This is a genomic window from Aurantimonas endophytica (assembly GCF_014196845.1).
GTDB lineage: Bacteria > Pseudomonadota > Alphaproteobacteria > Rhizobiales > Rhizobiaceae > Aurantimonas > Aurantimonas endophytica.
Window position 1 is genome coordinate 57,672 of record NZ_JACIEM010000002.1, and the last position, 56,701, is coordinate 114,372.

The window sequence follows — 56,701 nt, forward strand, 5'->3', positions numbered from 1 at the left end:
GTCGCGCCGTGGAAGCGCTTGCGGAAGGCGAGCCCCGCCGAGACCGAGATGACCACCGTGAGCACCATGACGACGAGGCCTAGGGCGAAGGAGCGCCGAAAGGCGCTGCCGATGTCGACCACGCCGCCGCCGCTCCACAGCCGCTCGAACCAGTAGAGCGAGACGCCGTTCATCGGGAAGGTGAGGCCGCCGGACGGTCCCTGGAAGGACAGCGCGAGGATCGTCGCCACCGGGCCGTAGAGGAACACCACGAACAGCGCGAAGATCGTCGCCAGCACGTAGAAGCTGAGTGGCCTTCTTTCCTGGCGTCCGTTCATGGTCAGAGCTCCTTGCGGATGTCGACGAGGCGCAGCATGCCCCAGATCGTCACCAGGACGACGGCGAGCAGGACGATGGCGTTGGCGGCGGCGATCGGGAACTGCAGGAAATTGATCTGGGTCTGGATGATCTTGCCGACCGAGGCGATCTGCTGGCCGCCCATGATGCCGATGGTCAGATAGTCGCCGGTGACGATGGTGACGACGAAGATCGAGCCGATGAGGATGCCGGGCTTGGCCAGCGGCACGATGACGTTGGTCAGCGTCTGCCAGCCGCTCGCCCCGGCGTCGGTCGCCGCCTCGACCAGCGAACGGTCGATCCGCATCATCGAGTTGAAGATCGGGACCACCATGAACAGCGTGTAGAGATGGACGAGGGCGAGGGCGACGGCAAAGTCCGAATAGAGCAGCCATTCCTGCGGCTGGCTGGTGATCCCAAGACTTTGGAGGGTCTCGTTGACGAGGCCGTTGCGCCCGAGCAGCGGGATCCAGGAGATCGTCCTTATGACGTTCGAGGTCCAGAACGGGATGGTGCAGACCAGAAACAGCGCGATCTGCATCGGCAAAGTGCGCACGTGGAAGGCGAGGAAATAGGCGATGGTGAAGCCGAGGGTGAGCGTGATCGCCCAGACGATTGCCACGAATTTCAGCGTCGACAGATAGGTCGCGAAGGTCGTGCAGAGGCGCGGCAGGTCGGCGACGCAGCCATAGAAGACGTCGGTGTAGTTGGTGAGGACGAAGGCCGGCTCGATGGAATATTCGGTGTATTCCCAGAACGAGACGACGAAGGTCGTTGCCAGCGGCAGCACGAAGAACAACAGGAAGACGAGCGCCAGCGGCGCCGCCTGCGCATAGGGCAGCCAGCGCGGCGACCAGCTGGTGCGGCCGGCGCGACGGCGGGCGACGGCGCCCGCCGGGCGGGTCGCCCCGGCACCGGCCGGAGCGTCCATGGTCGTGTTGATCGCCTCAGGCGGCAATGAACTCGTTCCACTTGCGGATCATGTAGATGTTCTCGTCCATGACGGCGTTCCAGCAGGCGACGGCGCCCATGCGCTCGTCGTAGGAGCCGCCGTCACGGGTGGCGCCGGCCTTCTCCAGCAGCTTGCCGTCCGGCGCGAGGATGTCCTGCTCGGCCGCTGCGCCCTCGAACCAGTAGGCCCATTCGTAGGGCTCCATCGCCTCCTTGGTCGTCTCCAGCACGGCGGTGTAGTAGCCCTGCTTGGCCAGGTGCGCGCCGGCCCAGCCGGACAGGAACCAGTTGATGAACTCGTAGGCCGCGTCCTTCTCGCGGTCGGCGATCGCCACCGGCAGGCCGAAGCCCGACGCCCAGGCGCGGTAGCCTTCCTTCAACGGCTGGTACTTGCACTCGATGCCCTGGGTGCGCACCGCGGTGACCGCCGGCGACCACATCGACTGGATGACCACCTCGCCGGATGCCATCAGGTTCACCGACTCGTTGAAGTCGGTCCAGAAGGCGCGGAACTGGCCGGCGCGCTTGGCCTCGATCAGCGCGGCGATCGTCTTGTCGATCTCCTCGCGGGTCATGTTGCCCTTGTCGCCATAGGTGATGTCGCCGCGCGCCTCGAGCGCCATCGCCGCATCCATGATGCCGATCGACGGGATGTTGAGCATCGCCGCCTTGCCCTTGAAGTCCGGGTCGAGCAGCGAGGCCCAGCTGTCGATCGGCTTGCCGATCAGGTCCGGCCGGATGCCCAGCGTATCGGCGTTGTAGGTGGTCGGGATGAGGGTGATCCAGCCGGTCTCCTCGGTCGCGAAGGATGTCGCCTTCTCGTCGGGGAGGTAGAACACTTCGGCCGGCGCCGTGCCGTCGAGGCCGATTGCCTTGCCGGCGACCTTGCCCTCGCGGATGACGCTGGCGATCTTGCCGGCATTGGTGATCTTGGAGGCGTCGAGCCCCATGATGTTGCCCGACGGCATGAGCTTGGGCAGGGCGAAATATTCGGTGTCGACGAGGTCGAACGAGTTCGGCTGGGTGATCACGCGCCGGGCGACGTCGTCGGTCGTCACGGCGATGTATTCGATGTTGATGCCGAGATCCTCGCTGGCCTTCGCCGCTATGCCGGGAGACTGGTTCACCGCCGTCGAGAGATAGCGCAGGGTCACCTTCTCCTGCGCGATCGCCGGAAAGCCGGTGACCTTGGTCACGACGCCGGCGCCCAGCAGGGCAGCCGATCCCTTGAGTACCGAGCGGCGGTCGATGCCGCGGCCGAGAGTTTCCTTGATCATCCGATGATCTCCCTGTTGCTGGTGCTGTGGTTCAGGCGGCGAGTTCGTGCCGGTCGGCCGCGTCCCAGCCGACGAGCACCTCGTCGCCGCGCACGACCGGCGTCCGGTCGAACTCCCGTTCGGGCAGGGTGGCGACGAGTTCGAGCCCGTCCGGGCGGGCGAGCGAGACATGCACCGTCATGCCCTGGTACTCGACGCCGGTGACCGTCGCCGGCGAGCGCCGGTCGGCGGCTTGGGCTCCGCCGCCGCGATAGAGCCGCAGATGGTCGGCGCGGATCGCGTAGGTCCGGCCCTCCTCGGGCACGACATTGTGGCCGCCCATGAACTGGGCGACGAAGCGGGTGCGCGGGGCGTTGAAGATCTCGCGCGGACTGCCGACCTGCTCGATCCGTCCGTCGTTCATCACCACCACCATGTCGGCGAGCGCCATCGCCTCTTCCTGGCTGTGGGTGACGTGGACGAAGGAGATGCCGAACTCGCGCTGGTAGCGCTTCAGCTCGGCGCGCATGCGGATGCGCAGGAACGGGTCGAGCGCCGAGAGCGGCTCGTCGAGCAGCAGCACGGAAGGGTTGGTGACCAGCGCCCGGGCCAGCGCCACGCGCTGCTGCTGGCCACCGGACAGCTGCGTCGGCAGGCGCGAGGCGTAGGATCCCATGTCGACGAGGGCGAGCATCGCGTCCGCCTTGCGGCGCCGCTCCTCCTTGCCGACACCCGCCATCTTCAGGGAGAAGGCGACGTTGTCGCGCACGTCGAGATGCGGAAACAGCGCGTAGCTCTGGAACATCATCGCCGTGCCGCGCTGGGCCGGCGGCAGGTCGTTGACGATGGTGTTGCCGATCATCACGTCGCCGTCGGAGACGAACTCGTGGCCGGCGATCATCCGCAGCGTCGAGGTCTTGCCGCAGCCGGAGGGCCCGAGCAGGCAGCAATAGGTGCCGGCCGGGATCTTCAGCGACACCCGGTCGACGGCGATCGTCTCGCCATAGGCCTTTGTAACGGCAGCCAGTTCCAGGTCGGTGGCGTTGGTCGGCAAGGTCGATCATGTCCCGCGCGAGAGGAGCTTCCCCTCAGCGGTGCAAAAGCCGTGCCATCATCCGAGGCAGCAGCGACGCGGGGCTCCTTCGCGGATCGGTGAACGATTGCCGCAGGGGCAGGCATTGTGATGAAGTTGCAGGCAATCCGGCGTGCATCCGGATGTTTAGGGCGCCTCGATCTCGGGCAGGCCACGGCCGACATCCTCCGGCGCCACCGCCACGGTCTTCAGGATCGCGTGGCACGCTTCCCCCGGCTGGAGGTCCATCTCGCGCGCCGAGCGCTGCGTGATCCGCGCGAGCAGCGTCTCGTCCCCCAGCCGCACGGCGACCATGGCACCGGGACCCTGGCCGGGGCGCACGTGCTCGATCCGGCCCGCCAGGATGTTGAGCGCCGACAGCCCCTCGGGCCGCGCGCGAGACAGGATCACGTCCTGCGCCGCGATCCGCACCCGGACGCGCGTGCCGACGGAAGCGGCGACGCGCGGCAGGAACAGCCTGCCGCCCGCCGTCGCCAGCTCGCTCAGCCCGTCCTCGTGATGGGCGAGGATGCGGCCGGCGAGGAGCGAGCCGGCATCGCGTATGCCGAGCAGCTGCTGCGGATCGCCGAGCACGTCCTGCGCCGTCCCGACGGCGGTCACCCGGCCGTGGCCGAGGGCGACGACCGTCGTTGCAAGCCGCGCCACTTCCGAGGCCGAGTGGGTGACATAGAGGATGGGGATCGCCAGCTCGTCGCGCAGCCGCTCGAAATACGGCAGGATCTCCGCCTTGCGCTGGTCGTCGAGCGAGGCGAGCGGCTCGTCGGCGAGGATCAGCCGCGGCGCCGACAGGAGCGCGCGGCCGATCGCGACGCGCTGCTTCTCGCCGCCCGACAGCATCGCCGGACGGCGATCCAGGAGATGGCCGATGCCGAGCATGTCGATCACCCGACCGGGGTCCTCGCGGGGCGCGGACTTCGGCGCAAAGCGGCGGCCATAGGCAAGGTTCTGGCGCACCGACAGGTGCGGGAACAGCCGCCCCTCCTGGAAGATGTAGCCGATGCGGCGGCGATGCGGCGCCAGCCATTGCCCGCCGGCCGTGTCGAACAGCAGCCAGTCGTCCGCCGCGACCCGCCCGGCATCCGGCCGCAGCAGCCCCGCGACGGCGTTGACCAGCGTCGTCTTGCCCGATCCCGAGCGGCCGAACAGCACGGTGACGCCCTTCGGTGCCTCGAAGGCGACGTCGAGCGAGAAGGCCCCGAACCGGTGCCGGACCGCGACCGAGAGCGTCATGCGCCAGCCACGCGACGCGCGACGCGCTGCGCCAGGAACTCCGAGACGAGGAGGGCGGCCATGGCGACGACGATCGAGACGATCACCAGCCGGCCCGCCGCGGCTTCGCCGCCCGGCACCTGGAGGAGGGCGTAGATCGCCGACGGGATGGTCTGGGTCTCGCCGGGAATGTTGGAGACGAAGGTGATCGTCGCGCCGAACTCGCCGATCGCCTTGGCGAAGGCGAGGATCGCGCCGGCGATGATGCCGGGCAGGATCAGCGGCAGCGTGACGGTCGCAAAGACCCAGGGGCGCGAGGCGCCGAGCGTCGCGGCAGCCTGTTCGAGCTTTGGGTCCACTGCCTCGATGGCGAGGCGGATGGCGCGCACCATCAGCGGAAAGGCCATGATCGCGGCCGCCAGTGCCGCGCCGGTCCAGCGGAAGGCGAAGACGATGCCGAACCAGCTTTCCAGAAACCCGCCGACGGCGCCGCGCCGCCCGAAGCTGAGCAGCAGCAGGTAGCCGGTGACGACCGGCGGCAGGATCAGTGGCAGATGCACGAGGCCATTCAGCACCTGCTTGCCGGGAAACGACCAGCGCGCCAGCACGTGGGCGACGAAGATGCCGAGCGGCAGGCTGGCGAGCGTCGCCCAGAAGGACACGCGCAGCGACAGGGCGACGGCCTGCCATTCCTCGGGACCCAGCCAGCCCGACATGGCTTCCCAGCTCACTCGATCACCGTGAAACCCTCTGCCTCCCAGATCACCCTTGCCGCGTCGCTGCCGAGATAGTCCAGGAAGTCCGCCGCGACGGGGCTCTTGCTCTCGGCGGTGATCCCGGCAGGATAGACGATCGGCGCGTGGGTCGCCGCCGGAAACGTGCCGATGACGCTGACATCCTCTTCCGCCGCGGCGTCGGTGGCGTAGACGATGCCGAGCGGCGCCTCGTTGCGTGCCACCAGCGCCAGGGCGGCGCGGACATTGTCGGTCTGCGCGACGCGCGCCGCGACGCCGTCCCACAGGCCGAGGCTGGTGAGCGCCGCCTTGCCGTAGATGCCGGCCGGCACCGCATCGACCAGCGCCATCGCCAGCCGTCCGTCGCCCAGCATCCCGGTCAGATCGAGATCGGCATCAACCGTCACCGGCGGGACATCCCTGCCGTGCGCGATCAGGACCAGCGTGTTGCCGAGAAGGTCGCGCCGCGTCCCTTCGCGCAGGTCCCCCGTATCGGCCACCGCATCCATCCACTCGACGCTGGCGGAGATGAAGATGTCGGCCGGCGCGCCCTGCTGGATCTGCCGCGCAAGCGCCGACGAGCCGGCATAGGAGATCACCGCCGTGTGCGTCGTTTCGGCGGTCCAGCCGGCAGCGACACGGTCGAGTGCATTGGTGAGGCTGGCCGCCGCGAAGACGACCACCTCGTCCGCCGCCGCCTTGATCGGCGCCAAGGCAATGCCGACCGCGGCGAGGGCGGCGACGATCGCCCGTCTGGGAAATGCCTTCCGCATTCATGACTCCTGATGTCCGGCAAAACATATCGCCTCGCCGCGGCGCCGGTGGCAATCGTTATTTTCCGTCGGAAATATCGCGGAGCATCGCCTGCAGCGTCGCCAGCTCGGCGGCTCCCGCCGTCGCCGCTTTTGCGGTTACGTCGCGATACAGCCGCAGCACGGCGTCGCCGGCCCCGGTGAGCGCTGCGCCGCCGCCGCCGGGTCCGCCGCGCGTGCTGGTCACCAGCGGCTCGCGAAACATCGCGTTCAGCGTTTCCACCAGCATCCAGGCGCGCTTGTAGCTCATGCCCATCTGGCGGCCCGCGGCGGCGATCGAGCCGGTCGCGGCGATCCGCTCCAGGAGTTCCGCCTTGCCCGGCCCCATCATCTCGTCGGGCCCGAAGACGATGCGCAGCCGCAGGCGCGGCTCATCCGGAAGCTGGTTCATCCAGGCACTTGGAAGCGATTTGCGCGGCGCCCGCAAGTCCGTCCCGACGCAAGGGCCAGGCCTGGGACATGACGTCATCAGGAACTCGACAGCCACAGGCACATTGGCACTGGGACTGGAGAAAAAGCATGCCCGAAGCCCGCACCCGCGCTCTCAGCGATGTTCTGGACCAGCTGGAGGATGCCGCCAAAGGCGACAGCGTCGCCATTCAGGAGGTCATCGATACGCTGGGAAACAGCTCCTTCGCTGCGCTGATGCTGGTCTTCTCGCTGATCTCGACCTCGCCCGCGAGCGCGATCCCCGGCATCACCACGATCGTCGCGGCGATCGTGTTCATCCTGGTCGTGCAGATGATCGTCGGGCGCAAGAGCGTCTGGCTTCCCCGCTTCATCACAAGGCAGAAGATGGCCACCGACAAGCTCTGCAAGGGCATAGGCTGGCTGCGCAAGCCGGTGCGTTTCGTCGAGCGGTTCCTGAAGAAGCGCATGACGTTCCTGCTGCACCGCCCCTGGCTCTGGCTGCCGCTGCTCCTGATCCTCGGGCTGACGCTTTTCATGCCGCTGATGGAAGTGATCCCGACCTCGGGCTCGATCGCCTCGGCGGTGATCGCGCTGTTCGCCGCCAGCCTGCTCACCCGGGACGGGCTGCTCGCCGGCGCTTCGCTGCTCCTGATGCTGACGGTGCCGGTGACGGTCTGGCTGAACTGGGCGTAACGGCGGCTCCGCCCCTCAGAAGCCAGGCGCGCCGTCGCGAGCCTGCTCGTGCCCTCCGGGCGCGACCCGCTGCGGGAGAGCGTTCGCGCTTACGGCGTGTCGGCGAACAGCTTCTTGCGCTGCTGGCGCGCTATGGCCTGCATGTCGACGGCCGTGTCCGTCTCGTCGACGATCTCCTCGCCTAGCAGCGTCTCGATGACGTCTTCCATGGTGACCACGCCGGCCGTCCCGCCGTAACTGTCGACGACGAGAACGATCTGCTCGCGATCGCGGATAAAGTCGTTGAACAGCTGGAACAAATTGTAGTCTTCCGGCACGACCGCGATCTTGCGCATGAAGTCGCTGAGCGGGCGCTCCTCGGCGTCGTCGATCAGATGCTCCAGCACGTCGTCCTTGAGCACGTAGCCGACGATCGTTTCCGAGCTGGCCGACTCCCGCAGCGGGATGCGCGAGAAGGTCAGCTCTTCCTGGTGATCGTAGAACTCCCGCGCCGTCATGGTCTGCAGGGCGGTGACCAGCACCGTGCGCGGCGTCATCACGTCGCGCGCCGCGACGGACTTGAAATGCAGGATGTTCTCGATGAACTGCGTCTCGTTCTCGTTGAGACGGCCTTCCTGCGATCCGATCTGCGCCATCGCCAGGAAGTCGGTCCGGCTGAAGATGTGCGCGTCCTCCTTCGACGTGAAGATCTTCGTCACCAACTGGCAAAGCCAGATGATCGGGGCGAGCACCTTGAGCACGATGTCCAGCGAGCGAACGGTGAATGGCGCCAAGGCCCGCCATTGCGTTGCGCCGATGGTCTTGGGAATGATTTCCGACAGGATCAGGATGGCGGCGGTCATGACGGCGGGAACCACCAGGCCGGTGATCAGCGGATTGCTGTCGGCCCAGATCCGGGTCGCCTGCGCGCCGACGCCGATGGCGCCAACCGTATGGGCGATCGTGTTGAGGGTCAGGATACCCGCCAGCGGGCGGTCGATATTGCCCTTGAAGTCCTTGAGGATCAGGCCCGTCTTGCTGCCCTCGTTCAGCTTGATCTGCATGTAGGACGGCGAGATGCTGAGCAGCACCGCCTCCCACAGCGAGCAGATGAAGGAAAGGGCGATCGAAAGAAGCGCAAAGGCGATTAGCAGCGTAAACATCGGATCCTGAAATTCTTAGGCTGGGCACGCCTTCACCGCCCGGAGCGGAGTGGCAGTAATCGGTCATCTCGGCGACAGCACACTACCCATACACGTTCGAGCCGGCACAGGTTCCTTTCCTTAACGGAAAAGGGCCCGCCGGGGGTGGAGCATGGCGCGCTGCGTGTCGACGGCGGCGGATCCGGCCGGATTGGGCTGCCATCGTTGCGCGAAAGAAACGACGAAGGCCCGCCGCGGTACGCCGCGACGGGCCTCGATCGATGGTCAGACGAACGGCTCTTCGACGAGCCGATCAGATGGCAGGCTTACTGCCACCAGGCTTCGTCGACGCCTTCCAGCTCTTCGAGCTGCTCTTCGGAATAGCGCGTGATCAGGCTGTAGGACTGGTCGTCCACCGGCACGAGATCGACGTCACCGACGCGCAGCAGCACGTGCTTGTCGCCGATGTCGAGGAAGCCGCCGACTTCGACAACGACGCCCACGAGCTGTCCGGACCGGTCGAGGACGACGTCCTCGATCTCGCCGATCTGTTCCCAGCCCGCATCGACTGCGTCATAGCCCGAACGGCCCCAGACATAGTCGTCGCTTTCGCCCCACGTGCCCGCGTCATAGGCCTCGTTGGTCGTGTAGACCGGGCCGCCGGTGATGTCGCGGGTACGGACCAGCTGCGCCCAGTCGGTCTCGGCCACAGCCCCCGTCGTCGCGGTCGCTGGCGTGCCTTCGACCGGGGTCGCTACCTGTGCGAGGGCTGGCGTTGCGGCCAGGAACAGGGCGGTGGCGGTTGCTGTGATGTATCGCATATCGTCTCCTTTTCGGTTCATGAGGCCAACGGGAGACATTCGGTCATGTTCCGAAAATGTCGAAAAAACAGCCAAATCGGGCCTTTTTCGGGGCTAAGAGGCATCGCCCTGGAGCCCCTAGCGCTTCCATGGCGCCCGGCTGATCTCGATCGCGGCGCGGATGGCAGCACCGAGCGCTTCGTCGGAGATGGCCGCGGGAAGCTTGGTCGGCTCGAGCCCCCGGATACCGTCGAAGCCGCCACGACCGGCGTATTCCATCGGCTTGATGGCAATAATTCCCTCGCGCAGGTCCAAGTGAACATTGCCAGCGCCTTTGTAGAGCGCGGAACTTGTCTTGACGCCGGCTGCTGCCTTCAGGCGCTCCTCGAGTTTGTCACCGTTTTCCAAGTTCCAGTTGGTATCCACCCGATCCCAGTCGGGATGGTCGGGTGCGATATAGCGACTTGCGAGCAGTGCCTCACGCGCAGCGGTGCCAAGCGCGTGATCATCCAGTCCCCCGGATGGATACGATCGTAGCCGTCAGGATCGAGAAGTGAATCACGGTATACTGCCCAAGAGTGGATCCAAGTGAACTTCCGAAATGCGATGACGGTAGCTTCCTTGCGCACGGGCGGCGGTGGTGATTTTCGGGTAACGCTCGTCATTTGATAACCCTCGCATTGAACTCGACCCCAAGGCTCTCGGCATAGGCTCGCGCGCGGTTGATCTCCGCCATCGAGTTCCGACGACGATGATCAGCGCTTCCATGGCGCCCGGCTGATCTCGATCGCGGCGCGGATGACGGCACCGAGCGCTTCGTCGGAGATGGCCTCGGGAAGCTTGGTCGGCTCGAGGTCCCTGATCCCCTCGAAGCCGCCACGACCGGCGTATTTCAGAGGTTCGACGGTGATAACTCCATCCCTCAGCTCCAGGCTGACATTGCCGGCGCCCTTGTAGAGCGCGGAGTTTGTCTTGACGCCGGCCGCCGCCTTCAGTCGCTCCTTGAGTTTGTCATCCTCCTCCAAGTTCCAGTAAGCATCCACCCGATCCCAATCGGGATGGTTGGGAGCAATGTAGCGACTGGCGAGCAGGGCTTCGCGGGATGCTGCGCCGAGCGCGGCGTCATCCAGGTTTGCCGGATGGAGGCGATCGTAGCCATCGGGATCGAGCAACCCAGCGCCATAGACCGCCCAGGAATGGATCCAGGTAAACTTCCTAAACGCTATGACGGTGGCTTCCTTGCGCATAGGCGGCGGCGGCTGTAATTTGCGGGGAAAGCTCGTCATTCGATAACCCTCACATTGAACTCGACTCCCAGGCTCTCGGCATAGGCCCGCGCGCGATTGATTTCACCGATCGGCTTCGGCCAATCCGTGGCTCAGCGCTTCCAAGGCGCCCGGCTGATCTCGATCGCGGCGCGGATGGCGGCACCGAGCGCTTCGTCTGAGATGGCCTCGGGAAGCTTGGTCGGCTCGAGGTCCCTGATCCCCTCGAAGCCGCCACGACCGGCGTATTTCAGAGGTTCGACGGCTATAATTCCATCCCTCAGCTCCAGGCCGACATTGCCGGCGCCCTTGTAGAGCGCGGAATTCGTCTTGACGCTAGCAGCCGCTCTCAGTCGCTCCCGGAGCTTGTCGCCTTTGTCATGGTTCCAAAATGTGTGAACCCGCTCCCAGTCGGGATGATCGGGAGCAATATACCGACTGGCAAGCAGCGCTTCGCGGGAAGCTGCGCCCAGCGCGGCATCGTCGAGGTCCGCCGGGTGAATGCGATCGTAGCCATCGGGATCGAGCAATGCGGCACGGTAAACCGCCCAGGAGTGGATCCAAGCAAACCTTCTAAATGCGAGGATGGTAGATTCCTTGCGCACAGGAGGCGGTGGCGGCATTTTGCCGGAAACACTTGTCATTTGATGATCCTAACATTGAATTCGACCCCAAGGCTCTCCGCATACGCTCGCGCCCGGTTGATCTCCGCGATCTGTTCTGATGTCGAATTTGCTGAGATCGCAAGTTCGATACGCCTTCGATCGATCATGTCTAAGGTAATATGGTACTCTCCAACATCGTATTTCCGAAACCATCGCACCTGATTGATATAATGCTTCAGTGAGTAAAAGACATTCTTTGGACTCCGCCTGTAACCCAGCGCATCCGTATCAAGCGTCTTCGCGCTTGTGGCCAAACCAGTATTCTCGTCATAAAAATCGAACGTCTTGAAGTTTCGTGCCCGGTCTTCGATCCGTTCGCCGAGTTCGCCGGTCGCGGCGAGATAGCGCTCCCAAGGCTCGCCCTGGGCCCGGATGCCCTTGCCCCAGACGATGCCGGGATTGGCGACGCGTTCCCAGTCGGCGTCGGGCGACAGCACGCGGGCGCGGCGCGCGAGCGCGGCAAGCTCGGCTGCCGATGCGTCGTCCCCCAACACACGGCCCCGCAGCAGCCGCGCGACCAGGCTGCGCGCGGCCACAACGCCCGAAGGCACCGTGGCCAGTCCGTACAGCGCCGCCAGCGTGCGCAGGCGGGCGCGCTCCTGGTAGGCCGCCTCGACATCGGCGCGGGTGGCCAGACCCTGCCGATGCGCGGCGTCCAGCGCTTCGGGGCGGGCCTCGACCGCCTGCACGGCCTCCACCAGGGCGCGCGCCAGGTCCGGCGCGTCGGCAAGCGAGGCGGCCAATCCGTCGACCCAGTCCCGAGCCGCCCCGAGAAGCGCATCGCGGCGCGCCGTTTCGGCCGCGGTGAGGCCGAGGAGTTGCTCCTTGACGACGAGATAGGCGAGCTGGGCGGCCTCGCTGCCGGTCTCCGCGACGGTCCGGATCGCCGCCAGCAGCGCCCACAGGTCGTCGGCCGACGGGATGAAATCGGAGACGAAGTCGACGACGGCGTCGAGCCCGCCCGCCAGCACCGCCAGCGCGATCGCGCGGTCGTAGGCGCGATCGATCGTCGGGCGCCATTCCGGCGCGTCGTCGACGAACGGCTCGGCGATGCAGCGGCAGTTGAACGCTTCGCCCGGATGGCCGTCCTCGGGCGGCTCGTCCCAATCGAACACCTGGTCGTCGTGTCTTGCGTGCAGCGGACGGACCCGACGATCGTCGCGGCTGCGCCAGATATACTGGCCGATGCCGAGCGCCTGCTGTCGCTCGGCATTGATGCGCCCGACGAAGCGGTGGACGAGCGCGTCCTCGAAGAGGCGCCGCGCCGCTGCCCGGTCCGGATCCGCCGGCGACGCGGGGCGCGCCAGCGCGTCGGCGCGATCCCACGTCGCGAGGGCGTCCCGCCGTGCCGCCGTCACCTTCGGAATGTCGCGCCGGCTGAGGCGCAGCGCGCCGAGCCGGTCGAGCAGCATCGCCTCGTTCGCCAGGGCCGCTTCCGCCAGGCGCGCCGCGAAACGTTCGCGCCGCGCGGCCCGGTCCGCCACGTCGTCGGCGACCCGCCTGGTCTCGAGCCACGATTCCCTGACCAGCGCGAATTCAAGGCGGGTGAGGGCGGCGTCGGCCTTGAGAGTGGTCAGTTCCTGTCGCATCGCCCCGCCGTCGTCCCCTTCGTCGGGACGAAGCATGCGGGCGCCTCAGCGACCGGGGATAACTAATCGGCGGTCAGCGCCATTCGCCGGCTGACGGCGTGCTGCAAGGGCTTGGGACCTGGCGTGGAGATTGCAGGGAGTGAGGCGCCGTCGTGGAGCCTTTTCCACGCGGAAGGGGCAGGCGGCGCCGCGTCCGGCAGCCGCCCGCCCCACGCGGTAGCGTGTCAGAGGTCGAGGCTGGACTTCACCGCGGGAAGGCCTGGCTCGCCGGAGAAATCGGTCACGCCCTCCAGCCAGGCGTCGAGAAGTCCCGGGTTGGCCTTCAGTGCCTCTTCGGCGGCCGCGTCGGCCGACATGCCCTCATTGAGGATCTGCGCCATCATGCCGTTTTCCAGCTCCACCGAGAACGTCATGTTGTCGAGGAGCTTCGCGAGGTTCGGGCATTCCTCGGCAAAGCCGGGCCGCGCCACGGTGCGGACCTCGGCCGAACCCATGTCCGGCCCGAAATACGCGTCGCCGCCGGTGAGATAGGTGAGCTCGTATTCGGTGTTCATCGGATGCGGCTCCCAGGCCGGGAACACGACCCAGTCCTCGTTCCCCTCGGCCCGCTCGACCTGGGTCAGCATGCCCTGCTCGCTGGATTCCACCAGCTGCCAGTCGCCGAGGCCGAAGGCGTCGTCCTCGATCATCCGCAGCATGTTCTGGTTTACCGAGGCGCCCGCCTCGATGCCGTAGATCCGCGAACCGAACTTCTCGGCATTTGGCGCGAGATCGTCGAAGGAGGTGACTCCTGCTTCGGCGACATAGGCGGGCACGGCGAGCGTGAAGCGGTTTCCGGAAAGGTTGACCTTCAGCACTTCCAGCTCGCCGCTCTCCACCATCGGGTCGACGATCGCGGTCTGGGCCGGCATCCAGTTGCCGAGGAAGATGTCGAGCTGATCTGTGGCGAGGCCGCGAAAGGTGATCGGAACCGAGAGGGTGGAGATTTCCGGCTCGTAGCCAAGCGGCTCCAGAACTGCCTTCAGCAGCGCGTTGGTCGAGGAGATGTCCGTCCAGCCCGGATCCGAATAGCGCACGGTCTGGCAACTGTCGGGCTCTTGCGCAGCGGCGGTTCCGAGCATCAGGAGGGATGCTGCGGCCGTGGTGGTCAGAAGCTTGATCATGGCAGAGGTTCCTTTTCGGTGGGGTGGTGGACGGTGATGGGCATGCTGGCGTCAGTGTCTTCGATCGGTCTCCTGCTCGTGTACCGGCGAACGATCGCTCCGCCGCTTCGCCGGGCTGATCGCCCGGCCGGCTCCCTCCGGCATCGTCGTCGACGGCTGCCGCTCGACGAGGCCGGCAAGGCGCGAGAGGATCGCCTCAGGGGCGGCCGCCGCTCGACCGCTGGCCCGGTCGACATGCAGCAGCATCTGCTCGGCGGTGGCGATCGGTTCGTCGACTCCCGCGCGGGTCAGCACATGGAAAAGATGCAGGCGCTTGTCGTCGAAGGACAGGATCTGCGTGCGGCAGGTGAGGTCTTCGCCAAGCCGCGCCTCGCCGAGATGGCGCAGATGCGTCTCGACCGTGTAGTAGCTGGCCCCCGCCTCGACATAGGCGGCGTCGACGCCGATGCGGCGGAGCAGGACGTCCGTCGTGTCGCCGAAGACCTGCAGATAGCGATGCTCGGTCATGTGGCCGTTATAGTCCACCCAGCTCGGCGCCACCCGGGCCGACAGGCGAGCGGGGACCGGGTCGTCCCCGTCGGGGCTCGCGGCCTGCGCCTTGCGCCACAGATCGCCCTCGAAGCCGGCGAGCAGCTTGCCGGCCCCCCAGCCGCGGCCGTCGTCGGCGCCTTTCAGTGCTTGCAGGATCCCGACGATGTTCTCGTCGCGGATCTGCTCGAGCCGGCGAAGCGACAGGCCGGCATTCTGCGCATCCGATTGCGCGGCGATCTTCTCGACCAGGGCTTCGTCGAGGTCGACGACGTCGGTGAGCTTCGTCCAGGGCCATTTCAGCGCCGGGCCAAACTGCCCGAGGAAGTGCCGCATGCCGGCTTCCCCGCCGGCGATGCGATAGGTCTGGAACAGGCCCATCTGCGCCCAGCGCAGGCCGAAGGAGTAGCGGATGACGTCGTCCAGGGTTTCGACATCGCAGATGTCGTCCCGGATCAGCCACAGCGCCTCGCGCCAGAGCGCCTCGAGCAGCCGGTCGCCGACGAAGGCATCGATCTCCTTGGCGATCGGCACGCCCTTCATGCCGGTCGGCGCGAGGAGGCCGACCGCGTCCGCCACCGTTTGCGGATCGGTCCGGGCGCCGGGAACGATCTCGACCAGCGGCAGGAGATAGACCGGGTTGTAGGGATGGGCGACGAAGAAGCGTTCGGGACGGGAAAGGCCGGCCTGGAGATCGCTCGGCAGGAGACCGGAGGTCGACGAGCCGATCAGCGCATGCGCCGGGCAGGCGGCGTCGATCGCCGCGAGGACGCCGCGCTTGAGGTCGAGCCGCTCCGGCACGCTCTCCTGGATCCAGTCGGCGCCTTCGACGGCCGCCTCGATCGTCGCATGGAAGGTCAGGGTGCCGGGGGCGGGAAGCGGCGCCTGGGTGAGCCGGGCATAGGCGGTCCGCGCGTTGGCGAGGACTTCGCGGACGATTCGCTCGGCTTCAGGATGCGGGTCGTGGACCGCGACGTCGATGCCGGCGAGGAGGAAGCGGGCGACCCAGCCGCCGCCGATGACGCCGCCGCCGACACAGGCAACGCGGCGGAGTTCGGGCCGCGCGGAGACGGCCGCTTCGCGAGGCTCCGGCATACGGCTCACCATCGACGCTCCAGCTTCAGCCTCTCCCGCACCTCGGCGGGCGACAGGATGCGGCTGCCCATGGCTTCGGCAACTTTGACCGCCCGTTCCACCAGCGCGCCGTTGGTGGCAAGCACGCCCTTGTCGAGCCAGATATTGTCCTCCAGCCCGACGCGGATGTTGCCGCCGGTGAGGATCGCCATCGCCGCATAGGGCAGCTGGTTGCGGCCGATGGAGAAGGCCGAGAAGGTCCAGTCGGGCGGCAGGTTCGCGACCATCGCCATCAGGGTCTGGATGTCGTCGGGCGCGCCCCAGGGAATGCCCATGCAGAGCTGCAGCATCACCGGATCGTCGATCAGCCCCTGCGATTTCAGCCACTTCGCAAGGACCAGGTGGCCGCTGTCGAACACCTCGATCTCCGGCCGGACGCCGAGTTCGCGGATGCGCACGGCCATCGCCTTCAGCATGGCCGGCGTGTTGGTCATGACGTAGTCGCCCTCGCCGAAATTCATCGAACCGCAATCGAGCGTGCAGATTTCCGGTCGCAGTTCGGCGATATGCACGAGCCGCTCCTCGGCGCCGACCATGTCCGTTCCTTCGACCGACAGGGGCAACGGCTGTTCCGCCGATCCCAGCACGAGATCGCCGCCCATGCCGGCGGTGAGGTTCAGCACCACGTCGACGCCGGAGGCAGCGACGCGCTCCACCACGTCGCGGTAGAGCGCGGGATCGCGGGACGGCTTGCCGGTTTCCGGATTGCGGACGTGGATATGGGCCACCGCCGCGCCGGCCCGGGCGGCCTCGACGGCGCTCGCGGCGATCTCGGCGGGCGTGACCGGCACCTTGTCGGAGCGTCCCGTCGTGTTTCCGGCGCCCGTGACGGCACAGGTGATGAAGACTTCGCGGTTGGGCTGGAGCGGCATCGTCTGACCTCGTCGTCTGCTCAGCGAAGATTGACGCAACCGGCCCGGCTCTGCTTGGCTAAGTGCGAAACCAATTTGATCGAGTGCGAAGCCCCTTGTTCCAGCCGACCGACGATGTCCTCGACGTGACGCTGCTGGTCCTGCCGGACGCGTCGCTGATGTCGCTCGCCGCGACGCTCGATCCGTTGCGGGCGGCCAACCGCATTTCGGGTCGGCTTTGTTATCGGCACAAAGTGGTGTCGCTGGACGGACGTGATCCGACGACGAGCTGCGGCCTGACGATAAGGGTGGACGGCAGGCTCGAGCCGACGATGCGCTGCGACCTTTTCGTGGTGGTTGCGGCGTTCAACGTGTTCGAGCACGCCACGCCCGCCCTGATGCAGGCCGTCAACCTCGCCACGCGGCACGCCGCCTTCGTCGGCGGCATCGAGGCAGGCCCGTGGATCCTGGCTCTTGCCGGGCTCCTCGACGGCCGCGCGGCGACGACGCACTGGGAGGATCTGGAGGCGTATGCCGTGCGGTTCCCGGCCGTCCACACCAAGGCCGACCGCTGGGTCTTCGACGGGCGGTTCGTCACCACCGGAGGGGCGGCGCCGGCGCTCGACTTTCTCCTGTCGCTGATCCAGGCGCGGCAGGGCCGCAAGCTGTCGCTGGCTGTGGCCAGCCTCTATGTCTACGACGGCATGCGGACCGGTTCGCAGCGCCAGCACGCGGTCTCGCTGGGACGCCTGGCCTGGCAGGAGCCGCGGCTCGCCGCCGCCATCAAGATGATGGAAGCGCACATCGAGGCGCCCCTGACCATCGCAACGATCGCCCGGCGCATCGGCACCTCGCGGCGCACGCTCGAAACCCTGTTCGGCAAGCGGGCCGGAGCTTCGCCCGCCGGTTTCTACATGTCGCTGCGGCTCGACGCCGCCCGGCGGCTCATCGTCGATTCCGACCTGTCGGTGGCCGACGCCGCGGTCCGGTCGGGCTTCTCCTCCAGCGCCGCCCTCTCGCGCTCCTTCAAGCGCCGCTTCGGCCACAGCCCGCGGGCCGCCCGGCGGGCGTCGCTGTGATGGCGGTGGCGGCGTTCGTCGTGGCAGACGGTCCGCTTCCGACCATCCGCAAGGCGAGGGCGCCATTCGGCCCTCGCAGCATCTCGGCGTCATGAGCGGCAGCCACGGTGCTTTGAAGCAGCCGTGTGCTGGCCCAGGTTGCAGGCACGCAGATGAAGCGGGCGTGACCTCTGGGCGGTTGCCGCGAGGACCTGGTCAGACGAGGTCGAGCAGATATCCGCTGGGCGGCGACAGGCGCATCAGTTCGAACATGCCGTTGACGCCGGCGATCAGGACGACCGTGTAAATCGTCGCAGGGATCAAGCGCATGCCGGCAAACCTTGTCAGCACCAGGAGCAGGAAGGCGAGGGTCGCGAGGTTGAGGCCGAACAATGCGATGCCGACGCCGTAGAGGAGGAGGAGACCCGCGATCGGATACTCTTCCCGCGCGTCCACGCGGAAGGCACCGGGCTGGTTCAGGTAGGCGCGTACTTCCTGAACCAGCACGAGGATCGCCAGAGCGAGGCCAGGCACGATCGCCAGCATCGGCAGCAACCGCGCGTTGGGGCGGAACCCGCTCGTCTCGAAGGCCGCATAAGCCATGACGGCGACGGCCAGCACGGCGAGGATGAGGCGCGAGGAGGACGTGCCGCGGCGCGCTTCGTCTACACCGTCGCTCGAGGGGGCGGCCTTCACCGAACCAGCCTCTGCCCGTCTCGTCCGCAAGGCCGTCACCAGCCTCCAGACGAGCGGCACGACGATGAAGCTCGCAATCAGAAGAACCCCCGGCCGCCCGAGCCAGCTCCAGCCATGGATCTGGTTGGTCAGCCAGAAATACTGCTCCATCGGACCTGCCAGCACGAAGCCGACGAGCACGGGCGCGCGGGGCCAATCGGCCTGCTTCATGTACCAGCCGACGATACCGAGCGCGAGAAGCACGGCGATGTCGCCGAGCGTCTGGGTGGATTGGTAGGCCCCTGCGACCATGACGAGCAGCAGCGGCGCCGCGATCAGCGCGAAGCGGATATTGGTCAGTCGCGCCATCAGCGGTGTCACGGCAAAGCAGATCGCGGCACCGACGACCGAGGCCAGCGCGACGCTCCAGACGATCAGGTAGAGCAGCTCCGGCTGCTCGCTGACCATCCTCGGCCCCGGATAGAAGCCGAAGGAGAACAGCGCGCCGAGAAAGATCGCGGCCGCCGGGCCGCCCGGCACGCTGAACAGCAGCGTCGGCACGAGGTCGGAGATGATGGTGGCGTTGTTCGCGCCTTCGGCCGCCGCGATGCCGCGGGGCTCGCCCTTGCCGAAGCGGGACTTGTCCTTGGACGAGCGCATTGCGTCGCCATAGGCCACCCAGGTCGAGGCGTTGGCGCCCACGGCCGGCACGAAGCCGCCGAACGTGCCGATGATGGCGCCGCGCAGGGCGAGCCATTTGTGCTTCCAGAATGCCTCGAGCCCGGGGCGCCAGCTGCTGACGACCTGGCCCTTGGTCGAGATTCCGCCGCCGCCGGCCAGCATGCCGATGACCTCGGCAATGGCGAAGAGGCCGAGCGCCACGATGGTCAGCGAGAGCCCGTCGAGAAGATAAGCCTGGCCGAAGGTGAAGCGGTAGTTGGCCGCGGCCGGCGCCGGCCCGATCGAGCCCAGCAGCAGGCCCAGGCAGCCGGCGAGAACGCCGACCGCGAGGTTCTTGCCGACCATGCTGGAGGCGAAATAGAGGCCGACCAGCGCGAACATCAAAAGCTCGGGCGTGCCCAGCGCCAGGACGATCGGGCCGGCGATAGGAATGGCGAGTGCCAGCGTGACGGCACCCACGATGCCACCCAGCATCGAGGAAAGAAAGCCGAGGCCCAGCGCCGTCGATGCCTCGCCACGCTTGGCCATGGCGTGGCCTTCGATGGCGGTCGGCGCGGAAGCCGGCGAGCCCGGCGCGCCGAGCAGGACCGAGGTGATGGTATCGGATGTGTAGACCGTGGCGATGGCGCCGAGGAGCAGGGCGAGGCCACCGTAACTGTCGAAGAGGAAGATGAAGGGCAGCATGATCGAGACGGCCGCCACGCCGCCGAGGCCAGGTAGCATGCCGAAGATCATGCCGGCCACCATGCCGGCGAAAAGGGCCAGCAGGCGCATGGGCTCAAAAAGTTCGCCCAGGGCGGCCAGAGCATGTTCCATCAAGTTCCTCCCGCAGAGAAAAGGCGGCGGTGCGCAGGCACCACCGCCGTCGGCATCGATCTAGCGAGGCGCTAGAACTGGACGTCGTACTTGTCGGCAAGCAGCTTGATCAGATACTCGCGCACTTCTTCCGAAGGCTGCAGCGCAGCGCGCAGCGGCCCCTCCGCATTGGCCGGCGACGTCATGTCGTAGCCGCCGACGACCTCCTCCGCCTCCTTCTGGAACTCCGGATCGGCGTTGATCTTCTCCACCGCGTCGGCATAGAGCGCGACGATCTCCTCCGGTGTCTCGGGGTGCAGATAGGCCGTCAGGCCGAAGGCCAGCGTCAGTGCCGCCATGGCATTGTAGGCGTCCCACTCGACGCCGCTCGGCGCCGCCCCGTGAAGATCGCTGTAGGCTTCGTACACGGACGGCAGGTCCGGCACGGCAGGATCGCGCGCCGTCATGTTGCCGTCGGCGTCCATGTAGCCACCCGACATCAACGCGACGGCATTGCCGGCTGCGACGGAATCGGCGACCTGGGTCATGTAGACGGGCGTGAACTGGAAATCGACGTTGGTCTCGCCGCGCTCGAAGGAGAGTCGGATCGGGCCGCGACCGGTGAAGCCGAGGGCTGAATTCACGTCGACGTCGAAGAGTTCGAACGACAGGAGCGTCGGCAGGTCGCTGGCCGCCGCACCGATGCCGCCGTAGATCAGACCTTCCGCGTTGGCGAAGTCCTCCGTCGTCTTGATGCCGGTCCCCGACGAGACGTAGGTGACGCTGCCAAAGGGAAGCCCGTAGGCGACGCGGTAGGATGCGAGGTCGTACTCGACTTCCGGCTGGCCCAGGACATAGGGGTTGGCGGTCGAGGACGTGGTGAAGAGCAGCCGCAGCCCGTCCGGCTCGGCATTGGCCTCGAACCAGTTGGCGCCGAGGATGGAACCGCCACCTTCACGATTCACGACTTCCACGTCCGGATTGCCGGCGAGGTGACGCTCAAGGTACTTCTCCAGGAAGCGCGCGGCGACGTCCGTCGCACCGCCAGGCGCGAAAGGCACGATGACCTCGATCCGTTCGCCGGCGAAATCGGCCTGGGCAGGGTTCGCGAACAGGGCTGCCGTGAGGGCTGCCATGGCGGTGGATGCTGCAAGTTTCATACGTCGAGTCATAGGGTCTCCTCCTCTTTGAAGCTTTTCTAGACGACCGGGTTGGCCAGGGTGCCGATGCCCGAGATGCTCACCTCCATGCGATCACCGGGCTGCAGATAACGGGGCGGCTTGAAGCCGATGCCGACGCCGGCCGGCGTGCCGGTGGCAATGATGTCGCCGGGCTGCAGCGTCATCGTCGCGGTCAACGTCTCGATGAGCGTCGGGATGTCGAAGATCAGGTCGGCGACCTTCGCCTTCTGCCGGACTTCGCCGTTGACCGTCGTGATGAGCTCCAGCTCGCGAACGTCGCCGAGCTCGTCGGCCGTGACGATCCAGGGCCCGAGCGGGCCGAACGTGTCGAGGCTCTTGCCGATGAGCCACTGATTGTGACGCTTCTGCAGCTCGCGCGAGGTGACGTCGTTGCAGACCGTGTAGCCGAAGACGTAGTCGTAGGCGTCGGCCTTGGCGACGCGGTGCGCCGTCTTGCCCATGACGATCGCCAGTTCGCCCTCGTAGTCGACCGTCGCCGTCGGATCGAGCGAAGCGTCGACCGCGTCGCCCTGGCCGACGAGGCAGGAACCGGCCTTCGCGAAGATCACGGGCTGCGAGGGCACCTCTTCCTTGGCGCTGGAATCGAAGCCGCTGCCGAAGAACTCCTTGGCATGGGCGTGGTAGTTCTTGCCGACGCAGAAGACCGCTGCACGGGGGGAGACGACCGGGGGCAGCAACTTGACTGCCGAAAGAGGGACGCGCTCCGAACCGCCGTCCGCGCCGGCACCGTTCGCTTCGATGAGGGACAGCAGGGCGGGGCCCGTCTCACCTTCGTGGAGGACAACCACTTCCTCCCCGTCGACCCTTCCCAGGGCGGACCGGCCATCGAATTCGAATGCTGCAATCTTCATCTAATCCTCGTCGGAATCATGTTTTATCGATGAAACGAGAGACTAGCGTGATTGACTTGTCAAGGCGGTTCGGCGAATTGTCGGGCATGCAGTGGCCCACTCTCGACTCCGAACCCTCGCTCGTCGAACAGGCACTCGACCGGTTGCGTCGGGACATCGTCGCCGGAACCCGCCAACCTGGCGAAAGGCTGCGGATCGAGCGGCTGCGCACGCTCTACGGCATCGGGCCGTCGCCCCTGCGCGAAGCCTTGCAGCGACTGGCCGCGGACGGGCTGGTCATCGTGAACAGCAATCGCGGCTTCCAGGTCGCGCCACTCGACCCGCGCGAATTCCTCGACCTGAACCGGGCGCGCGTTGCGGTCGAGACGGCGGCATTGCGGCTATCGATCGAAATGGGCGAGGAGGAGTGGGAAGCAGGCGTTGTTGCCGCCGCCTATTCGCTGGAGAAGCAGGACCAGCTCCTGATTCGCGGCGAGCTTCAGGATTTCGACCGGTGGGAGCAGCTCAACAGCCGCTTTCACACGTCGCTGGTGGCTGCTTGCGGCAGCCGCTGGCTACTCAAGCATCGCGGCATGCTGCAGGAGCAATGCGAGCGCTACCGCCGCGCGTCGGTCTACCATGCAAGGCTCGAACGCAACCTTCTTGAAGAGCATAACGCGATCGCACAGGCGGTCCTCGCCCGCGACACGGAGACGGCCTGCAGGCTCGTCGCCGACCACTTCAACAGCACCGCAACGAATCTTGCGCAGCTGCTGGAGCAGCGCGACCGCAAGGCAGGCTGAATCGGCGTATCGTCTTCCCACGGTTGTCGGCTGCGGCACCATCCGGCCCGGAGACATCTAATCTGGGCCGACGTCCTAGCGGCCTTGCGTCCAGCCCGCCGCTCGTTCCGACCTGTCGGCTGGGCGTTACCTGACCTTACAGCCTCCACGTCGGGATAATGGCGAAGGAATAGCCACTGCTATCGAACCTTATCCAATCCGCCAGAGGGCTATCGCCTCACGGATCCGGTTCCGTTCCGGATGCGATGCCGGCTGTCTCGTAGGGGCCCCCGAGCTGTGCCGACAGTTCCCGCCCCTCATCCAGCAGCGAAATGCGGATCCGGCCGACGAGTTCGGGGGTGAAACGGCTGACGGGCCCGGAGACGGCGAGCGCGCCCAGCAGGGCGATTTCGCCCCGGCGCCATCCGAAGATCGGCACTGCCGCGGCCGCGATTTCGGGATCACGTTCGCCGAACGAAAAGAGAGGGAGCGCCATGCTCGGCTCGGGCGTGGCCGGACTTTTCCCGTCGCCCCGGTCGAACCGCGTCAGGACGTGCCCGGCCGCGCCCATGGCCAGGGGAAGCCGCTCTCCCTCCACGACGTGGTCGCGGACGGAATGGGCGGAATCTTCCCGGAACAGACAGATCCGTCTGTCACCCTCGCGGCGAAAGAAGGATGCGCTCTCGCCGATCGTTTCGAGAAGCCGCCTGAGGACCGGCCGGATCCGGTCTTCGATCCGCAGGGATTTCTGAAAGATCGATCCGAGCCGGAGAACCTCCGGCCCGATGGCAAAGCTCTTGTCCTCGAGCCGGACGAGATAATGGGCTGATTCCAGCGAGGCGCAGAGCCGCAAGATCGTGCTCTTGTAGAAGCCGGTTCGCGTCGCAAGCTCGGCCAGCGACAGGGAATGGTCGCCTTCGTCGAAGCACGCAAGCAGCGCCAGCGCGCGGTCCACCGATTCGACACCTGCCTGCGGCGTGCCTGCCTGCCGTTTCACTGATGCCAAAGGTCCCTCGATCTCTTCCTGCTTCAACAAGGCTTGAGCGGACGTCGGCAAGTCAAGGAAGACCTGCCGGCACGTGACGATCATACATCGGAGCGCGCCCTGTCCCGCTGCCACGGAGAAGAGGCTTGACGTCGCCAAAACCTGCCGTCATTCTATCAAACAGAATAGCGTTCTGTCTAGTAGAACGCTACGACAACGGGAGGTGTCGATGCCATTCATGAAATCCTTGTCGGCTGCGCTGATGGCGGCCACGCTTCTGACCTCGGCGGCGCAGGCGGAGCCGGAGCAGAAGGACGTCACGATCGCGGTGGGAGGCAAGGTCGCGCTCTATTATCTGCCGCTCAATATCGCCGACCTGAAGGGCTACTTCGCCGACGAGGGGCTCAACGTCCAGATCGTCGACTTCCAGGGCGGATCGAAGTCGGTGCAGGCCGTGGTGGGTGGCAGCGCGGACGTTCTTTCCTCGTCCTTCGAGCACGTGGTCAACCTGCAGGCGCTGGGCCGGGACTTCGTCGGCATCGTTCTGCAGGGTCGCTATCCGGGCTTTGCGCTCAGCGTCACGCCGGAGCTCGGCGAGACCTGGACGTCGGCGGCCGACCTGAAGGGCAAGAAGGTCGGCGTCACCGCGCCGGGTTCGAGCACCAACGCCATGGTGAACCTGCTCCTGAAGAAGGCGGGGCTGACGCCGGACGACGTGGCGATCATCGGCATCGGCGCTGGTGCCGGCGTTCTCGCAGCCGTCCAGCAGGGCCAGGTCGATGCGGTCGTGCAGGCCGATCCGGCGACGACACTGCTCGTCGACGAGGGGCTGGCCAAGGTGGTCGTCGACACGCGCACCGCCGAGGGATCGCAGGAAGTCTATGGCGGCCCCATGCCGGCAGCTTCCCTTTCGGTGCCGCAGGACTTCGCGGAGGAGAACCCCGAGACGGTCCAGGCCCTGGTCAACGCCATGGAGAATTCGCTGCAGTTCCTGCAGACGGCGACCGCCGAGGAAATCCTCGAGGTCCTTCCTTCCGAGATGATGGTCGGTGGTGACCGGGACGCGTATCTGAAGATGATCGAGGCGGTTCGCCCGTCCTACTCGCCGGACGGCCGGTTCACCGACGAGGCCATGAACACCGTTCTCGCCGTGATGAAGGAGGAGAACGAGGCCGTCGGAAACGCCGAGATCGACATGGACGCGACCTACACGAACGAGTTCATCGACAAGGCGATCGCAGGCGAATGAACAGTCAGCCTTCTGCGGAAGGCAGGGCGGATTTCGCGAGGGCAGGGGCGGCGATCGAGCCGGCCTTGCTGCTCGAAAACGTCGTCTGCACCTTCCCCTCACGCGAAAATCCCAACGGCACCTACTGTGCCGTCTCGGACACGACGATCAGCATCGCCGAAGGCGAGTTCGTTTCGATTGTCGGTCCGACCGGTTGTGGCAAGTCCACGCTGCTGAACGTCGCCTCGGGCCTGCTCGACGCGACGTCGGGGCGAGTGGAGTGCCGCGGCGCGCCTGTCGCCGGCATCAATCGGCATGCCGGTTACATGTTCCAGAGCGATGCGCTGATGCCTTGGCGCACGGCGCTGGAGAACGTCGTGGCCGGCCTGGAGTTTGCCGGAGTCGCCAAACGCGAGGCCGAGGATCGGGGAAGGGCATGGATGGCGCGGGTCGGCCTGTCCGGCTTCGAGCATTCCTATCCTCATCACATGTCCGGCGGCATGCGAAAGCGCGTGGCTCTCGCGCAGATGCTGATCCTCGATCCGGCGATCATCATGATGGATGAGCCCTTCAGTGCGCTTGACGTCCAGACCCGGCAGTTGATGGAGAACGAACTCCTCGATCTGTGGTCGGCGGACCGCAAGTCGGTGATGTTCATCACCCACGATCTGGAAGAGGCGATCGCGCTTTCCGACCGTGTCATCTGCCTGTCCGCCGGGCCCGGCACGCATCCGATCGGCGAGTTCGTGGTCAACCTGCCACGTCCGCGCAACGTCGCCGAAATCAGTCACAGCCCCGAGTTCCAGAGGATCCAGCGAGAGATCTGGGAGGTTCTTCGGCAAGAGGTGCTCAAAGGCTATGCCCAGAACAAGAAGTGAGACGGCGGTCGCAGGAGGTATTGCTCCCACGACGACCGCCGGAGGCGAACCGCGCGTGGCAAAACGGCGTGCATCCGCCCCTACCCGGCTAAGGATGAGCATCTACCATATCGCGATCTTCCTGACGGTGCTGCTCGCCTGGAAGCTGACCGTCGAAACCCAGCTGATGGATTCCTTCTTCATCGGGGATCCGGTCCTGGTCTTCGGCAAGATCGTCAACTGGTTCGCTTCCGGAGACGTGTTCCGCCATCTGTGGGTGACGCTGGTCGAGACGCTGGTCGCCTTCGGCATCGGCTCGGTCCTCGGCCTCGTCGTCGGTCTCTGGCTGGCGCTCAGCCCCCTGGCCTCGCAGCTGTCCTCGCCGTACATCAAGGGCTTCAACGCCATGCCGCGGGTGATCCTGGCGCCGATCTTCTCGGTGTGGTTCGGGCTCGGCATGACGTCCAAGATCGCGCTCGGCATCACGCTGGTGTTCTTCGTGGTGTTCTTCAACGTCTACCAGGGCGTGCGCGAGGTCAGTCCCGTGGTGCTGGCCAACGCCAAGATGCTCGGCGCTTCCAAGCGGCAGCTGCTGCGCAGCGTCTACATTCCCTCGGCGATGAGCTGGGTGTTCTCCAGCCTGCACACGGCGGTCGGCATGGCATTCGTCGGTGCGGTCATCGGCGAGTACATGGGGTCGGCCGCCGGCATGGGATACCTGATCCTGCAGGCCGAATCCGTCTTCGACATCAACGGCGTCTTCGCCGGTGTCATCATCCTCACCTTCTTCGCGATCGCGCTGGATTACGGCGTCGGGTTCGTCGAGCGCAAATTGCTCCACTGGCAGCCTCGCGAAGCCAGGACAATCGGAGACACGGCATGAGCCGCACCAACCGACAGATCACCTACGCGAAGGTGCCGGACGGCACGCCGACGCTCGACTGCTTCGCCCTCGTCGAGAACGCCGTGCCGGATCTCCAGGAAGGTCAGGTCCTGGTGGCCAACCGCTTCCTGTCCGTCGACCCCTACATCCGGATGCGCATGGAGCGGCGCGACTCCTACGCGCCGGTCATGACGGTCGGCTCGACCATGGTCGGGCGGACCGCCGGCGAGGTGATCGACAGCCGCTGCCTCGACCTGCCGGTCGGCACCCATGTCGTCGGGCGCCTCGGCTGGCAGGATTACTCGGTAGCCACGCCCTCAGAACTTGAGCGGATCGACACCGCCAAGGCGCCGATGAACGCCTATCTCGGCGCACTCGGCTCGACCGGCATTACCGCCTGGGTCGGCCTGACCCAGTTCGGACGTCCGCAAGCGGGCGAGACAGTCCTGGTCTCGGCCGCCGCGGGTGCGGTCGGCAGCGTGGTCGGCCAGCTGGCGAAGCGGCTTGGTTGCCGCGCCGTGGGCATCGCCGGCGGCGCCGAAAAATGCGCGTTCGTGCGCCGGGAATACCGCTTCGACGCCTGCGTCGACTACAAGGCGCCGGATTTCGCCGAGCAGTTGGCCGCAGCCGCGGGCGAGGGATACGACGTCTATTTCGACAATGTCGGCGGGCCGATCTTCGACGCCGTCCTGCCGCTGATGCGGCTCTTCGGCCGTATCCCGGTCTGCGGGCTCGTCTCCCAGTACAACGCGACCGAGCCCTATGGCGTGAAGAACCTGCGCGAGGTCTTCAACAAGCGGCTGACCCTGCGCGGTTTCGTTCTCTCCGACCACAAGGATCTGTGGCCGCAGGCCGTCGCGGAGCTGCAGGCCGCCTATGGCGACGGCTCGCTGGTGCATCGCGACACCATCACGGATGGCCTCGAGAACGCGCCGCAGGCCTTCATCGACATGCTGGCGGGCGCCAGCGTCGGCAAGCAGCTGGTCCGCATTTCCGCCGGAGAGGGCGCGCGATGACCGAGAGCCCGAACGTCGCCCGTCTCTATATCGACGGGACCTGGCGCCACGCGACCGGCAACGCGACCGCGGCGGTCATCAACCCGGCGACTGAAGGCGAGATGGGCCGGGTCTGCCGGGCCCAGGCCGAAGACCTCGATGCCGCGCTCGAGGCCGCCGCTCGCGGCTTCGAGATATGGCGGAACACCACCGCCTACGAGCGCGCCAGGATCATCCGGCGCGCCGTCGACATCATCCGCACGCGCAAATCCGACATTGCCCGCCTGATGACGCTGGAGCAGGGCAAGCCTCTCGCCGAGGCGGAGGGCGAGATCGCCACCAGCGCCGACAATACCGAGTGGATGGCGGAGGAAGCGCTGCATGCCTGTGGCCGCGTGCTGCCGCGCCGCACCGCGGGGACCGACCAGATCGTCCGCCGCGAGCCCGTCGGGCCGGTGGCCGCCTTCTGCCCGTGGAATTTCCCGGCCCTCACGCCGATGCGCAAGATTGCCGGCGCACTCGCCGCCGGCTGCTCGATCATCGTGAAGCCGTCCGAGGAAACACCCTTCACCGCCGTTGCCCTCGTAGAGGCCTTCGCCGAGGCGGGCGTGCCGGCCGGCGTGATCAATCTGGTGTTCGGCCGGGCGTCGCAGGTCAGCCAGCATCTGATCGCCTCGCCGATCATCCGCAAGATCACCTTCACCGGATCGACGCCCATCGGAAAGCTTCTTCTGGCGCAGGCAGCCGAAGGCGTGAAGCGCGCCACCATGGAGCTCGGCGGCCACGCGCCGGTCGTCGTCTACGACGACGTGGACGTGCCGGCGGCAGCCCGGCTCGCCGTCACGGCGAAGTTCCGCAATGCCGGGCAGGTCTGCACCAGCCCGACACGCTTCTACGTCCAGTCCGGTATCTACCGGGAGTTCGTCGATGCCTTCCGCGAGGCCGCGAGCGCCCTCAAGGTCGGTGATGGACTGACCGACGGTGTCCAGATGGGACCCGTGGCCAATGCCCGTGCCCTGGAGACGGCCGAGGCCTTCGTGGCGGATGCGCGAAGCGTCGGTGCCCGGGTCGAGTGCGGCGGGGCCCGGATCGGCGAGCGCGGTTATTTCTATCAGCCCACCGTCCTCTCGGACGTGCCGGATGCGGCGCGGATCATGAGTGACGAACCCTTCGGCCCGATCGCGCCGCTCGCCGTGTTCGAGAGCGAGAACGAGGTCAAGGACAAGGTCAACGGCCTTCCCTTCGGTTTGGCCGCCTACGTCATGACCCGCTCGCTGAAGCGTGCGACCGAGATGTCCGAGGCGCTGGAAGCCGGGATGGTCGTGGTCAACGGCTTCACCGTGTCGACGCCCGCCTCGCCTTTCGGCGGCGTGAAGGAGAGCGGCTACGGCTCGGAAGGCGGCTCGGAGGGCCTCGACTCCTATCTCGTGACCAAATCGATCACCACGCGCTTCGGCGGTGTCGATCTCGATCCGGCCAACGGCAGGGAAACCGCACGATGAGCATTCTGCGCTTCAACACCAAGGTGTTCTTCGACTTCGGTGCCCGCCGCGAGCTGGCCGGGGAGCTTGCCGCCCTCGGCATCGAACGCCCGCTGTTCATAACCGACAAGGGCATTGTCGCGGCCGGGGTCCTCGACCAGGCTCTGGAAAGCTGGTCCGGCGACCGTCCGATCTTCGACGCGACGCCCCCGAACCCGACCGAGGCCGCCGCTCTCGCCGGCGCCGCGCTCTATCGGGAGCGCGACTGTGACGGCATCGTCGGGATCGGTGGCGGTGCATCGCTCGATCTGGCAAAGGCCGTCGCGATCCTGACGACCAATCCCCACCCGCTGTGGGATTTCTGCAATCGCCACGCCCAGCCGCGTTCGATCATCGACCCCGCGCGGCTCGTGCTCGTGCCGACGACCTCCGGCAGCGGCAGCGAGGTCGGGCGATCCGCGGTGATGATCTTCGACAACGGCGTGAAGGCCGGTGTCGGCTGCCCGACAATCGTCACAGCGGCGATCTGCGACCCGGAGCTGACGCTCGGCCTGCCGCCGTCGCTGACGGCCGCGACGGGTACCGATGCGCTGTCTCACTGCGTCGAGACCTTCTGTTCGCCCACCGTCAACCCGCCGGCCGACGCGATCGCGCTCGATGGGTTGCGCCGCATCGTGGCCGCCATCGAGCGGGCATGCGCAAACGGTCAGGACCGCGACGCGCGCTGGGACATGATGATGGGCTCGGTCGAAGGCGCGATCGCGTTCCAGAAGGGCATGGGCGCCGTCCATGCCCTCTCGCACCCGCTCGGCGCTTACGGTTTCCACCATGGCACGCTCAACGCGATCCTGCTGCCGCATGTCGTCGCGCACAATCGGGATCATATCGGTGCCGCCAAATGCGCCGCCATGCGCGACGCGATGGGACTGGCGGGCGACGCTGACCTGCCCGCCGCCTTCGATGCCCTCAACGCCCGGATCGGCGTGCCGAGGACGCTGTCGGCGATCGGCGCCGACCCGGCGACCTTCGACGCCGTCGCCGAGGCGGCCCTCAGCGACAACGCCCACAAGACCAACCCCCGGCCAACGACGGCGGCCGACTATCGGCGTCTGCTCGATGCGGCCTTCTGATCGCCTCGCCCGCCGGTCGGCGGGAAATCAGCGGGTGCCGACAGGGGCGTGTCCGCCGGTACTGAACCCGCATCGTTCGGCCGCCGCGGCGCGCCTGGCTGCCGACGGCGACCGCCGTGAAGGCCGCCGCCGCTTGGCGCCCGAGCTGGAGTGATCATGCAGGACAAATCCGCCAAACTGCCTCTGGAAGGCCTTCGGGTGCTGGATTTCGGCCACACCGTCATGGGCCCGACGGCGGGGCTCGTTCTCGCCGATCTCGGCGCGGAGGTGATCCGTGTCGAGCCGTCGCCGAATGGCGACCCGACGCGCGAGTTGCGCGGTTTCGGCACCGGCTATTTCCCGTTCTACAACCGCAACAAGAAGAGCCTTGCCGTCGATCTGAAGAGCGAGGAAGGCCGGGAGGTCGTCCGCAAGCTGGTGACCGTCTCCGACGTCATGCTGGAGAATTTCGGGCCCGGCACCATCGATCGCCTCGGCTTCGGCTACGACACGGTGTCGGCGCTCAACCCGCGCATCGTCTATCTGTCGATGAAGGGTTTCCTTCCCGGCCCCTACGAGAAGCGCACGGCGCTCGACGAAGTCGTCCAGATGATGAGCGGTCTGGCGTACATGACAGGCCCTCCCGGGCAGCCATTGCGCGCGGGTGCCTCGATCGTCGACGTCATGGGCGGCCTCTTCGGCGTGCTGGGCGTTCTCGTGGCGTTGCGCCAGCGCGAGGCTACCGGACGCGGCACGCTGGTCAAGAGTTCGCTGTTCGAGAGCGCCATGTTCCTGATGGGGCAGCATCTCGCCTACGCGTCGATCTCGGGCGAGCCGGTGCCGCCGATGCCGGCACGGGTTTCGGCCTGGGCGATCTACGACCTGTTTGCGACAGCGGACGGCGAGCAGGTCTTCCTCGGCATCACCTCCGACCGCCACTGGAAGCTGTTCTGCGACGAGTTCGACCGGCCCGACCTCTTCGCGCAGGAGCGCCTGGTCACCAACAACCAGCGCATCGCCGAGAAGGCATGGCTGAAGCCCGAGATCGGCAGGATGCTCGAAGCGATGAGCGTCTCCGAGATCGAGGCGAAGAGCGTCCTGGCGGGGCTGCCCTTCGCCCATGTCGCCCGGCCGGAGCAGATGTTCGAGGACGAGCACCTCCTGGCTGGCGAGCGCCTGCTCGAGACGCGGCTTCCGGACGGCACGGTCACCAGCCTTCCGGCGCTGCCGCTGCTGATCGGCGACTATGCCTGCAAGCTCAGGATCGACCCGCCGGCGGCCGGCGGCGACACCCGCGCCATCATGCGCGAACTCGGCTACGACGCCGCCGCGATCGAGTCGCTGCTGGACCGCCAAATCCTCCTCGAGGACGGTTGGTCCAAGACCCCCGAGGCGCGGCTTGCCTGAGACGACCGCAAGCTGCGCCCGGCTCTCCGGATACCGCATCGCCGACCTGACGACGGCGGAGTTCCGGCTGGGCCCGATGGCGGACCTTCCGATCAGCGCCCGCATCGTCCTGGAAAACCTGCTCCGCCACGAAGCCGACGGCGGCAACGACATCGACGCCGTCGCGTCCGAGGCCCGGCGCGGGATGGCGGGGCGCGAGATCGCCTTCCGTCCGTCCCGCGTCATCATGCAGGATTACGCCGGCATCCCGGCGCTGATCGATCTCGCCGCGCTGCGCGACCGGGTTGCGGCGGAGGGGGGCGATCCCTCCACGATCAATCCCCGCGTGCCGTCCGACCTCGTGGTCGATCACTCTTTGCTCGTGCACGCCACGAGTTCCGCCGGCGCCTTCTCCGACAATCTCGGGCGCGAATACCGCGACAATGCCGAGCGCTATGGCTTCCTCAAATGGGCGCAGCAGGCCTTCGCCAATCTGCGGATCGTGCCGCCCGGCAAGGGCATCGTCCACCAGGTCAATATCGAGCATCTGGCCGAAATCGTCAGCAAGCGCTGCATCGCCGGGCAGGATTGGCTCATCCCCGACACGCTGATCGGCACCGACAGCCACACCACGATGGTCAACGGGCTGGGCGTGCTCGGCTGGGGTGTCGGCGGGATCGAGGCCGAAGCCGTCATGCTCGGGGAGGCGATGTCGATGGCGCTGCCCCCCGTCATCGGGATCAGGCTCACCGGCGCGGTTCCGGATGGCGTGCTGGCGACCGACGTGGCGCTGTGGCTGACCGAAGCCTTGCGACGCAAGGGCGTCGTCGGCGCGATCCTCGAGTTTCATGGACCCGGCGTCGCGGCGTTGCCGGTGCCGGACCGGACCACGATCGCCAACATGGCTCCCGAATTCGGCGCCACCAGCGCGTTCTTCCCGACCGACGAGCGGACCCTCGACTATCTCCGCCTCACCGGCCGCGCACCGGAGCATGTCGGCCTCGTCGAGCGCTATCTGCGCGCCAACCGGCTTTGGCCGGACCCGGCGGAGCGCCCCCGATTTGCCGATGTCCTGGACTTCGACCTCGCTGCAACGCGGCGCACGGTCTCGGGTCCGAACCGGCCGGAACAGCGGCGTGACCTTGCCGAGGTGCCTCAGGCCGCGCGGGAAATGGCGAGTGCCATAACGCGCGGCGACGGCAGCGTTCGAGACGGGGACATCGTCATTGCCGCGATCACCAGTTGCACCAACACCTCGAACCCGCTGGCGATGATCGCTGCCGGCCTGTTGGCGCGCAATGCCCGCCGCCGCGGCCTGACCGTCGCCGCATCCATCAAGACCTCCCTCGCCCCCGGCTCCCGGGTGGTGCGCGACTATCTCGAAACCGCCGGGCTGCTGGAGCCCCTCGAAGCGTTGGGTTTTGCCCTCGTCGGCTATGCCTGCACGACCTGCGTCGGCAATTCCGGCGATCTCGATCCCGCCCTGGAGCAGACGATAAGGGACGAGGGCCTGTGCGTCGCCGCCGTCCTTTCCGGCAACCGCAACTTCGAGGCGCGTATCCATTCCGCCGTGAAGACGAACTTCCTTGCTTCCCCGCCACTCGTCGTCGCCTACGCGCTTGCCGGGAGCGTCTACACCGACCTGACGCGCGAGCCGCTTGGCCACGACGCGAGCGGCGCGCCGGTAACCCTCGCCGATATCTGGCCGCAAGCCGACGAGATCGCCGCGGTACTCGCCGCCTGCGTGACCAGCGACCAGTTCGTCACGGCGTATGCCGGAATTTTCGATGGCGACGCGGCGTGGCAGGCGCTGGAGACCTGCGATGGACCGCTCTTCCAATGGTCGGAGGCGAGTTCCTATTTCCGCCGGCCACCCTTCTTCGATCTTCCCTCGCTGTTCGGAAACGGGCCCATCCTGGCCGATGCCCGGCCGTTGATGATCCTGGGAGACGCGGTCACCACCGACCATATTTCTCCGGTGGGCGCGATCGGCGCCGATACGCCGGCCGGGCAGTACCTGGAATCGCTTGGCATTGCGCGAAAGGCCTTCAACGCGTACGGCGCGCGGCGCGGCAACCACGAAGTGATGGCTCGCGGAACCTTCGCCAACCCTCGGCTGCGCAACGCCATCAGCGACCGCAGCGGCGGATGGACCGCGATCATGCCGGAAACGCGGCCCGCGACGATCTTCGAGGCGAGCGAGTGCTATGCCGCGCGCGGCGAGCCGACGATCATCGTCGCCGGCAGCATGTACGGCGCCGGCTCCGCACGCGACTGGGCCGCTAAGGGCACCCGGCTGCTGGGGGTGAGGGCGGTGTTGGCCGTGAATTTCGAGCGTATCCACCGGTCCAACCTCGTGCGCATGGGCGTGATGCCGCTCGAGTTCCTGTCGGCGGCGGATCGCATGTTGTTTGCCGATCGCGGGGACGACCGGGTCTCGGTCGAGACGCCCCTGGTCGGACTGGCGCCCGGCGCCCGGCTGGAAGCTTCGCTCCGCCGGGCGGACGGAACGACGGTGGCTTTCGCCGTCAGGCTGCGTGCCGACACCGCCGAGGAGCTGGAATATCTGAAGGCGGGCGGCATTCTGCCGCGCGTCTTCGCCGCCACCTGCCCAACTCCACCGGAAGGCGCGCCCCATGGATGACTGGAAGAAGAAGGCCGAGGATTGGTGGGAGACCTCGATCATCGAGATGTCCCCCGGCGTGATCAACTATCGCGGCCACCCGATCCAGGAACTGATCGGCAATGTCAGCTTCCCCGCGATGATCTGGCTGATGCTACGCGGCGAACTGCCGAGCGACGCGCAGGCCGATCTCCTCGGCCACGCGCTCGTCGCCGCTGTCGATCACGGGCCGCAGGCGCCGTCCATCGCCATAGCGCGGATGGCCGCGACCTGCGGGGTCGGCATCAACAACGCCATGGCCTCGGCGATCAACGTGCTCGGCGACGTGCATGGCGGCGCCGGAGAACAGGCCGTGGCCTTCTACCAGGAGATCGACGCCATGGTCGGCGGCGAGCTGTCGCGCGACAGTGTCGCGGCCGCGCTGGAGAAGCGGTCGGCCATCGACAAATACGTTCCCGGCTTCGGCCACCGGTTCCACCCTGTCGACCCTCGGGCGCCGCGCCTGCTGCAACTGGTGGAGGAAGCGGCTGCGAAGGGTGTCGTCGGTGGCCGCTTCGCGACGATCGCGCAGCTGATCGAGGCGACCCTTGCCGAACGCAAGGGCAAGGTGATCCCGATGAACATCGACGGCGCCACCGCCGTCGTCTACGCCGAACTCGGCTTTGCGCCACCGTTGTGCCGCGGCCTGTTCGTGCTGTCGCGGTCGGTGGGGATCCTCGCCCACACCTGGGAGCAGATGCAGCAGGGCGGCCGCAACAAGGGGCCGTTGCCCCGGGACGCGACCTGGACCTATTCCGGTAATCGGGCGTCGTCTGCGTCCTGAAAATCGATCTGCGTCGATCCGAGGCACCAACTCCGACGATCGACGCGCTGTCGACGGCTACGGTGGGGCGGACCACATGATGCGCTACTCCGCCGCCGCGCGCCTGTCTTTACGGTCGGAAAGAGCCTGCTGCGTTGCGTCCATGGCCGGTGACACATGCGCCTCCGTCAGTCGTCGCGCTTCCTGGGCGTCTCCCTTCCGCACCGCCTCCACGATGGCAGACGGTTCCCCGACCGCGACGCCAAGAGCCGCTGTTCGGCCCTCACCGTCTCAACCCTAATGCCTGAGATAATCGGCTACCCGGCTCCATAGTCCAGCCGCATATCCGAAGTGTTGCATCACATGGCCTGCCTGTATCGGCTTGGCGGCATGCCGAAATGGCGACGGAACTCTCGGGAGAAATGCGCGGTGTCGGAAAATCCGCAGTCGAGCGCGATCTGGGTGATGTTCTCGAGCTTGTTGTCGATCATCCAGCGGCCGTAGTTGAGCCGCATGATGCGATGGAACCGCATCGGCGTCATGCCGAGCTCCGCCTTGAACGCGCGTTCCAGCTGGCGCGAACTGACGCCGGAGTAGCGGGCCAGTGCAGGCAGGGCCGGGGGGTGATCGAGTTGCTGCTCCATGAAATGCACGGCCTTTCGGACCCGCGGATCGACGACATCCTTCAGGTCCTGGCGGAAATACGCCTGTGGTAGCGAAGGTGCGCGGATTCCGGCGAGCATCATGTGTCGGACGGCCTGCTGCGCCCGATCACGCCCGCAGTGGCGAGAGACGAGGTAGAGGCCGAGATCGATCGCTGCCGTCGAGCCGGCGCAGGTGATGATGTCGCCCTCGTCGACGAAGAGCCGGTCGACGGAGATGCGCACCCCAGGAAACTGCTTCTCGAACGCATCCTGGACGTTCCAGTGGACGCAGATCGTACGGCCTTCCGCCAGGCCGGCCCGCGCGATGTCGAAACTGCCGGTGCAGATCCCGAGGAGCCGCACCCCGCCCGCATGGGCGCTGCGGAGATAGTCGCTGACGAGCGTCGCAGGACGTTTGTCGTCCAGATAATCGTTTCCGCCGCAAACGGCGATATAGTCGAACTGCGCGGGGTCGAGGAGATCGTCTCTTCCCTCCACCTGAAGCCCGCAGCTTGCCACGCGGGGCTGGGCGCCCGGCGTCATGATGCGCCACGACGCATGGATCTGGCGGCTCAGTCCGCCGTCGTCGGCGGCCAGCCGCAAGGCGTCGATCAGGCCACCGAAAGCAGCCAGCGTGAACTTCTCCAGAAGCACGAAGCCGATGCGAAGCGGGACTCGCTTGGAGGCCGTGGGGGTCATGGATACCGGGGCAGGAGGGAGACCTGTTGTCGCTTTGTCGATTATTTTCAAGTTCCTGGCAACGCGCTTCAAGCCGGACCGGCGATTGCCTGCAAGGCTTGCCTATCGAGCGAGCAACGGGAGAATTCGATGAAATATTTGACACTTCTTGTTTCAGCCTCCGCGACGGCCCTCCTTTCGGCCGCATCTTCGGCCAGTGCGCAGCCCCAGTCGATCACGGTCGCCTGGTATGGCGGAAACTGGGGCGAAGCCTTCCAGTCCTGCGTCGCCACGCCGTTCACGGAGAAGACCGGCATTGCCGTGGTCGCCGATATCGGCACGTCCACCACCACCCTCGCCAAGCTCCAGCAGCAGGCATCGGCGCCGACGATCGACGTCGCCTACATGGACGGTGGCATCAGCGAACTCGCCGAAGAAGCCGGGGTCCTTGCGGCCATCGATCTCGAAAAGCTCCCGAACGCCGCCAATCTCGTCGACGCCGCGGCCTATCGCAACGGCGACAAGGTCTTCGCGATCGGCGGCGGCTATTATTCGCTGGGCCTCACCTACAACACCGACGAAATCACGGAGGCGCCGACCTCCTGGGACGCGCTGTGGGACGAGGACTATGCCGGCGCGGTCACGATCCCTTCGCCGAGCAACTCGGCGGGCATCCCCTTCATCTTCTTCCTGAACCAGATGCTGGGCGGCACGCCGGACGACATGACGGCCACCTTCGAGCGACTGAAGGAACTCGACGCGGGCCTGTTCTTCGACTCCTCCGGTGCGGCCAGCAACGCCTTCCAGAGCGGCGAGGTTATCATCGGCGCGCATTTCAGCGTGGGCGCCTGGGCACTGACGGATAGTGGCCTGCCGATCGGCTTCGTCGTGCCGAGCGAGGGCGTCTGGGCGACGGATGCGCGCCTCCACCTCATCGAGGGCGGACCGAACCCGGATGGTGCCGCGCAATTCCTCGACATGGCGATGAGCCCGGAGGCGGCCGCCTGCCTCGCCAAGGATCTGTATCTCGGACCTGCCGTTTCCGGGGTCGAGCTGACGTCCGAGGTCGCCCGCAAACTGCCCTGGGGCGAGACCGGCTCGGCTGATGACCTGCTGCTCTTCAACTGGAACGAGGTCAATGCCCGGCGCGCCGAGCTGACCGATACGTGGAACCGCGAAATCGCGCGCTGACGGCAGCAATATGGCTCTTCTCTCGATCGATAACGTGTCCAAGACGTTCGGAAGGCACCAGGCGGTCCGCGACGTTTCGCTGACCATCGAGCCAGGCGAGTTCGTCTCGCTTCTCGGCCCGAGCGGCTGCGGAAAGACGACGCTGCTGCGCCTGATCGCCGGATTCCTGAGCGTCGACCGGGGCACGATATCGATCGAGGGAGCCGACCTGACGGGCCTGCCGCCGCAGCGCCGGCCCCTCAACACGGTTTTCCAGAACTACGCCCTCTTCCCGCATCTGACGGTGGCGGAGAACGTCGCCTATGGACCGCGGCGCGGCGGCGCAGGCAAGGCGGAGGCCGATTCCCTTGCCGCTGATGCGCTGGAGCTCGTCGGGCTCGTCGACTTCGGCAATCGCTATCCGCGCCAGATGTCAGGCGGGCAGCAGCAGCGCGTCGCCCTTGCCCGAGCGATCGTCAATCGCCCCAAACTCCTGCTCCTCGACGAGCCGTTGAGCGCCCTCGACCTTCAATTGCGCAAGCGCATGCAGATCGAACTCAAGCAACTGCAGGAGAAACTTGGCGTCGCCTTCGTCTTCGTTACGCACGACCAGGAAGAGGCTATGGCCATGTCGGACCGGATCGCCGTGATGAACAGCGGCCGGATCGAGCAGCTCGGCACCGGCGCGGAAATCTATCGTCGACCCGCCACGCGCTTCGTCGCGGAGTTCATCGGCGAGGCGAACCTCCTGCCCGTCGAGGATGGCGATGGCGGCCCGCTCCGCGTCCGGTCGGCGAAAGAGGAAAGCGGGCGCGTCGCCGTCGTTCGCTTCGAGCATCTTCGCATCGACCCGAATGGCGCGGCGCAGGATTCCGACCCTGCGACGACCCGGCTGGACGGCCATATCGAGACGGTCACGACGATCGGTGGTGCAACCAACATCCATGTCGCGGCGCTCGGCCACACGCTCACCGGCCGCCGGCTCGGCATCGTGGAGGAATTTGCGCCCGGCCAGCCGGTCACGGTCTCGTTCCGCCGGCAGGACGTCCACATCATCGAAGACCCGCGCCCATGACCGTCTCGCGCACGGCGCTGCTCGGCCTCATCGCGCTGCCGCTCGCCTTCTTCTCGGCCTTCTTCCTGGTGCCACTGGCCACCGTCTTCGCCGCGAGCGTGACGAGTGCGGACGGCGGCGTCACGCTGGCCAACTATGCGCGCATCCTGTTCGACGAGTACCATTGGTCGGTCATCGGCGTGACGTTCCGGCTGGGTATCCTGACCACGCTGATCTGCCTGGTCATAGGCTATCCGCTGGCCTGGTATCTGGTGCGCATCGTCGAATGGCGCGCCTGGCGCCGCGTCTGCGTGATCCTCCTCATCCTGCCGCTGTTCACCTCGAACATCGTGCGATCGTTCGGCTGGATGGTCCTTCTGGGACGCAACGGGCTGATTAACGAGACCCTGATTGGCGCCGGCCTCATCGAGCGGCCGATCCGCCTGCTCGGGACCGAGGCCGGCATCCTTATCGGGCTCGTCTACATACTCCTCCCATTCGTCGTCCTGACCGTCGGCAACGCGCTCGCCAAGGTCGATCGTTCTCTCGAACAAGCCTCGGCCGATCTCGGTGCGAGCCCCGCATCGACGTTCTGGCATGTCACCTTTCCTCTGAGCATTCCGGGTGTCGTCTCGGGTGCGATCATCGTCTTCGCGCTTGCGGTCAGCGCCTATGTCACGCCGGCATTGCTGTCGGGCGGACGGGTGACGGTGCTGGCCATTCTCGTGTTCCAGCAATATTCGTCGGTCTTCGACTTCCATTACGGCGGCGCGCTCGCCATCACCCTCCTGGTCTTCACGCTGGCGATGATCGCCGTCTCTGCGCTGGTTTCGCGGCAAGGGGCGCGCTGATCATGGCGATCCGGCTGTTCATCCGTCTCCTCGCCGTCTTGACGCTGGCGTTTCTCCTCCTGCCGCTGGTCGTGATCGTCGGTGCCTCGTTGACGACGAGCGAGTTCCTCGCCTTTCCGCCGCAGGGCCTGACCCTGCGCTGGTACGAGGTGGTGATTTCCGATCCGACCTATGTTGCGTCGTTTGTGACGAGTTCAGCGCTGGCGCTCGCGGCCACGGTGGTGGCCATCGTCCTTGCCGTTCCGGCGGCTCTTGCGATTGCGCGCAACGAGTTTCCCGGCAAGGCTGCCTTCGCTTCGCTGCTGCTTTCGCCGCTCGTCCTGCCGCATCTCGTGCTCGGCGCGGCGCTTTTGCAATTCGGCAGTTCGATAGGGCTGACCCGCAACTTCGCCGCGCTGCTCGTCGGCCATGTCGTAATCGTCACGCCCTTCGTGTTGCGGACTGTGTTGCCGATGCTGGACAAGGACCAGCTTGCGCTGGAAGAAGCCTCGCGCGACCTCGGCGCCGGGTCGATCGAGACCTTCTTCCTGATCACCCTGCCGCAGATCCGCGCGGGAATCGTCGCCGGCGCGATCTTTGCCTTCATCACCTCGTTCATCAATGTCGAGCTATCGATCTTCAACACGACGGCGGCGTTGAACACGATCCCGGTCCAGCTCTTCAATTACGTCCAGTACTCGGTCGATCCGTCGATCGCCGCCGTCTCCGCCGCGACCATTCTCGCCGCGGTCGTCGCGATCGTTCTCATCGACTTCACCGTCGGTCTCGACTTCCTGCCCGACGACAACTGATCCAAACCCAAACGCCGTACCCAGGAGAAAACGATGCGCATCCAGGACGCATTCGACGTCATCTATACCCATACGGAGGGCGAGCCACTCTGTATCGTCCACAGCGGCATCCCGTATCCGGCCGGCTCCTCGATCCTAGAGAAGCGGGCGTTCCTCGAGGCCAATTACGACTGGCTGCGCAAGGCGCTGATGCGCGAGCCGCGGGGCCATCCCGACATGTTCGGGGTGTTCCTGACGCCACCCTCCAGCCCCGAGTTCGACGCTGGGCTGATCTACATCGACGGTGCCGAGTACTCGCATATGTGCGGGCACGGGACGATCGCCGTGGCGATGGCGATGGTCGCCAACGGCTTCGTGCCGCGCGGCCAGAACGGCACGACGATGATCCGCTTCGAGACTACCGCGGGCCTCGTCGTGGCCGAAGTCGCCAGCGAGGGGGAGAACGTCCTGTGGACGCGCTTTGAGAACGTGCCGGCCTATGTCGCCGAGCAAGGCGTCGAGGTCGAACTGCCCACCTACGGAAAACTCAAGGCGGATCTCGTCTGGGGCGGCAATTATTTCGGCATCATCGACCTGCGCGGTTCCGGCCTCGTCATCTCGCCGGAAAACGGCAGCGAGCTCTCCCGCATGGGCCTCTTGGCGCGCGAGCAGCTACGGCAGAAGCTGGTCGTGCAGCACCCGACCGAGGGGCACATCAACAACCTGAATTTCATGACGTTCTGGCACGAGCCGACAATCGAGGGTGCCTTCTACAAGAACGTCCATGTCTTCAGTGCCGGCCAGCTCGACCGCTCGCCGGGCGGCACCGGCACCAGCGCGATGATGGCGATGTTCGAGGCGCGAGGGCAACTCGGACTGAACCAGCCGATCAAGTCGGAAGGACTGCTTGGAAGCGGGACGTTCGAGGGCTGCATCGTCGGGGAAACGACGCTCGGCAAGTACAAGGCGATCCGCCCGACGGTGAAAGGCACGGCCGGCATTCTCGGAACGGCCCGCTGGACGATCAACCGCAACGACCCGGTCGATGCCGGTTTCATGGTGCTTTGACGAAATGGGGTGGCCCCCGGCACTAGGGGGCTGCCCCGGTCTTCGAAAATGAGCCAGTCTCCGGAACGGGCCGAATTTCCATGGTCTGCTTCCGTCCGAAAGCTTTGAAGGGTCACCGGTGCCGCCGGTGGTTCAAGCAAGACGGATTGGAGCGGCCGCCTGAACTGAGCGATGGCGACGTGCTCGGATAGAGCAGCGGCATAATGCCCACCCTGATCGGCTACACGCAGTCGGTGCTCGCTATTCGCCCGAGCAACCTAGCTGGAATCCGTGGTCGCAATGCGCTCGAAGTCGCTCGCTATCGGCGGCCGTCCAGCCCTCCGGGGCGGTGACCTCGGCCCAGGGAGCGATGTAGTCGCGCACATAGTAGGCGTGTCCGAAGCCGGCCGGCGTGGCCGTCGACAGCGCCATGTCGACGGCGAGTTGAAAGTGCGTGACGATCGGCAGGAAACGCAGATAGGGCGACACCCCGTCGCCGGGCGGCTCGGCCATCCAGACCGGGCGGCGCCACACTGACTGCGGCTCGTAGAATACGATCGGATCGCTCGGATACTGGAGGAAAACGATCCGCATCCGTCCCCAGGGCGCTGCGTCTTCGGAGCCGTCGCTGGTGCGGGATGCAACGCGCACCAGCGACCCGTCGCCGATGCGCGGCTGCACCCAGGGGCTTGTCGGATCGCGCATGCGCTGCGCGCGCTGCCAGAATTGCGACGGGAAAGGCGGCCCCACCCAGAAGGCACCCGCGATCGGCTGATCGACAAGGTAGAACAGGCTCGTCGCATGCATCGACGACCAGGCGCCGAGGCTCAGGCCGTGGACGTAGAGGCGCGGACGAGCCTCCTCGGGCAGGGTCTTCCAGTGGGCGTGGATCGCGGACAAGGTGGCGCTCGCCTGCTCGAGGCCGGTCTGCGTCTCGAACAGCAGAGCGAAGGGCGACTGCATGTACGAGTACTGCACCGCGACCGTCGCGACGTCGCCGTCGTGCATGAACTCCAGCGGATCGTGCGAGCCGGGATCCATCCAGCCCGTCCCTGTCGGGCTGGCGACGACGAGGATGGAGCGGTCGAAGGCGTCGAGCCTGATCAGCTCCTGCAGGGCGAGCGCCGCCCGCGCCTGCGGCGTCTCGGCATTCGCGCGGCCGACATAGACCCGCACCGGGTCGCGGGCCGGCGCACCGGTGAAAGCGGATATCGCGGCCGCGTCGGGTCCCGACGTGACGAAGTCGCGCCCCGGCTGTCCCATTTCAGCCCACGCGACGAGCGACGCCATGCTTCCCGGAATACGTGCGTGGATCGGGGCAGGCGGCGCCGCATCGAACAGCGCCTGCGCCTCCTCGTAGCTCTCGTCGAGGAAGCTGATCGCTGCGTCCAGAAGCCCGTCGCGGGTCACGATGAAAAGCGCGCCGCCGACGACGATCAGCGCGAGGGCCGTCGCGCGCCGGGGCGGCATCACGCGTTCCAGGCGCGAACGGACAAGGCGGTAGAGGGTCTTTGCAGCCAGACCGGCTGCGAACAGGAGGGCAAAGACCGCCGCCGCCAGCAGCAGCGTTCGGGTGAGGTGAGCGCTGGCCGCCTGCTCCATGCCCATCCGGGCGCGAAGATCGTTCTGCCAGACGAGGGAATAGGCAAGCGACGCCCCCAAGATGGCGAGGACCACCATCGCCAGCACGAAGAGCGCGACCCGCCGGGCGCGACCTTCGAGCCTCGGCATGTCCGCAAGAGTCCAGAGACCGAGGATGACTAGCCCGCACAAATACCCGAGCGCCATCACCACGCCGGCGAGAACGCCCTGCACGGCCGGCTCTCGTGGGATCAGGGAGGGTGTCAGCGAGGCGGCGACGAAGGCCAGCCCGAGGAGGAGCGCGAGGACAGAGAAACCCGACCAGAAACGTTTCATGGGTTTGCTACGCCTCGTCGCGCCAGCTGGAAGAACGTTGCCGGTTGCTGGCTGTCCGTGAAGCGACCCGCGGTTCCGCGGCGTCGCAACCACCCCGAGCGGAAAGGCGGATCACTCCGGGTAGGTCTCGGGCTCTCGCGGCCCCGGCTCGGCGAAAAGGACAAAGGCCAAGGGGTTTCCCGGCTCGGCCATGGCGTCGCTGCGCAGGCCGAGGACCTCCCCGGACACGCCACTCTCATATTCCGCGGCCACCTCGCCGAAGCTGTCGCGTTGTATGGCGATCTTCTGCCCGGCCTCCACCGGGTCATTGAGCTTGACCAGGTATTCCACCAGCCCTCCCGCAGTGGCAAGAACAGGAAACGAAGCGTTGCCGACAAAGACACGCACGTCTGCGCCGGTGCGGCCCATGGGCCCCGCGAGGATGCCGTGGTGCTTGAGCACGTTCATCGTGCCTTCGACGAAGAGCGAGATCAGTTCGGCATCGAGCCCGCGCGCTGCGCCGACCTCTGGACAGAAGGACGGGATGCCCGCGTCGATGAAAGCGTTGTGCAGCACGCCCGGATAGGCCGGATTGTCGGCGATCTGGCTGACGGGATAGAGTTCCATCATCGCCCTGATCTCGGGGATGCGCATCTCGCCGATGTTGAAACCGGTGACCCCGAAGCCGGTCGTGCCGGTATGGAAATCGATCGCATAGTCGGCGTTGGGGCGCAGCAGGCGGTTGAACAGCAGCCAGGCATGCCGGCCGGCAGCCGTGGGCCCGTTCTCGTTCCCAGGCCATTCCCGGTTCATGTCGGTCAGGTCGATGCCCCTGCCCGAATTCGGCCAGCGGCGCTGCATGCTTTCCAAGGCGGGGCGGGATACGTCGGTGACCGCCGTCACCGTGCCCGACATCGCGGCCGGATCGAGCTGGTTCATCACGGTCTGGACGGTATGGATCGAACTCATCTCGTCGCCATGCACGCCACTCGTGAGGACCAACCGCTTGCCGGGAGACGCTCCCCTGGCGACCGTCACCGACACAAGCCAGTGCTGTCCCGTGGGGGCCTCTACACCCCGGAAATACAGTCGGTGCACGCTGCCGGGCTCGAGGTCGTTCACGTCGAGAGCGCTGACGACGCGTTTCCCGTCGATGACATCACCAGTGTATGTGGTTCCCGAATTGGACGCTGGCGGCGTTGCCTGCGCCTGGGCGCGAGTGCCGCCGGCACCGACGATCAACGCAGCCGAGGCACCAGCCGCGATCAGGAAGTGCCGTCGATCGAGAGCGGGATCTGGTTCGTCCGCAGAGACATCCGCCACGCAAAACGCTCCTATGCAGGAACAGCTTCGAGAACAGGCTGCACAAGAATTGCCACATCTTCGGGGCGGGTGCCATAGTACTTGCTGGTCAGCCCGGCGATTGTCGCGCCCAGGTGGTGAGGCGCGCTCGACCTCGGTCATTGCCTGCCAGCGCGCGTAGCACTCCGCGCCCAAGAACGTAGCGTGGAAGGAGACGGACCGGCGCCGGCCAAGCAGCGGCACACGGCCAAGCAAATCTTCGAACTTCTGCGCGACGAACACTGCTGTGGCGGCGGCCTGACGGTGGTGAAGGACCGAGCCAAGCAGGTGCCCGCGGTCGATGTGCACTCAACGAGCTTACCAGCGGAACTCCGCAGAACACGGGCTTCTGCCTTTCCATCGCCGACCAGAGGACATTCTATCAAGGGATGATGACGGAGGGGGAGGGACTCGCGTCGAACCTTCTCAAGCGCGGTTTGCGCTGCGAACGATACTCGTGCGCTAGTCAGACTGGCGGCGTCCCTTCAGCCCGCGCGCTCCAACCTCGTGTTGCTGACCGAGGCTCGTCTTCATCGTCGCCGTGGACCGCCGGTTCATCCTGTTGCAGAGACGACTGATCCCCCGCCGACAGGTCATTCATCGAAACGTCGCAAGATCGTCACTGAGGGTTATCAATGGGACGGTAGGCCCTCCTCATTCACCAGACTGAGGAGTGGACATGTTCGACAGAGCGATCAAAGCTTGCCTTTTGACAGGGCTCGCCCTTGGCAGTCTCGGCGCAATGCAGGCGCAAGCTGCCGGCAGACCTGACATCGTGGTCGCCGTAGCAGACAATCCGCCGACGCTGGAGCCGGCCAAGGAAATGTCGAACGTCGGCACCCGCATCACCTACTCGGTCTTCGACACGCTGATCCGCCGGGACTTCCTCTCGGGCGAAGGCGGCGGCGGCGCCGAGCTCGTGCCCTCGCTCGCGACGAGCTGGGAGCGAATCGACGACACGACCCTCGAGGTGAAGCTTCGGGAGGGCGTCACATTCCACAACGGCGCCGACTTCAACGCCGACGACGTGGTCTTCACCTTTTCGCCGGAACGCCTGATCGGTGAGGATTCCCCGCTGCCGCAGGGCCGCGCCTATTTCGGCGTCCTCGACCGGGTCGAAAAGCTCGACGACTACACGGTGCGCTTCGTCACCAAGGCACCGGATCCGCTGCTCGAACAGCGCCTCGCCTCCTGGGCGTCATGGATCGTCGACAAGGATGACTGGCTCGAGAAGGCCGCGGGCAAGGGCTTCGCCCAGTTCCCGGTCGGCACCGGCCCCTACATGCTCGACGAATACCGGGCCGATCAGTACATCCGGCTCGACGCGTTCGACCAGTATTGGGACGGCGAGCCGACCGCGGCGACCGTGACCTTCCGCAAGGTGCCGGAGCCGGCCGCCCGCATCGCCGGTCTCGTCAGCGGCGAGTTCGACATCATCACCAACGTCGCGCCGGACCAGATCGCCCAGATCGACGGCTATGACGACATCGAGACCCGCAGCGTCGTCCTCGCGAACGCACATGTCCTCGTCTACAACACCGACCATCCGGTCCTGGCCGACAAGCGCGTCCGACAGGCGATGAACCTGGCGATCGACCGCGATCTGCTCGTCGAGGCGCTCTGGAACGGCGATGCCGTCGTGCCGAACGGTCACCAGTATCCCGAATATGGCGACATGTATCAGGCCGATCGTCCGGGCTTCGGCTACGATCCGGAAAAGGCCCGGCAGCTCCTCGAAGAGGCCGGCTACAACGGCGAGACCATCGTCTACTCCACCGAGCCGCAATACTACCTGAACGCCCTGTCCGCCGCCCAGGCGATCCTGGAGATGTGGAAGGCCGTCGGCATCAATGCCGAGCTCAACGTGACGGAGGACCTCGACTCCCTCCCGAATGATCAGCTGATGGTCCGCAACTGGTCGAACTCCACCCGCTATCCCGACCCGGTCGGCGGCCTGTGGAACACCTGGGGCCCCTATGGTTCGGCCCAGAAGACCTGGGAAAGCTGGACGCCCGAGACGTTCAACCAGATCGGCGCACAGCTCGAGACGACGCTCGACCACGACAAGCGGTTCCAACTCGCCGTCGATCTGATGGACGCCTGGGAAGACGACGCCCCCGGCACGATCCTCTACCAGCCGCTGGAGACATACGGCGTGCGCAAGTCGCTGAAATGGCAGCCCTACACGTTCTACTACATGGACCTGCGGCCATCCAACCTGAAGGACGAGGCCGAAGGCTCGTGAACCTCTCCCTTTTGCCAAATGAGGGCGCCGGCTTTGCCGGCGCCTTGCCCGTTTCCGGTGTTTCGATCGATCCCACCTGTCCGGTCCTGTCGGTCGAGGCGATGACCGTCGGCACCGATACGGTCGATCTCGTGCTCGACGCCTCGCTGCACGTCGCTGCCGGTGAAACGCTGTGCCTCGTCGGCGAAAGCGGCTGCGGCAAGAGCCTGACCTGCCTCGCCGCGATGGGACTTCTGGCCGATCCCGTGCGCCTGAAGGCGGGCCGTATCAGCCTTCTCGGCAAGGATCTGACGGGCCTCGACGAGCGAAGCCTCCGGCAGATGCGCGGCCGGGACATGGCGATGATCTTCCAGGATCCGGGCGCTTCGCTGAACCCGGTGCAGAGGGTCGGCCGTCAGGTCGCCGAGGCCCTCGTCGTGCACGAGGGCGTCTCGTGGAAAGCCGCCATGCGACGGGCTGTCGAACTTCTCGACAAGGTCGGGATCCACGACCCGGAAAAGCGCGCCGGCGCCTATCCGCATCAATTGTCGGGCGGCATGTGCCAACGGGTGATGATCGCCATGGCGCTCGCCTGCCGTCCACGGCTGATCGTCTCCGACGAGGCGACGACTGCGCTCGATGTCACCACCCAGGCGCAGATCCTGAAGCTGATGAAGGATCTGCAGGACGAGACCGGGACGGCGATGATCTTCGTCACGCATGATCTGTCCGTCGTCGCCGAGATCGCCGACCGCGTCGCCGTGATGTATTCCGGCCGGATCGTCGAGACGGGGACGGTCGACGACATCTTCGATCACCCCGCCCATCCCTATACGCAGGGCCTGATGAACTGCCGCCTGCACGCATTATCGGCAGCGGCGGACGGGCAGCTGGCGGCGATCGGCGGGACAGTGCCGCGGCCGGCAGCGCGTCCCAGCGGCTGCGCGTTCCGTCCGCGCTGCGAGAGGCAAGCCGACCGATGCGCGACCTGGCCGGCACCACGGTCCTATGCAGGGTCGCAGACCGTGGCATGCCATTTTCCGGGCCGGCCATGACGGACGGCCCCATGCTCGCGCTTCACGCCGTGAGCCGGCATTATGGTGGCCGCCAGGCCTGGCTCCGCCGCGCCGAGCCGGTCCGCGCCGTCGAGGGCATCACCCTGACGCTCAGCCCCGGCGAGACCCTCGGGATCGTCGGCGAAAGCGGCAGCGGCAAGTCGACGCTCGGTCGCATCGCTGCAGGCATCGAAGCGCCGAGCACGGGCCGGGTCACCTTCGACGGCGAAGCTTACGCGGCAATCGATACGGCCGCCTGGCGCCGGCAGCGCCGGATCGTCCAGGTCGTGTTCCAGAACCCGTCACAGGCCCTCGATCCGCGGCTTTCGATCGCCGCGCAAATCCAGGGGGCCATGGCCGCCCATCGGATCGATGCCATGGCGGACGGCGCCGACAGGATGCAAAGCTTGCTCGCCCGTGTCGGCCTTGCCGGGCTCGGATCGCGCTTTCCGCACCAGCTTTCCGGCGGCCAGCTGCAGCGCGCCGTCATCGCCCGGGCGCTCGCTTTGTCGCCGCGATTGATCGTCTGCGACGAGGCGGTCAGCGCGCTCGACGTCTCGGTTCAGGCGCAGATCCTGAACTTGCTGAAGGATCTGCAGGCCGAGTTCGGCGTCGCGTATCTCTTCATCTCCCACGATCTCGGGGTGGTGCGCCACATCAGCCATCGCATCGCCGTGATGCAGCGAGGGCGGATCGTCGAGACGGGGCCGGCGAGCGAGGTCTTCGCCCGCCCGAGCGACCCTTATACGCAATCGCTGATCGCGGCACTGCCGGCGGCTTCGCCCGCGATGCGCCGAGCCCGCGACGCGGCGGCCCAGGCCGCATAGGAACCCGTCACCATGCATTCCTCCACCACGACCAGACCGGCGATCGTCGCCCATCGGGGATTTTCGGCCGCGCATCGCGAGAATTCGCCCGATGCCTGGCGGGCCGCGCACGAAGCCGGCGCCGACGTCATCGAGGCCGACATCCGCATGACTTGTGACGGGACGCTCGTCTGCTGCCACGACGCCGATCTCAGGCGACTTGCGGGCCGTCATGAAACGATCGCGGATATCGACGCGGCAGACCTTGCCGCCGTGACCGTCGAAGGCTCAGCCGCGGCGCCGCCTTTGGCGCTGCTCTTCAGCGTCCTGCCGGCCGCGCAGGCGATCCTCTTCGACGTCAAGGACGAGCGGCCGGAAGTGCTCGACCGCCTCGCCGCGGCAGCGAGTGCCAGCGGTCGTGACACACTTTTCTTCGGTCTCCACGACATCGCCTCGGTGCGCCATGTCAGGGCCCGGACGAGCGCCACCATACTGGGCCTCTTGAAGGAGCCTGACGAGGAAGAGGCGTTCTTCGCGGCCGGCGGCACCATCCTGCGGCTGTGGGAGTGCGACGCGATCCCGGAACGCCTCCGTGCCGTCAAGGGCCGGAACCGCCGGGTCTGGGTCACCACGGGTCATCATCAGACCGGCCGCGACGTCGGCGATTTTGCACCAGAAGTGCTGCGCCGCATGGCCGCCGACGGCGCTGCCGGCTTCCTCGTCAACGATCCCGTCGCAGCGCGCGAGGCGCTTGCCGGCCTTCACTCGGAGCCAAGCGCATGAGCCAGGGCTCAACTCTCCTCGTCTGCTTCGACGGACTGCGGCGCGACCGTGCCACGGCCGAGCGCATGCCGAATCTTGCCCGCTTCATGGCCGGCGGCGTCGACATGATCAATTCGCGCAGCGTCTTTCCGAGCGAAACCCGCGTCGCCTCGACCAGCACCGTCACCGGCTGCGCGCCGGGCGAGCACGGGCTCGTCGCCAACCAGTTCATCAATCCCGCCGTCCTTGCGGACGGCCTCTTCAACACGGCAAAACGCGACAATCTGCTGCGCGCCGACGCGCTCGGCGTCCTCGTCGACCGCGAGAGCCTCGGCCAGCGTCTGGCGCGTGCCGGCAGGCGCTTCGCCGTCGTCAGCACCGCAACGCCCGGCGCGACCTTCATGATGAGCTACGGCGCAGGCAGTCTCGGCCAGCCGGTGTTCTCGGTGCACGCGGGGGTCGGCACCCCTGAGGTCATGAGGCAGGCCGAGGAGCGGTTCGGCGCGATCCCGGAAGGCGCGACGCCCAACACGGCGCGGATCGACTACGCGACGCGGGTCCTGACCGATCTCGTCTATCCGACTCACGGGCCCGATCTCGCGGTCTTCTGGATGTCCGATCCGGACATCACTTCGCACCGCTTTGGCATAGACGGCCCGGAGACAGTCACCGCGCAGCGCGGCTGCGATGACGCCTTCGGGCGCATCCTGGATTGGTGGCAGGCCGGCGACGGACCGGAGAACATCATGGTCATGTCCGACCATGGGCAGATCACCGGCGCAGGCCGCGTCGATCTCAAGGCAGCCCTGCCCGACCATGCGGACTATCTGGCGCCCGGCTATTTCTCCGGCCTGTATCTCCCGAAGCCCTCCCGCGAGACGATCGCGAAGAACGTCGGGGAACTGGCGGCCGAACCCTGGTGCGGCCTCGTCTTCGTCAACCTTCCCGGCGAACCCCATGCCACCGTGCCGGGTGCGATTGCGGCCTCGGCCATGGGCGGCGGCCATCCGCGCTCGGCGCCCGTCTCCTTCACGCTTCGCGCGTCGGCGGGCCTGATACCCGGCTCGGCGGAAACCTGCCTTTTCGTCGGTGGCATCGAACCCGGCGGCGGCATGCATGGCGGCCTTACCCGGGGCGAACTCTCGACCGTTCTGGCCGCGGCCGGGCCGGCGTTCCGACGTGACGAGCAATCGGCGACCCCCTGCTGGCTGCCCGACGTCGCGCCGACGCTCCTGACGGTCCTCGGCCTCGCCACCGAGGGGACCGGCGGCCGGATCCTGAGCGAGGTTCTGGCAGACCGCGACGGCGAGCCGGCGTGCGTCGAGCGGCGCACCCTCACGGCCTCGGTCGGTAGCCATGAACAGACCGTCGAGCAGTGGCTCGTCGACGGCCGGGCGATCACCGATTTCGGCTGGTCGCAGGGACCCGGAGACCTGATGCAATGAGTATGCGTTTCCTACTGACGAAACTGCTGCGTGCGTTCCTGACGCTCGTTCTCGCCGTCACCTTCGTCTTCGTCGTGCTTCGCATGTCCGGCGATCCGGTGACGCAGATGCTTCCCGACGACACGCCGGCCGCCGTCATTGCGGAGTACCGCGCGATGTGGGGGCTCGACCGTCCGCTGCCGGAGCAATATCTGCGCTATATCGGGGGCATCGCCCAAGGCGATTTCGGCTTTTCCTTCCGCGATGACCGGCCGGCCCTCGATGTCGTCCTGGAGCGCCTGCCCCTGACGCTCCAGCTGGGCCTCACGGCGCTCGGCCTGACGCTTCTCCTCGGGCTGGGCGCTGGCATCCTGGCGGCGCTGAACCGCGGCACGACGGTCGATCACGCCACCATGGCCTTCACCATCCTGGGGCATTCGATGCCGAACTTCTTCCTCGGCATCCTGATGATCCTGCTCTTCGCGATGACCTGGCGGGTCCTGCCGAGCTCGGGTGCCGGCAGCTTCGAGCACCTGATCATGCCGGCGGTGACGCTCGGCACGAGCTACGCCGCCACGGTCGGACGCTTCACCCGCTCCTCGCTGCTGGAAGTCCTGCACCAGCCCTTCATGCGCACGGCCAGGGCCAAGGGCGTTCCGTTCCGGCGCCGGATCCTGAACCACGCACTGCCGAACGCCGGCATCCCCATCGTCACCGTCGTCGGTCTTCGCGTCGGCGCGCTGATCGGGGGCGCCGTGGTTGTCGAACCGGTCTTCGCGTGGCCCGGCGTCGGCCAGCTTCTCGTCAATGCCGTGGCCTTCCGCGATCTCGCCGTCGTCCAGACGGTCGTGCTGCTGATCGCCTTCACCATGATTGCCATGAACTTCCTGGTCGACATCCTCTATGGCTGGCTCGATCCGCGCATCGGCGTCGGCCGGCGCGAGGCGCGGGCATGAGTGCCGTCACCGATCCCGTCACGCCGAAGGCCGGGACCAGGGCACGGCCTCGCCGGCGCCGACTGCCGATCGTCGTCTGCCTGTGCGGCGCCTGGCTCTTCCTCGTCCTCGTCCTTTCCCTCGGCGCGGACCTGTTCGCGCCTTACGGCTATGCCGAGCAGAGCCTCCTCAATCGGCTGAAGCCGCCGGCCTTCCTTGGCGGCGACCCAGCCTATCTCCTCGGCACCGACGGGCTCGGCCGCGACGTCTTCTCGCGGCTCCTCTACGCCATGCGCACCAGCGTGCTCATCGCGTTCTGCGGCACGCTGATCGGCTCCGTGGTGGGCACGATCCTCGGGTTCCTCGCCGCCCATTTCCGCGGCTGGTTCGAGGAACTCGTCATGCTCCTGGTGGATTTCCAGGCGTCGATGCCGTTCCTGATCATCGCGCTGGCGATCCTCGCCTTCTTCGGCAACAGTTTCGAACTGTTCCTCCTCGTGGTCGGCCTCTATGGGTGGGAGGTCTATGCGCGGCTGACGCGCGGGCTGGTCCTGCAGGCCAATGCGCAGGGCTACGCCTTCGCCATCCGCACCCTCGGCGTCCACCCGTTCCGCATCTACGTGCGCCACGTGCTGCCGAACATTCTCAGCGTTCTCGTGGTGCAGGTGACGCTGAACTTTCCCGAGATCATCCTTCTGGAAACCTCGCTGAGCTTTCTCGGGCTCGGCGTCCAACCACCGCAGACCAGCCTCGGCCTGATGCTCGGCGAAGGGCGGAACTACATCGCGACGGCCTGGTGGATGGCGATCCCGGCCGGGGTCGTGATCTTCCTGACGACGCTATCGGTCAGCCTCCTCGGCGACTGGCTGCGCGACCGCCTCGATCCGACACTGCGGATTGCAGATGCGTGAAGGCGGTCGCGAACGTGGACCTATGGCAGGAGCTTGACGACCTTGAGGGCACCCGGCCGGTTGTTTGGAAGTGGACCGGGGACACGTCGGGACTGCCTTGAATGAGGAAACCGACCGGCTGGCGAATGAAGAAGCACGGAGGTGGGCGGCGGCGCTCGCGGCCTAAAGCTCCTCGCTCCTCGCCCGCCACGTCTCGACAAGAAATGTGGACATGGCGCCGGCCAAGTTCACGACTAGCGCAGCGTGGCGCGGCAGGGGGCGAACCGGCTTCCGGCCTTGCCCGTGGGCGTCCCCTATCCGGTTCCTGATCGTCGCGAGACTATTCACGACCTGCTGACAATTGCCGAGGATCGTCCTGAACGTCTCCTCCGTGTGCTCTTAGGGCGCAAGGTTCAGAGCCTCCGCAGTCATCCGATAAAGCTCCGGCAGGTCCTCACTGTCGGCTTAAGGCACCCCTGCCTCGTCCAGTATGCGCTTGCAGACGGTCTCCAGGAGGCTCCTCGCCGCAGTCACGGCGCCCTCTGGATCTTGTGTGCGGCGATCGAGCGCCTTGGCCCAAGCCCGATGGACGCCCTCCGGATCGAAAGAAGCTAGCGTTTCCGCGACATGCTCGTCCGCTGGCGCGACTGCGGCGTCCTCAAGACGGTCCAAGAGGGGGCCGAAGCTCTTCCAAATATGCTCCCGCCTCGGCTGCCAGCTTGGGCTGAGACGCTGGAGGTCCCCTCTGACTGCCATCGGGTGCCGGTTTGTCCGGACTAAGTCGGGCAGTAGGTCCTTTGTCCGTGGATCGTTCATAAGCTCGCGTCGGAGGAGGGCGTAAGCCTCTTCCGACATTGCGCCGTCCGTCGCCTGAGCCACGATGCCGTTCTGAAGGTAGCGGACACGGTCCAGAAGTGACTCCGGAAGGTCGTCCATCTCTTCCGAAGCGTTCATTCCGTCCCCCGACTCGTCCAGCGCCTACTCTCGCCAGACGGAAGTGAACCGCAAGCCCCTCTGAAAATTGGTCGGAGATGTTGGTCGGAATGCTTTCGCCAGAGAAGTGGAAGAGAAAGCAAATTCAGTGGCTTGGCGGTCCTGGCAGGGAATGGCGGAGGGAGAGGGACTCACCTCGAACCTTCTCCAATTCGCTGGAGCGGTATCGCCTCACGGATCCGGTTCCGTTCCCGAGGCGATGCCGGCCGTCTCGTAGGGCCCCCCGAGCTGGGCCGACAGTTCCCGCCCCTCATCCAGCAGCGAAATCTGGATCCGGCTGACGAGTTCGGGTGAAACGGCTGACGGGACGGAGCCGGCGAGCGCGCCCCGCAGGGCGATTTCGCCCCGGCGCCATCCGAAGATCGACACTGCCGCGGCCGCGATTCCGGGATCACGTTCGCCAAACGAAAAGAGACGAAGCGCCATGCTCAGTCCGGGCGTGGCAGGGGTTTTCCCGTCGCCCCGGTTGAACCGCGTCAGGACGTGCCCGGCCGCGCCCATGGCCAGGGGACGCCGCTGGAATGACGCGCTACTCCGCCGCCACGCGCTTGTCTTTACGGTCGGAAAGAGCCTGCTTCGTTGCGTCCATGGCCGCTGCGACATGCGCCTCTGTCAATCGTCGCGCTTCCTGGGCGTCTCCCTTCCGCACCGCCTCCACGATGGCAGACAATTCGCCCACCATCCGGCCCGCTCGCCCTGGCTCCGACAGGGATGTGCCCCGCAGGAGCCGGATCTGTCCGTGAATGTTACGGAGCATTGCTTGAAGTACGGGGTTGCCTGAACCCGCCGAGAGGATCGCATAGAAGCGGTTCTTCGCCTCCAGAAGCCGCTCGGCCTCGTTCGCCTCGAACGCCGCTTTGAGGTCGCTGACAGCCCGGTAGAGCATCTCGCGATCGTCGGCCGTGGCATTGGCGACGAAGAGAAGGGCGGACAACCCTTCGAGCTCCTTTCGGACGGTGTAGATGTGGCCCGCCTCCTCCGGAGACAGGGATGTCACTTCGATCCCGCCTCTGGGCAATGCCCGGACCAGACCTTCGGACTGTAGCGAGCGTAGCGCCTCACGAACGAGGGGCCGACTGACATCCAGCGCCTCGCACACCGTCCGCTCCACGATGCGGTCACCCGGCCGCAGGTTCCCGATCTCGATCTCCGAGCGAAGGTAGACCTCGACCTGCCCGCGAACTGGCGCAGGATTGCGCTGAATGGCGGTCACCATGCCTCCTGAATGTTCATTGACGCTCCAATTTGATAGCTGATGTCATGTTGTCTGACAAACTGTTTGACTTGCGGAAATTGGTGGTCATGATCTCTTCACGCACCTCATATGACCGTCAGCCGACAGGAGTCTTCGCCCGGTGAGCCAGTCCGAAACTGCCGTAGCAGCGAAATCCACCACCCGGACCACACCGCCTGCCAAGCCCCTCGTCAGCCGGGATAATTGGATCAGGATAATCACGGCCGTCGTCCTGATCGGATCCTGGGAGTTCTTCGGACGCAATGCCAACCCACTTCTCGTCGCGCTGCCGTCGCAGGTTCTGATGGCGACCTGGGAAATGCTCCTGACCGGCGAGCTTATCGAGGCGACCATCGAAAGCCTTTCTGTCTTTGCGGCCGGATTCCTGATTTCACTGGTGCTCGGCATGGCCATCGGCATCCTGATGGGCACCAGTCGAACCGCCGAAGTCGCGCTCGACCCTTATGTCAATGCGCTCTATTCGATGCCCCTCATCGCACTGGTCCCGATCCTGATGCTGTGGGTCGGCGTCGGCTTCACCTCCAAGGTGATCATCGTCGTCATGTTCGCGATCTTCCCGGTGATCATCAACACGCTCGCCGGGGTGCGCAATGTGGAGAAGAGCTATCTCGACATCGGCGTTGCGTTCGGTGCGACCCGCTGGATGACTTTCACGGGCATCGTGATGCCTTCCGCCGTTCCTTACATCGCATCCGGCACGCGGCTCGCGGTTAGCCGCGGCATCATCGCAATGATCGTTGCAGAGTTCCTGACGTCGATCGCCGGTCTGGGTGGACTCATCATCAACTATTCGAACCAGTTCCAGACCGCCAAGGCCTTTGTGCCGGTCTTTATCCTCGCCATCCTCGGCAATCTGCTGACCCACGCCGTCAAGCTCGCCGAGGATCGCATGGGTGCCTGGCGATAGCCGATCCCGACAATTCGCAACGAAAGGAAAGCCCATGAAATCGATCCTCAAGACCAGCCTTCTCGCCTTTGCCCTGGCGACGGCCCCGGTGACGGCGGCCCTGTCCGCCGACACGATCAAGGTGGCGCTCCCGGCAAAGATGTTTCTGAACGTCGTCGAGTTCGTTGCGCAGGAAAAGGGCTTCTACGAAGCGGAGGATCTCGAGGTCGAGTTCACCCATATCGCAGACAGCTCGATTCCCGTCCGGACGCTGATCGCCGGAGACATGGACATCATTCAGGCCGGGATGGCCGAGACGCTCGTCGCGATCGGTCGCGGCGCCGAACTGAAGACAGTCGGCGGCATCCATAACGGGCTGCATTATGCGTTCTGGACGCGACCGGATGCCGGCATCGAGTCGATCGCTGATCTGCCTGGCAAGAACGTTGCAATCTCGAGCCCGGGATCCCTGCCGCACGTCGTGACGCTGGCGCTCCTGCACAAGGAAGGCGTTCCGCAGTCGGAGATCGACAAGATCAACTGGGTGTCGATCCAGGGGTCCAGCGGACGTGTAAACGGAGTCATTGCCGGCGCCGTCGACGCAACGGTCGCCTCCTATTCGCCTGAGGTTGAGCGCAGCGGTAACGCCAGCATTCTCGAAATCGTCGGGCCCGAGCTTCCGGACTACGTGATGATCCCGTTCGATACGACGAATCGGATGATCGAAGAGCGTCGCGATGTCCTGAAGCGCTTCATCAAGGCGCAGCTTCTCGCGACCCGTTTCGTCCTGGAGAACAAGGACGAGACGCTCGCCGTCGCCAAAGGCCACTTTGACTACTCGGACGAGGATCTCGACGCGTTCTATCAGTTCTACATCGACGGACGCATCTGGAATCCCAACGGCACCATTGCCCCGGAAGCGGCCGAGTACATGCAGGAGCTGAACGTCGAGTCAGGCCTGCAAGACGAGGTGCTGCCGGTCGAGGAGGTCCTCGACACCTCGATCGTCGAGGAAGTCATCGCGGAAATCGGTACCT

At 66.3% G+C, this 56,701-nt stretch carries 53 protein-coding genes and 1 pseudogene (2 of these 54 only partly in view); 26 read left to right on the forward strand and 28 right to left on the reverse strand.

The window, feature by feature from the left end:
* The 8 genes from GGR03_RS07975 to GGR03_RS08010 all read right to left on the reverse strand — a co-directional run.
* Positions 1–317, reverse strand: partial view of an ABC transporter permease gene (locus tag GGR03_RS07975; RefSeq protein WP_183207126.1) — the 5' end (the start) only. The gene continues 571 nt to the left of window position 1, outside the view; the window shows 317 of its 888 coding nt (coding positions 1–317); its start codon is at positions 315–317; the stop codon falls past the left edge of the window.
* 2 nt (positions 318–319) lie between these two features.
* A complete protein-coding gene (locus GGR03_RS07980) occupies positions 320–1,267 on the reverse strand; it encodes an ABC transporter permease (protein WP_183207127.1) in 948 nt (315 codons plus the stop codon).
* Between the two features lie 16 nt (positions 1,268–1,283).
* Positions 1,284–2,564, reverse strand: coding sequence for an ABC transporter substrate-binding protein (locus tag GGR03_RS07985; RefSeq protein ID WP_183207128.1), 1,281 nt, complete (start codon positions 2,562–2,564; stop codon positions 1,284–1,286).
* 31 nt (positions 2,565–2,595) lie between these two features.
* Entirely contained in the window at positions 2,596–3,597 is a 1,002-nt protein-coding gene (locus tag GGR03_RS07990) for an ABC transporter ATP-binding protein (RefSeq protein WP_183207129.1), read from the reverse strand.
* 165 nt (positions 3,598–3,762) lie between these two features.
* On the reverse strand, positions 3,763–4,866 hold the full coding sequence (gene modC / locus GGR03_RS07995) for a molybdenum ABC transporter ATP-binding protein (RefSeq protein ID WP_183207130.1): 1,104 nt from the start codon (positions 4,864–4,866) through the stop codon (positions 3,763–3,765).
* Positions 4,863–5,561: a molybdate ABC transporter permease subunit gene (gene modB / locus GGR03_RS08000; RefSeq protein WP_183207922.1), complete on the reverse strand. Its 699-nt coding sequence runs from the start codon at positions 5,559–5,561 to the stop codon at positions 4,863–4,865. Before modB ends, modC begins: the two co-directional genes overlap by 4 nt.
* 11 nt (positions 5,562–5,572) lie before the next feature.
* Positions 5,573–6,352, reverse strand: coding sequence for a molybdate ABC transporter substrate-binding protein (gene modA, locus GGR03_RS08005; protein ID WP_183207131.1), 780 nt, complete (start codon positions 6,350–6,352; stop codon positions 5,573–5,575).
* A gap of 58 nt (positions 6,353–6,410) precedes the next feature.
* Positions 6,411–6,782, reverse strand: a complete 372-nt coding sequence (locus GGR03_RS08010; protein ID WP_183207132.1) for a winged helix-turn-helix domain-containing protein — start codon at positions 6,780–6,782, stop codon at positions 6,411–6,413.
* Between the two features lie 128 nt (positions 6,783–6,910).
* Here GGR03_RS08010 and GGR03_RS08015 point away from each other — a divergent pair, with 128 nt between their 5' ends.
* Entirely contained in the window at positions 6,911–7,495 is a 585-nt protein-coding gene (locus GGR03_RS08015) for an exopolysaccharide biosynthesis protein (protein ID WP_183207133.1), read from the forward strand.
* A gap of 89 nt (positions 7,496–7,584) precedes the next feature.
* On the opposite strand, the gene GGR03_RS08020 is transcribed toward GGR03_RS08015, so the two are convergent.
* The 9 genes from GGR03_RS08020 to GGR03_RS08060 all read right to left on the reverse strand — a co-directional run bounded on the left by GGR03_RS08020 (position 7,585) and on the right by GGR03_RS08060 (position 16,632).
* A complete protein-coding gene (locus GGR03_RS08020) occupies positions 7,585–8,637 on the reverse strand; it encodes a CNNM domain-containing protein (RefSeq protein ID WP_183207134.1) in 1,053 nt (350 codons plus the stop codon).
* A gap of 305 nt (positions 8,638–8,942) precedes the next feature.
* Complete coding sequence (locus GGR03_RS08025; RefSeq protein WP_183207135.1) at positions 8,943–9,437, reverse strand: PRC-barrel domain-containing protein; 495 nt, start codon at positions 9,435–9,437, stop codon at positions 8,943–8,945.
* Positions 9,438–9,554: 117 nt separating this feature from the next.
* The gene (locus GGR03_RS08030; RefSeq protein ID WP_183207923.1) at positions 9,555–9,929 is read right to left on the reverse strand and encodes a contact-dependent growth inhibition system immunity protein; all 375 of its coding nucleotides are present in this window, start codon (positions 9,927–9,929) and stop codon (positions 9,555–9,557) included.
* 242 nt (positions 9,930–10,171) lie between these two features.
* The gene (locus GGR03_RS08035; RefSeq protein WP_183207136.1) at positions 10,172–10,702 is read right to left on the reverse strand and encodes a contact-dependent growth inhibition system immunity protein; all 531 of its coding nucleotides are present in this window, start codon (positions 10,700–10,702) and stop codon (positions 10,172–10,174) included.
* 92 nt (positions 10,703–10,794) lie between these two features.
* Entirely contained in the window at positions 10,795–11,325 is a 531-nt protein-coding gene (locus tag GGR03_RS08040) for a contact-dependent growth inhibition system immunity protein (RefSeq protein ID WP_183207137.1), read from the reverse strand.
* Entirely contained in the window at positions 11,322–12,971 is a 1,650-nt protein-coding gene (locus GGR03_RS08045) for an endonuclease toxin domain-containing protein (protein ID WP_183207138.1), read from the reverse strand. Before GGR03_RS08045 ends, GGR03_RS08040 begins: the two co-directional genes overlap by 4 nt.
* Positions 12,972–13,159: 188 nt before the next feature.
* Complete coding sequence (choX, locus tag GGR03_RS08050; RefSeq protein ID WP_183207139.1) at positions 13,160–14,098, reverse strand: choline ABC transporter substrate-binding protein; 939 nt, start codon at positions 14,096–14,098, stop codon at positions 13,160–13,162.
* Between the two features lie 51 nt (positions 14,099–14,149).
* Positions 14,150–15,721 carry a carnitine 3-dehydrogenase gene (locus tag GGR03_RS08055; RefSeq protein ID WP_183207925.1) on the reverse strand — a complete coding sequence of 524 codons (1,572 nt, stop codon included), beginning with the start codon at positions 15,719–15,721 and terminating at the stop codon, positions 14,150–14,152.
* A 5-nt stretch (positions 15,722–15,726) separates the two neighbouring features.
* Positions 15,727–16,632 carry a beta-keto acid cleavage family enzyme gene (locus tag GGR03_RS08060; protein WP_183207140.1) on the reverse strand — a complete coding sequence of 302 codons (906 nt, stop codon included), beginning with the start codon at positions 16,630–16,632 and terminating at the stop codon, positions 15,727–15,729.
* A gap of 95 nt (positions 16,633–16,727) precedes the next feature.
* Here GGR03_RS08060 and GGR03_RS08065 point away from each other — a divergent pair, with 95 nt between their 5' ends.
* Positions 16,728–17,690 carry a GlxA family transcriptional regulator gene (locus tag GGR03_RS08065; protein WP_246367745.1) on the forward strand — a complete coding sequence of 321 codons (963 nt, stop codon included), beginning with the start codon at positions 16,728–16,730 and terminating at the stop codon, positions 17,688–17,690.
* Positions 17,691–17,885: 195 nt separating this feature from the next.
* Here the strand turns inward: GGR03_RS08065 and GGR03_RS08070 are convergent, their stop codons facing one another.
* The 3 genes from GGR03_RS08070 to GGR03_RS08080 form a co-directional block, all read right to left on the reverse strand.
* The gene (locus GGR03_RS08070) at positions 17,886–19,841 is read right to left on the reverse strand and encodes a tripartite tricarboxylate transporter permease (RefSeq protein ID WP_210292061.1); all 1,956 of its coding nucleotides are present in this window, start codon (positions 19,839–19,841) and stop codon (positions 17,886–17,888) included.
* Positions 19,842–19,912: 71 nt separating this feature from the next.
* Positions 19,913–20,992, reverse strand: coding sequence for a Bug family tripartite tricarboxylate transporter substrate binding protein (locus GGR03_RS08075; protein ID WP_210292062.1), 1,080 nt, complete (start codon positions 20,990–20,992; stop codon positions 19,913–19,915).
* 26 nt (positions 20,993–21,018) lie between these two features.
* A complete protein-coding gene (locus GGR03_RS08080; protein WP_183207142.1) occupies positions 21,019–21,873 on the reverse strand; it encodes a fumarylacetoacetate hydrolase family protein in 855 nt (284 codons plus the stop codon).
* On the opposite strand from GGR03_RS08080, the gene GGR03_RS08085 reads away from it, so the two are divergent.
* Entirely contained in the window at positions 21,858–22,655 is a 798-nt protein-coding gene (locus tag GGR03_RS08085) for a GntR family transcriptional regulator (protein ID WP_210292063.1), read from the forward strand. The genes GGR03_RS08080 and GGR03_RS08085 overlap by 16 nt on opposite strands.
* Before the next feature lie 217 nt (positions 22,656–22,872).
* Here the strand turns inward: GGR03_RS08085 and GGR03_RS08090 are convergent, their stop codons facing one another.
* A complete protein-coding gene (locus GGR03_RS08090) occupies positions 22,873–23,631 on the reverse strand; it encodes an IclR family transcriptional regulator (protein ID WP_252920203.1) in 759 nt (252 codons plus the stop codon).
* 217 nt (positions 23,632–23,848) lie between these two features.
* Here GGR03_RS08090 and GGR03_RS08095 point away from each other — a divergent pair, with 217 nt between their 5' ends.
* The 9 genes from GGR03_RS08095 (at position 23,849) to GGR03_RS08135 (ending at position 35,004) form a co-directional block, all read left to right on the forward strand.
* Positions 23,849–24,868 (forward strand): ABC transporter substrate-binding protein, encoded by a 1,020-nt coding sequence (locus GGR03_RS08095; RefSeq protein ID WP_183207144.1) that lies wholly within the window; start codon positions 23,849–23,851, stop codon positions 24,866–24,868.
* Entirely contained in the window at positions 24,865–25,725 is an 861-nt protein-coding gene (locus GGR03_RS08100; protein WP_183207145.1) for an ABC transporter ATP-binding protein, read from the forward strand. The genes GGR03_RS08095 and GGR03_RS08100 overlap by 4 nt, the downstream gene beginning before the upstream one ends.
* A 94-nt stretch (positions 25,726–25,819) precedes the next feature.
* Positions 25,820–26,587: an ABC transporter permease gene (locus GGR03_RS08105; protein ID WP_183207146.1), complete on the forward strand. Its 768-nt coding sequence runs from the start codon at positions 25,820–25,822 to the stop codon at positions 26,585–26,587.
* A complete protein-coding gene (locus GGR03_RS08110) occupies positions 26,584–27,603 on the forward strand; it encodes an NADP-dependent oxidoreductase (protein ID WP_183207147.1) in 1,020 nt (339 codons plus the stop codon). Before GGR03_RS08105 ends, GGR03_RS08110 begins: the two co-directional genes overlap by 4 nt.
* Complete coding sequence (locus GGR03_RS08115) at positions 27,600–29,084, forward strand: NAD-dependent succinate-semialdehyde dehydrogenase (protein ID WP_183207148.1); 1,485 nt, start codon at positions 27,600–27,602, stop codon at positions 29,082–29,084. The genes GGR03_RS08110 and GGR03_RS08115 overlap by 4 nt, the downstream gene beginning before the upstream one ends.
* On the forward strand, positions 29,081–30,193 hold the full coding sequence (locus tag GGR03_RS08120; protein WP_183207149.1) for an iron-containing alcohol dehydrogenase: 1,113 nt from the start codon (positions 29,081–29,083) through the stop codon (positions 30,191–30,193). The genes GGR03_RS08115 and GGR03_RS08120 overlap by 4 nt, the downstream gene beginning before the upstream one ends.
* A 156-nt stretch (positions 30,194–30,349) precedes the next feature.
* Positions 30,350–31,579, forward strand: coding sequence for a CaiB/BaiF CoA transferase family protein (locus tag GGR03_RS08125; RefSeq protein ID WP_183207150.1), 1,230 nt, complete (start codon positions 30,350–30,352; stop codon positions 31,577–31,579).
* The gene (gene acnA, locus GGR03_RS08130; protein ID WP_183207151.1) at positions 31,572–34,202 is read left to right on the forward strand and encodes an aconitate hydratase AcnA; all 2,631 of its coding nucleotides are present in this window, start codon (positions 31,572–31,574) and stop codon (positions 34,200–34,202) included. The genes GGR03_RS08125 and acnA overlap by 8 nt, the downstream gene beginning before the upstream one ends.
* Positions 34,195–35,004, forward strand: coding sequence for a citryl-CoA lyase (locus GGR03_RS08135; protein WP_183207152.1), 810 nt, complete (start codon positions 34,195–34,197; stop codon positions 35,002–35,004). Before acnA ends, GGR03_RS08135 begins: the two co-directional genes overlap by 8 nt.
* A gap of 338 nt (positions 35,005–35,342) precedes the next feature.
* Here the strand turns inward: GGR03_RS08135 and GGR03_RS08140 are convergent, their stop codons facing one another.
* On the reverse strand, positions 35,343–36,326 hold the full coding sequence (locus GGR03_RS08140) for a GlxA family transcriptional regulator (protein ID WP_183207153.1): 984 nt from the start codon (positions 36,324–36,326) through the stop codon (positions 35,343–35,345).
* 129 nt (positions 36,327–36,455) lie between these two features.
* Here GGR03_RS08140 and GGR03_RS08145 point away from each other — a divergent pair, with 129 nt between their 5' ends.
* The 5 genes from GGR03_RS08145 to GGR03_RS08165 are packed head-to-tail and all read left to right on the forward strand — an operon-like array spanning position 36,456 to position 41,218.
* Positions 36,456–37,496 carry an ABC transporter substrate-binding protein gene (locus GGR03_RS08145; protein WP_183207154.1) on the forward strand — a complete coding sequence of 347 codons (1,041 nt, stop codon included), beginning with the start codon at positions 36,456–36,458 and terminating at the stop codon, positions 37,494–37,496.
* A gap of 34 nt (positions 37,497–37,530) precedes the next feature.
* On the forward strand, positions 37,531–38,550 hold the full coding sequence (locus GGR03_RS08150; protein WP_343058682.1) for an ABC transporter ATP-binding protein: 1,020 nt from the start codon (positions 37,531–37,533) through the stop codon (positions 38,548–38,550).
* Positions 38,547–39,380 (forward strand): ABC transporter permease, encoded by an 834-nt coding sequence (locus tag GGR03_RS08155; protein ID WP_183207156.1) that lies wholly within the window; start codon positions 38,547–38,549, stop codon positions 39,378–39,380. Before GGR03_RS08150 ends, GGR03_RS08155 begins: the two co-directional genes overlap by 4 nt.
* Before the next feature lie 2 nt (positions 39,381–39,382).
* Positions 39,383–40,171, forward strand: a complete 789-nt coding sequence (locus tag GGR03_RS08160; RefSeq protein WP_183207157.1) for an ABC transporter permease — start codon at positions 39,383–39,385, stop codon at positions 40,169–40,171.
* A 33-nt stretch (positions 40,172–40,204) separates the two neighbouring features.
* On the forward strand, positions 40,205–41,218 hold the full coding sequence (locus GGR03_RS08165; protein ID WP_183207158.1) for a proline racemase family protein: 1,014 nt from the start codon (positions 40,205–40,207) through the stop codon (positions 41,216–41,218).
* A gap of 240 nt (positions 41,219–41,458) precedes the next feature.
* On the opposite strand, the gene GGR03_RS08170 is transcribed toward GGR03_RS08165, so the two are convergent.
* On the reverse strand, positions 41,459–43,114 hold the full coding sequence (locus GGR03_RS08170; RefSeq protein WP_183207159.1) for an alpha/beta hydrolase: 1,656 nt from the start codon (positions 43,112–43,114) through the stop codon (positions 41,459–41,461).
* 111 nt (positions 43,115–43,225) lie between these two features.
* Complete coding sequence (locus tag GGR03_RS08175; RefSeq protein WP_425486708.1) at positions 43,226–44,416, reverse strand: succinylglutamate desuccinylase/aspartoacylase family protein; 1,191 nt, start codon at positions 44,414–44,416, stop codon at positions 43,226–43,228.
* Between the two features lie 697 nt (positions 44,417–45,113).
* Here GGR03_RS08175 and GGR03_RS08180 point away from each other — a divergent pair.
* The 7 genes from GGR03_RS08180 to GGR03_RS08210 are packed head-to-tail and all read left to right on the forward strand — an operon-like array spanning position 45,114 to position 52,551.
* On the forward strand, positions 45,114–46,679 hold the full coding sequence (locus tag GGR03_RS08180; protein ID WP_183207161.1) for an ABC transporter substrate-binding protein: 1,566 nt from the start codon (positions 45,114–45,116) through the stop codon (positions 46,677–46,679).
* On the forward strand, positions 46,676–47,713 hold the full coding sequence (locus GGR03_RS08185; RefSeq protein ID WP_252920167.1) for an ABC transporter ATP-binding protein: 1,038 nt from the start codon (positions 46,676–46,678) through the stop codon (positions 47,711–47,713). The genes GGR03_RS08180 and GGR03_RS08185 overlap by 4 nt, the downstream gene beginning before the upstream one ends.
* Positions 47,714–47,724: 11 nt before the next feature.
* Positions 47,725–48,540 carry an ATP-binding cassette domain-containing protein gene (locus GGR03_RS08190; protein WP_246367749.1) on the forward strand — a complete coding sequence of 272 codons (816 nt, stop codon included), beginning with the start codon at positions 47,725–47,727 and terminating at the stop codon, positions 48,538–48,540.
* A 12-nt stretch (positions 48,541–48,552) separates the two neighbouring features.
* Entirely contained in the window at positions 48,553–49,302 is a 750-nt protein-coding gene (locus tag GGR03_RS08195; RefSeq protein WP_183207163.1) for a glycerophosphodiester phosphodiesterase, read from the forward strand.
* Positions 49,299–50,726, forward strand: coding sequence for an alkaline phosphatase family protein (locus tag GGR03_RS08200; RefSeq protein ID WP_183207164.1), 1,428 nt, complete (start codon positions 49,299–49,301; stop codon positions 50,724–50,726). The genes GGR03_RS08195 and GGR03_RS08200 overlap by 4 nt, the downstream gene beginning before the upstream one ends.
* The gene (locus GGR03_RS08205; protein ID WP_210292064.1) at positions 50,723–51,661 is read left to right on the forward strand and encodes an ABC transporter permease; all 939 of its coding nucleotides are present in this window, start codon (positions 50,723–50,725) and stop codon (positions 51,659–51,661) included. The genes GGR03_RS08200 and GGR03_RS08205 overlap by 4 nt, the downstream gene beginning before the upstream one ends.
* Positions 51,658–52,551, forward strand: coding sequence for an ABC transporter permease (locus GGR03_RS08210; RefSeq protein WP_183207165.1), 894 nt, complete (start codon positions 51,658–51,660; stop codon positions 52,549–52,551). The genes GGR03_RS08205 and GGR03_RS08210 overlap by 4 nt, the downstream gene beginning before the upstream one ends.
* Positions 52,552–52,713: 162 nt before the next feature.
* Here the strand turns inward: GGR03_RS08210 and GGR03_RS24870 are convergent.
* The 4 genes and pseudogenes from GGR03_RS24870 to GGR03_RS08225 form a co-directional block, all read right to left on the reverse strand.
* Positions 52,714–52,911 (reverse strand): annotated as a pseudogene (locus GGR03_RS24870) (abortive infection family protein); the annotation flags it as partial.
* Between the two features lie 84 nt (positions 52,912–52,995).
* Complete coding sequence (locus GGR03_RS24025; RefSeq protein ID WP_210292065.1) at positions 52,996–53,484, reverse strand: hypothetical protein; 489 nt, start codon at positions 53,482–53,484, stop codon at positions 52,996–52,998.
* A gap of 210 nt (positions 53,485–53,694) precedes the next feature.
* Positions 53,695–54,024, reverse strand: a complete 330-nt coding sequence (locus GGR03_RS08220; protein ID WP_183207166.1) for a hypothetical protein — start codon at positions 54,022–54,024, stop codon at positions 53,695–53,697.
* A gap of 28 nt (positions 54,025–54,052) precedes the next feature.
* Entirely contained in the window at positions 54,053–54,736 is a 684-nt protein-coding gene (locus tag GGR03_RS08225) for an FCD domain-containing protein (protein ID WP_183207167.1), read from the reverse strand.
* 142 nt (positions 54,737–54,878) lie between these two features.
* Between GGR03_RS08225 and GGR03_RS24730 the strand changes: the two genes are divergently transcribed.
* Together GGR03_RS24730 and GGR03_RS08235 are read left to right on the forward strand one after the other, a co-directional pair.
* The gene (locus tag GGR03_RS24730; protein WP_183207168.1) at positions 54,879–55,685 is read left to right on the forward strand and encodes an ABC transporter permease; all 807 of its coding nucleotides are present in this window, start codon (positions 54,879–54,881) and stop codon (positions 55,683–55,685) included.
* Between the two features lie 34 nt (positions 55,686–55,719).
* A protein-coding gene (locus GGR03_RS08235) for an ABC transporter substrate-binding protein (RefSeq protein WP_183207169.1) crosses the window boundary here: on the forward strand, positions 55,720–56,701 show its 5' portion. The gene runs 11 nt beyond the window's last position; the window shows 982 of its 993 coding nt (coding positions 1–982); it begins with the start codon at positions 55,720–55,722; its stop codon lies beyond the right edge, outside the window.

Coding starts and splice junctions, on each gene's coding strand:
- GGR03_RS08165 (WP_183207158.1), top strand. CDS start 40,205: ATGCGCATCCAGGACGCATTCGACGTCATCTATACCCATACGGAGGGC.
- GGR03_RS07985 (WP_183207128.1), bottom strand. CDS start 2,564: ATGATCAAGGAAACTCTCGGCCGCGGCATCGACCGCCGCTCGGTACTC.
- GGR03_RS08205 (WP_210292064.1), top strand. CDS start 50,723: ATGAGTATGCGTTTCCTACTGACGAAACTGCTGCGTGCGTTCCTGACG.
- GGR03_RS08085 (WP_210292063.1), top strand. CDS start 21,858: ATGCTGCAATCTTCATCTAATCCTCGTCGGAATCATGTTTTATCGATG.
- GGR03_RS08020 (WP_183207134.1), bottom strand. CDS start 8,637: ATGTTTACGCTGCTAATCGCCTTTGCGCTTCTTTCGATCGCCCTTTCC.
- modB (WP_183207922.1), bottom strand. CDS start 5,561: ATGTCGGGCTGGCTGGGTCCCGAGGAATGGCAGGCCGTCGCCCTGTCG.
- GGR03_RS08180 (WP_183207161.1), top strand. CDS start 45,114: ATGTTCGACAGAGCGATCAAAGCTTGCCTTTTGACAGGGCTCGCCCTT.
- GGR03_RS08040 (WP_183207137.1), bottom strand. CDS start 11,325: ATGACAAGTGTTTCCGGCAAAATGCCGCCACCGCCTCCTGTGCGCAAG.
- GGR03_RS24025 (WP_210292065.1), bottom strand. CDS start 53,484: ATGAACGCTTCGGAAGAGATGGACGACCTTCCGGAGTCACTTCTGGAC.
- GGR03_RS07980 (WP_183207127.1), bottom strand. CDS start 1,267: ATGGACGCTCCGGCCGGTGCCGGGGCGACCCGCCCGGCGGGCGCCGTC.
- GGR03_RS08075 (WP_210292062.1), bottom strand. CDS start 20,992: ATGACTCGACGTATGAAACTTGCAGCATCCACCGCCATGGCAGCCCTC.
- GGR03_RS08010 (WP_183207132.1), bottom strand. CDS start 6,782: ATGAACCAGCTTCCGGATGAGCCGCGCCTGCGGCTGCGCATCGTCTTC.
- GGR03_RS08140 (WP_183207153.1), bottom strand. CDS start 36,326: ATGACCCCCACGGCCTCCAAGCGAGTCCCGCTTCGCATCGGCTTCGTG.
- GGR03_RS08190 (WP_246367749.1), top strand. CDS start 47,725: ATGCTCGCGCTTCACGCCGTGAGCCGGCATTATGGTGGCCGCCAGGCC.
- GGR03_RS08210 (WP_183207165.1), top strand. CDS start 51,658: ATGAGTGCCGTCACCGATCCCGTCACGCCGAAGGCCGGGACCAGGGCA.
- GGR03_RS08070 (WP_210292061.1), bottom strand. CDS start 19,841: ATGGAACATGCTCTGGCCGCCCTGGGCGAACTTTTTGAGCCCATGCGC.
- GGR03_RS08100 (WP_183207145.1), top strand. CDS start 24,865: ATGAACAGTCAGCCTTCTGCGGAAGGCAGGGCGGATTTCGCGAGGGCA.
- GGR03_RS08025 (WP_183207135.1), bottom strand. CDS start 9,437: ATGCGATACATCACAGCAACCGCCACCGCCCTGTTCCTGGCCGCAACG.
- GGR03_RS08115 (WP_183207148.1), top strand. CDS start 27,600: ATGACCGAGAGCCCGAACGTCGCCCGTCTCTATATCGACGGGACCTGG.
- GGR03_RS08200 (WP_183207164.1), top strand. CDS start 49,299: ATGAGCCAGGGCTCAACTCTCCTCGTCTGCTTCGACGGACTGCGGCGC.
- GGR03_RS08195 (WP_183207163.1), top strand. CDS start 48,553: ATGCATTCCTCCACCACGACCAGACCGGCGATCGTCGCCCATCGGGGA.
- modC (WP_183207130.1), bottom strand. CDS start 4,866: ATGACGCTCTCGGTCGCGGTCCGGCACCGGTTCGGGGCCTTCTCGCTC.
- GGR03_RS08220 (WP_183207166.1), bottom strand. CDS start 54,024: ATGGGCGCGGCCGGGCACGTCCTGACGCGGTTCAACCGGGGCGACGGG.
- GGR03_RS08035 (WP_183207136.1), bottom strand. CDS start 10,702: ATGACGAGCTTTCCCCGCAAATTACAGCCGCCGCCGCCTATGCGCAAG.
- GGR03_RS08170 (WP_183207159.1), bottom strand. CDS start 43,114: ATGAAACGTTTCTGGTCGGGTTTCTCTGTCCTCGCGCTCCTCCTCGGG.
- GGR03_RS08135 (WP_183207152.1), top strand. CDS start 34,195: ATGGATGACTGGAAGAAGAAGGCCGAGGATTGGTGGGAGACCTCGATC.
- choX (WP_183207139.1), bottom strand. CDS start 14,098: ATGATCAAGCTTCTGACCACCACGGCCGCAGCATCCCTCCTGATGCTC.
- GGR03_RS08145 (WP_183207154.1), top strand. CDS start 36,456: ATGAAATATTTGACACTTCTTGTTTCAGCCTCCGCGACGGCCCTCCTT.
- GGR03_RS08160 (WP_183207157.1), top strand. CDS start 39,383: ATGGCGATCCGGCTGTTCATCCGTCTCCTCGCCGTCTTGACGCTGGCG.
- GGR03_RS08095 (WP_183207144.1), top strand. CDS start 23,849: ATGCCATTCATGAAATCCTTGTCGGCTGCGCTGATGGCGGCCACGCTT.
- GGR03_RS08120 (WP_183207149.1), top strand. CDS start 29,081: ATGAGCATTCTGCGCTTCAACACCAAGGTGTTCTTCGACTTCGGTGCC.
- GGR03_RS08015 (WP_183207133.1), top strand. CDS start 6,911: ATGCCCGAAGCCCGCACCCGCGCTCTCAGCGATGTTCTGGACCAGCTG.
- GGR03_RS08155 (WP_183207156.1), top strand. CDS start 38,547: ATGACCGTCTCGCGCACGGCGCTGCTCGGCCTCATCGCGCTGCCGCTC.
- GGR03_RS08105 (WP_183207146.1), top strand. CDS start 25,820: ATGAGCATCTACCATATCGCGATCTTCCTGACGGTGCTGCTCGCCTGG.
- modA (WP_183207131.1), bottom strand. CDS start 6,352: ATGCGGAAGGCATTTCCCAGACGGGCGATCGTCGCCGCCCTCGCCGCG.
- GGR03_RS08060 (WP_183207140.1), bottom strand. CDS start 16,632: ATGCCGCTCCAGCCCAACCGCGAAGTCTTCATCACCTGTGCCGTCACG.
- GGR03_RS08080 (WP_183207142.1), bottom strand. CDS start 21,873: ATGAAGATTGCAGCATTCGAATTCGATGGCCGGTCCGCCCTGGGAAGG.
- GGR03_RS08045 (WP_183207138.1), bottom strand. CDS start 12,971: ATGCTTCGTCCCGACGAAGGGGACGACGGCGGGGCGATGCGACAGGAA.
- GGR03_RS08055 (WP_183207925.1), bottom strand. CDS start 15,721: ATGCCGGAGCCTCGCGAAGCGGCCGTCTCCGCGCGGCCCGAACTCCGC.
- GGR03_RS08110 (WP_183207147.1), top strand. CDS start 26,584: ATGAGCCGCACCAACCGACAGATCACCTACGCGAAGGTGCCGGACGGC.
- GGR03_RS08125 (WP_183207150.1), top strand. CDS start 30,350: ATGCAGGACAAATCCGCCAAACTGCCTCTGGAAGGCCTTCGGGTGCTG.